Source organism: Pseudomonas putida (assembly GCF_001636055.1).
GTDB lineage: Bacteria > Pseudomonadota > Gammaproteobacteria > Pseudomonadales > Pseudomonadaceae > Aquipseudomonas > Aquipseudomonas machongensis.
In genome coordinates this window covers 1,483,808-1,538,742 of record NZ_CP011789.1, presented here as the reverse complement: position 1 = coordinate 1,538,742, position 54,935 = coordinate 1,483,808, and the positions used below count along the sequence as shown (strand labels likewise).

58 protein-coding genes, 1 tRNA gene and 1 pseudogene (2 of these 60 running past the window's edge) are annotated in these 54,935 nt (G+C 60.1%); 30 read left to right on the top strand and 30 right to left on the bottom strand.

Features of this window, described 5'->3' with window-relative positions; translation table 11 throughout:
• The 4 genes from folM to chrA all read left to right on the top strand — a co-directional run.
• A protein-coding gene (gene folM, locus AB688_RS07040) for a dihydromonapterin reductase (RefSeq protein WP_414154815.1) crosses the window boundary here: on the top strand, positions 1-634 show its 3' portion. The gene continues 59 nt to the left of window position 1, outside the view; the window shows 634 of its 693 coding nt (coding positions 60-693); the start codon falls outside the window, past its left edge; the stop codon is at positions 632-634.
• Positions 635-644: 10 nt separating this feature from the next.
• On the top strand, positions 645-941 hold the full coding sequence (locus AB688_RS07035) for a DUF1244 domain-containing protein (RefSeq protein WP_063543065.1): 297 nt from the start codon (positions 645-647) through the stop codon (positions 939-941).
• Positions 934-1,275: a HopJ type III effector protein gene (locus tag AB688_RS07030; RefSeq protein WP_063543063.1), complete on the top strand. Its 342-nt coding sequence runs from the start codon at positions 934-936 to the stop codon at positions 1,273-1,275. The genes AB688_RS07035 and AB688_RS07030 overlap by 8 nt, the downstream gene beginning before the upstream one ends.
• 182 nt (positions 1,276-1,457) lie before the next feature.
• A complete protein-coding gene (gene chrA / locus AB688_RS07025) occupies positions 1,458-2,774 on the top strand; it encodes a chromate efflux transporter (protein WP_063543061.1) in 1,317 nt (438 codons plus the stop codon).
• A gap of 6 nt (positions 2,775-2,780) precedes the next feature.
• Here the strand turns inward: chrA and AB688_RS07020 are convergent, their stop codons facing one another.
• The 4 genes from AB688_RS07020 to AB688_RS07005 all read right to left on the bottom strand — a co-directional run bounded on the left by AB688_RS07020 (position 2,781) and on the right by AB688_RS07005 (position 6,991).
• Positions 2,781-3,689: an alpha/beta fold hydrolase gene (locus AB688_RS07020; protein ID WP_063543059.1), complete on the bottom strand. Its 909-nt coding sequence runs from the start codon at positions 3,687-3,689 to the stop codon at positions 2,781-2,783.
• A 90-nt stretch (positions 3,690-3,779) separates the two neighbouring features.
• Positions 3,780-4,466: a hypothetical protein gene (locus AB688_RS07015; protein ID WP_063543057.1), complete on the bottom strand. Its 687-nt coding sequence runs from the start codon at positions 4,464-4,466 to the stop codon at positions 3,780-3,782.
• Positions 4,467-4,632: 166 nt separating this feature from the next.
• Positions 4,633-5,844: an enoyl-ACP reductase FabV gene (gene fabV, locus AB688_RS07010; protein WP_063543055.1), complete on the bottom strand. Its 1,212-nt coding sequence runs from the start codon at positions 5,842-5,844 to the stop codon at positions 4,633-4,635.
• Positions 5,845-6,121: 277 nt separating this feature from the next.
• Positions 6,122-6,991: a LysR family transcriptional regulator gene (locus tag AB688_RS07005; protein ID WP_063543053.1), complete on the bottom strand. Its 870-nt coding sequence runs from the start codon at positions 6,989-6,991 to the stop codon at positions 6,122-6,124.
• Positions 6,992-7,126: 135 nt separating this feature from the next.
• Here AB688_RS07005 and AB688_RS07000 point away from each other — a divergent pair, with 135 nt between their 5' ends.
• The 5 genes from AB688_RS07000 (at position 7,127) to AB688_RS06980 (ending at position 12,680) form a co-directional block, all read left to right on the top strand.
• Positions 7,127-8,182, top strand: a complete 1,056-nt coding sequence (locus tag AB688_RS07000; protein WP_063543051.1) for an agmatine deiminase family protein — start codon at positions 7,127-7,129, stop codon at positions 8,180-8,182.
• Positions 8,179-9,075, top strand: coding sequence for an N-carbamoylputrescine amidase (gene aguB / locus AB688_RS06995; RefSeq protein ID WP_063543049.1), 897 nt, complete (start codon positions 8,179-8,181; stop codon positions 9,073-9,075). Before AB688_RS07000 ends, aguB begins: the two co-directional genes overlap by 4 nt.
• A gap of 3 nt (positions 9,076-9,078) precedes the next feature.
• The gene (locus AB688_RS06990; RefSeq protein ID WP_063543047.1) at positions 9,079-10,173 is read left to right on the top strand and encodes an extracellular solute-binding protein; all 1,095 of its coding nucleotides are present in this window, start codon (positions 9,079-9,081) and stop codon (positions 10,171-10,173) included.
• Positions 10,174-10,176: 3 nt separating this feature from the next.
• Positions 10,177-11,295, top strand: coding sequence for an agmatine deiminase family protein (locus AB688_RS06985; RefSeq protein WP_063543045.1), 1,119 nt, complete (start codon positions 10,177-10,179; stop codon positions 11,293-11,295).
• 206 nt (positions 11,296-11,501) lie between these two features.
• Positions 11,502-12,680: an acetyl-CoA C-acetyltransferase gene (locus AB688_RS06980; RefSeq protein WP_063543043.1), complete on the top strand. Its 1,179-nt coding sequence runs from the start codon at positions 11,502-11,504 to the stop codon at positions 12,678-12,680.
• A 51-nt stretch (positions 12,681-12,731) separates the two neighbouring features.
• Here the strand turns inward: AB688_RS06980 and AB688_RS06975 are convergent, their stop codons facing one another.
• Complete coding sequence (locus AB688_RS06975; RefSeq protein WP_063543041.1) at positions 12,732-13,451, bottom strand: SDR family oxidoreductase; 720 nt, start codon at positions 13,449-13,451, stop codon at positions 12,732-12,734.
• A gap of 330 nt (positions 13,452-13,781) precedes the next feature.
• On the opposite strand from AB688_RS06975, the gene AB688_RS06970 reads away from it, so the two are divergent.
• A complete protein-coding gene (locus AB688_RS06970; RefSeq protein WP_063543039.1) occupies positions 13,782-15,275 on the top strand; it encodes a methylenetetrahydrofolate reductase C-terminal domain-containing protein in 1,494 nt (497 codons plus the stop codon).
• Positions 15,276-15,362: 87 nt separating this feature from the next.
• Positions 15,363-16,319 carry an arsenic resistance protein gene (locus AB688_RS06965; protein WP_063543037.1) on the top strand — a complete coding sequence of 319 codons (957 nt, stop codon included), beginning with the start codon at positions 15,363-15,365 and terminating at the stop codon, positions 16,317-16,319.
• A 15-nt stretch (positions 16,320-16,334) separates the two neighbouring features.
• On the opposite strand, the gene AB688_RS06960 is transcribed toward AB688_RS06965, so the two are convergent.
• The 4 genes from AB688_RS06960 to AB688_RS06945 form a co-directional block, all read right to left on the bottom strand.
• Complete coding sequence (locus AB688_RS06960; RefSeq protein WP_063546643.1) at positions 16,335-16,754, bottom strand: organic hydroperoxide resistance protein; 420 nt, start codon at positions 16,752-16,754, stop codon at positions 16,335-16,337.
• A gap of 81 nt (positions 16,755-16,835) precedes the next feature.
• Positions 16,836-17,330, bottom strand: coding sequence for an EF-hand domain-containing protein (locus AB688_RS06955; protein WP_063543035.1), 495 nt, complete (start codon positions 17,328-17,330; stop codon positions 16,836-16,838).
• Between the two features lie 318 nt (positions 17,331-17,648).
• A complete protein-coding gene (locus AB688_RS06950) occupies positions 17,649-18,578 on the bottom strand; it encodes a carbon-nitrogen hydrolase family protein (protein WP_063543033.1) in 930 nt (309 codons plus the stop codon).
• 18 nt (positions 18,579-18,596) lie between these two features.
• The gene (locus AB688_RS06945; protein ID WP_231100300.1) at positions 18,597-19,856 is read right to left on the bottom strand and encodes an MFS transporter; all 1,260 of its coding nucleotides are present in this window, start codon (positions 19,854-19,856) and stop codon (positions 18,597-18,599) included.
• A gap of 137 nt (positions 19,857-19,993) precedes the next feature.
• Here AB688_RS06945 and AB688_RS06940 point away from each other — a divergent pair, with 137 nt between their 5' ends.
• Both AB688_RS06940 and AB688_RS06935 read left to right on the top strand, forming a co-directional pair.
• Positions 19,994-20,920, top strand: coding sequence for a LysR family transcriptional regulator (locus AB688_RS06940; protein ID WP_063543029.1), 927 nt, complete (start codon positions 19,994-19,996; stop codon positions 20,918-20,920).
• A gap of 390 nt (positions 20,921-21,310) precedes the next feature.
• Positions 21,311-22,393 carry a Shedu immune nuclease family protein gene (locus AB688_RS06935; protein ID WP_063543027.1) on the top strand — a complete coding sequence of 361 codons (1,083 nt, stop codon included), beginning with the start codon at positions 21,311-21,313 and terminating at the stop codon, positions 22,391-22,393.
• A gap of 42 nt (positions 22,394-22,435) precedes the next feature.
• Here AB688_RS06935 and AB688_RS06930 read toward each other — a convergent pair whose 3' ends face one another.
• The 6 genes from AB688_RS06930 to AB688_RS06905 form a co-directional block, all read right to left on the bottom strand.
• Entirely contained in the window at positions 22,436-23,209 is a 774-nt protein-coding gene (locus AB688_RS06930) for an amino acid ABC transporter ATP-binding protein (protein WP_063543025.1), read from the bottom strand.
• An 88-nt stretch (positions 23,210-23,297) separates the two neighbouring features.
• Entirely contained in the window at positions 23,298-24,038 is a 741-nt protein-coding gene (locus tag AB688_RS06925) for an amino acid ABC transporter ATP-binding protein (protein ID WP_063543023.1), read from the bottom strand.
• Complete coding sequence (gene argH / locus AB688_RS06920; RefSeq protein WP_063543021.1) at positions 24,035-25,537, bottom strand: argininosuccinate lyase; 1,503 nt, start codon at positions 25,535-25,537, stop codon at positions 24,035-24,037. The genes AB688_RS06925 and argH overlap by 4 nt, the downstream gene beginning before the upstream one ends.
• On the bottom strand, positions 25,507-26,226 hold the full coding sequence (locus AB688_RS06915) for an amino acid ABC transporter permease (RefSeq protein ID WP_063543019.1): 720 nt from the start codon (positions 26,224-26,226) through the stop codon (positions 25,507-25,509). The genes argH and AB688_RS06915 overlap by 31 nt, the downstream gene beginning before the upstream one ends.
• Before the next feature lie 7 nt (positions 26,227-26,233).
• Positions 26,234-26,896 (bottom strand): amino acid ABC transporter permease, encoded by a 663-nt coding sequence (locus AB688_RS06910; protein ID WP_063543017.1) that lies wholly within the window; start codon positions 26,894-26,896, stop codon positions 26,234-26,236.
• A 12-nt stretch (positions 26,897-26,908) separates the two neighbouring features.
• Complete coding sequence (locus tag AB688_RS06905; protein WP_081255202.1) at positions 26,909-27,754, bottom strand: transporter substrate-binding domain-containing protein; 846 nt, start codon at positions 27,752-27,754, stop codon at positions 26,909-26,911.
• 234 nt (positions 27,755-27,988) lie between these two features.
• Between AB688_RS06905 and AB688_RS06900 the strand changes: the two genes are divergently transcribed.
• From AB688_RS06900 to AB688_RS06885, 4 genes are all read left to right on the top strand, one after another.
• Positions 27,989-28,906 carry a LysR substrate-binding domain-containing protein gene (locus AB688_RS06900; protein ID WP_063543015.1) on the top strand — a complete coding sequence of 306 codons (918 nt, stop codon included), beginning with the start codon at positions 27,989-27,991 and terminating at the stop codon, positions 28,904-28,906.
• A gap of 167 nt (positions 28,907-29,073) precedes the next feature.
• Positions 29,074-29,982, top strand: a complete 909-nt coding sequence (locus tag AB688_RS06895) for a hypothetical protein (protein WP_063543013.1) — start codon at positions 29,074-29,076, stop codon at positions 29,980-29,982.
• A complete protein-coding gene (locus AB688_RS06890) occupies positions 29,979-30,821 on the top strand; it encodes a hypothetical protein (protein ID WP_063543011.1) in 843 nt (280 codons plus the stop codon). Before AB688_RS06895 ends, AB688_RS06890 begins: the two co-directional genes overlap by 4 nt.
• Positions 30,822-30,963: 142 nt before the next feature.
• Positions 30,964-31,413, top strand: coding sequence for a hypothetical protein (locus tag AB688_RS06885; RefSeq protein WP_063543009.1), 450 nt, complete (start codon positions 30,964-30,966; stop codon positions 31,411-31,413).
• Positions 31,414-31,503: 90 nt separating this feature from the next.
• On the opposite strand, the gene AB688_RS06880 is transcribed toward AB688_RS06885, so the two are convergent.
• A complete protein-coding gene (locus AB688_RS06880; protein ID WP_063543007.1) occupies positions 31,504-31,725 on the bottom strand; it encodes a hypothetical protein in 222 nt (73 codons plus the stop codon).
• Between the two features lie 573 nt (positions 31,726-32,298).
• Between AB688_RS06880 and AB688_RS06875 the strand changes: the two genes are divergently transcribed.
• On the top strand, positions 32,299-32,556 hold the full coding sequence (locus AB688_RS06875; RefSeq protein WP_063543005.1) for a DUF2790 domain-containing protein: 258 nt from the start codon (positions 32,299-32,301) through the stop codon (positions 32,554-32,556).
• 52 nt (positions 32,557-32,608) lie between these two features.
• Here AB688_RS06875 and AB688_RS06870 read toward each other — a convergent pair whose 3' ends face one another.
• The 3 genes from AB688_RS06870 to AB688_RS06860 all read right to left on the bottom strand — a co-directional run bounded on the left by AB688_RS06870 (position 32,609) and on the right by AB688_RS06860 (position 35,496).
• A complete protein-coding gene (locus AB688_RS06870; protein WP_063543003.1) occupies positions 32,609-33,769 on the bottom strand; it encodes a PAS domain-containing sensor histidine kinase in 1,161 nt (386 codons plus the stop codon).
• Positions 33,762-34,574 carry an alpha/beta fold hydrolase gene (locus tag AB688_RS06865; RefSeq protein WP_063543001.1) on the bottom strand — a complete coding sequence of 271 codons (813 nt, stop codon included), beginning with the start codon at positions 34,572-34,574 and terminating at the stop codon, positions 33,762-33,764. The genes AB688_RS06870 and AB688_RS06865 overlap by 8 nt, the downstream gene beginning before the upstream one ends.
• Before the next feature lie 418 nt (positions 34,575-34,992).
• Positions 34,993-35,496 carry a winged helix-turn-helix transcriptional regulator gene (locus AB688_RS06860; RefSeq protein ID WP_063542999.1) on the bottom strand — a complete coding sequence of 168 codons (504 nt, stop codon included), beginning with the start codon at positions 35,494-35,496 and terminating at the stop codon, positions 34,993-34,995.
• 96 nt (positions 35,497-35,592) lie between these two features.
• On the opposite strand from AB688_RS06860, the gene AB688_RS06855 reads away from it, so the two are divergent.
• On the top strand, positions 35,593-36,534 hold the full coding sequence (locus tag AB688_RS06855) for an aromatic alcohol reductase (protein WP_063542997.1): 942 nt from the start codon (positions 35,593-35,595) through the stop codon (positions 36,532-36,534).
• Between the two features lie 328 nt (positions 36,535-36,862).
• On the opposite strand, the gene AB688_RS06850 is transcribed toward AB688_RS06855, so the two are convergent.
• The 4 genes from AB688_RS06850 to AB688_RS06835 form a co-directional block, all read right to left on the bottom strand.
• Positions 36,863-38,083, bottom strand: a complete 1,221-nt coding sequence (locus AB688_RS06850) for an MFS transporter (protein ID WP_063542995.1) — start codon at positions 38,081-38,083, stop codon at positions 36,863-36,865.
• 123 nt (positions 38,084-38,206) lie between these two features.
• Complete coding sequence (locus AB688_RS06845; RefSeq protein ID WP_063542993.1) at positions 38,207-39,067, bottom strand: N-acyl homoserine lactonase family protein; 861 nt, start codon at positions 39,065-39,067, stop codon at positions 38,207-38,209.
• A 164-nt stretch (positions 39,068-39,231) separates the two neighbouring features.
• Entirely contained in the window at positions 39,232-39,780 is a 549-nt protein-coding gene (locus AB688_RS06840; protein WP_063542991.1) for a TetR/AcrR family transcriptional regulator, read from the bottom strand.
• Positions 39,781-39,846: 66 nt separating this feature from the next.
• Complete coding sequence (locus tag AB688_RS06835) at positions 39,847-40,791, bottom strand: GlxA family transcriptional regulator (protein WP_063542989.1); 945 nt, start codon at positions 40,789-40,791, stop codon at positions 39,847-39,849.
• A gap of 105 nt (positions 40,792-40,896) precedes the next feature.
• Between AB688_RS06835 and AB688_RS06830 the strand changes: the two genes are divergently transcribed.
• The 6 genes and pseudogenes from AB688_RS06830 to AB688_RS06810 all read left to right on the top strand — a co-directional run bounded on the left by AB688_RS06830 (position 40,897) and on the right by AB688_RS06810 (position 45,762).
• Positions 40,897-41,691, top strand: coding sequence for an SDR family NAD(P)-dependent oxidoreductase (locus AB688_RS06830; protein ID WP_063542987.1), 795 nt, complete (start codon positions 40,897-40,899; stop codon positions 41,689-41,691).
• Positions 41,692-41,716: 25 nt separating this feature from the next.
• Positions 41,717-42,481 carry an SDR family oxidoreductase gene (locus AB688_RS06825; RefSeq protein ID WP_063542985.1) on the top strand — a complete coding sequence of 255 codons (765 nt, stop codon included), beginning with the start codon at positions 41,717-41,719 and terminating at the stop codon, positions 42,479-42,481.
• Positions 42,482-42,483: 2 nt separating this feature from the next.
• Positions 42,484-42,594: pseudogene (locus tag AB688_RS27130) on the top strand (carboxymuconolactone decarboxylase family protein); the annotation flags it as partial.
• 180 nt (positions 42,595-42,774) lie between these two features.
• Complete coding sequence (locus tag AB688_RS06820; RefSeq protein WP_063542983.1) at positions 42,775-43,782, top strand: zinc-binding alcohol dehydrogenase family protein; 1,008 nt, start codon at positions 42,775-42,777, stop codon at positions 43,780-43,782.
• Positions 43,783-43,863: 81 nt separating this feature from the next.
• Entirely contained in the window at positions 43,864-44,961 is a 1,098-nt protein-coding gene (locus AB688_RS06815; protein ID WP_226938348.1) for a major royal jelly family protein, read from the top strand.
• Positions 44,962-44,973: 12 nt separating this feature from the next.
• Entirely contained in the window at positions 44,974-45,762 is a 789-nt protein-coding gene (locus AB688_RS06810; protein ID WP_063542979.1) for a glycine betaine ABC transporter substrate-binding protein, read from the top strand.
• Between the two features lie 39 nt (positions 45,763-45,801).
• Here the strand turns inward: AB688_RS06810 and AB688_RS06805 are convergent, their stop codons facing one another.
• Complete coding sequence (locus AB688_RS06805; protein ID WP_063546637.1) at positions 45,802-46,692, bottom strand: LysR family transcriptional regulator; 891 nt, start codon at positions 46,690-46,692, stop codon at positions 45,802-45,804.
• A gap of 51 nt (positions 46,693-46,743) precedes the next feature.
• Between AB688_RS06805 and AB688_RS06800 the strand changes: the two genes are divergently transcribed.
• Positions 46,744-47,874: an L-dopachrome tautomerase-related protein gene (locus AB688_RS06800; RefSeq protein WP_196759879.1), complete on the top strand. Its 1,131-nt coding sequence runs from the start codon at positions 46,744-46,746 to the stop codon at positions 47,872-47,874.
• An 88-nt stretch (positions 47,875-47,962) separates the two neighbouring features.
• On the opposite strand, the gene AB688_RS06795 is transcribed toward AB688_RS06800, so the two are convergent.
• A complete protein-coding gene (locus AB688_RS06795) occupies positions 47,963-48,898 on the bottom strand; it encodes a DMT family transporter (RefSeq protein ID WP_063542977.1) in 936 nt (311 codons plus the stop codon).
• Between the two features lie 138 nt (positions 48,899-49,036).
• On the opposite strand from AB688_RS06795, the gene AB688_RS06790 reads away from it, so the two are divergent.
• Positions 49,037-49,540 (top strand): Lrp/AsnC family transcriptional regulator, encoded by a 504-nt coding sequence (locus AB688_RS06790; protein ID WP_063542975.1) that lies wholly within the window; start codon positions 49,037-49,039, stop codon positions 49,538-49,540.
• Between the two features lie 8 nt (positions 49,541-49,548).
• Here the strand turns inward: AB688_RS06790 and AB688_RS27480 are convergent, their stop codons facing one another.
• Both AB688_RS27480 and AB688_RS26095 read right to left on the bottom strand, forming a co-directional pair.
• Positions 49,549-49,671: a hypothetical protein gene (locus AB688_RS27480; protein ID WP_196759878.1), complete on the bottom strand. Its 123-nt coding sequence runs from the start codon at positions 49,669-49,671 to the stop codon at positions 49,549-49,551.
• Between the two features lie 100 nt (positions 49,672-49,771).
• Positions 49,772-50,122 (bottom strand): putative quinol monooxygenase, encoded by a 351-nt coding sequence (locus AB688_RS26095; RefSeq protein WP_081255201.1) that lies wholly within the window; start codon positions 50,120-50,122, stop codon positions 49,772-49,774.
• Positions 50,123-50,487: 365 nt separating this feature from the next.
• On the opposite strand from AB688_RS26095, the gene AB688_RS06785 reads away from it, so the two are divergent.
• Entirely contained in the window at positions 50,488-50,748 is a 261-nt protein-coding gene (locus tag AB688_RS06785) for a DUF2790 domain-containing protein (RefSeq protein ID WP_193217512.1), read from the top strand.
• A 50-nt stretch (positions 50,749-50,798) separates the two neighbouring features.
• Here AB688_RS06785 and AB688_RS06780 read toward each other — a convergent pair whose 3' ends face one another.
• Positions 50,799-51,746 (bottom strand): AraC family transcriptional regulator, encoded by a 948-nt coding sequence (locus AB688_RS06780; protein WP_063542971.1) that lies wholly within the window; start codon positions 51,744-51,746, stop codon positions 50,799-50,801.
• 172 nt (positions 51,747-51,918) lie between these two features.
• Here AB688_RS06780 and rclC point away from each other — a divergent pair, with 172 nt between their 5' ends.
• The gene (gene rclC, locus AB688_RS06775) at positions 51,919-52,518 is read left to right on the top strand and encodes a reactive chlorine resistance membrane protein RclC (protein ID WP_063542969.1); all 600 of its coding nucleotides are present in this window, start codon (positions 51,919-51,921) and stop codon (positions 52,516-52,518) included.
• 544 nt (positions 52,519-53,062) lie between these two features.
• Here rclC and AB688_RS06770 read toward each other — a convergent pair.
• Positions 53,063-53,138 (bottom strand) — tRNA-Thr (locus AB688_RS06770).
• A 52-nt stretch (positions 53,139-53,190) separates the two neighbouring features.
• A complete protein-coding gene (locus tag AB688_RS06765) occupies positions 53,191-53,631 on the bottom strand; it encodes a pilin (RefSeq protein WP_063542967.1) in 441 nt (146 codons plus the stop codon).
• Between the two features lie 213 nt (positions 53,632-53,844).
• Here AB688_RS06765 and AB688_RS06760 point away from each other — a divergent pair, with 213 nt between their 5' ends.
• Positions 53,845-54,935, top strand: the 5' portion of a protein-coding gene (locus tag AB688_RS06760) for a type II secretion system F family protein (protein ID WP_063542965.1). Its footprint extends 118 nt past the window's final position; the window shows 1,091 of its 1,209 coding nt (coding positions 1-1,091); the start codon lies at positions 53,845-53,847; its stop codon lies off the right edge, out of view.

The following is a 54,935-nucleotide window of genomic DNA, read 5'->3' as shown; positions in this document are numbered from 1 at the left end:
GGCGCTGGCCAAGGCCGGCCATCAGGTGGTCAGCGCCAGCCGTAGCCTTCATGCGCAGGCCGCACACCCGAACATCATCCAGTTCCAGGCCGACCTCACCCGCGAGGCCGACCGCTTGGCGCTGATCGAACACCTGCAGCACAACTATGATGGCCTGCGCGCAATCATCCACAACGCCTCGCTGTGGCTGGACGACGACCTGCAGAGCCTCGACACCATGTTCCGCCTGCACGTCGAGGCGCCCTACCACCTCAACCTGGCGCTGGGCGAACACCTGGCCAAGGTCGAGAAGGCCGACATCATCCACATCTGCGACGAAACCTCCTCGCGCGGCAGCAAGAGCCATATCGGCTATGCCGCAACCAAGGCCGCGCTGCAGAACATGGTGCTGTCGTTCGCCGAAAAGTACGCGCCCAAGGTGCGCGTCAACGGTATCCTGCCGGGCCTGCTGATCCTGAAGGAAGGCGGCGACGAACAGTACCGCCGGCAGACCCTGAAAAAGGCCCTGCTGGAATTCGAGCCGGGTGCGCAGCCGCTGATCGAGGCGGTGATGTTCCTGCTGCAAAGCCAGTACAGCACCGGCAGCCAGGTGGTCATCAACGGTGGCCGCCATCTGAAGAACCGCATGACCTGAGGTAAGCCCCATGACTGAGCAACAACAGCTCGAACTCGAAGCCGCCGCGTTCCGGCGCCTGGTCGATCACCTGCAAAAGCGTACCGACGTGCAGAACATCGACCTGATGAACCTCTCCGGCTTCTGCCGCAACTGCCTGTCCAAGTGGTACAAGGCCGCCGCTGACGAGCGCCAGGTCGAGCTGAGCCTGGACGACGCCCGCGAAGCGGTGTACGGCATGCCCTACGCCGAGTGGAAAGCCCAATACCAGAAAGAAGCCAGCGCCGAGCAGCAAGCGGCGTTCGAACAAGGAAAACCCCGTGACTGACCTGAACACCCTGCGCAACAGCCTCGCCAGCGGCGAACACGTTTTTGCCGACACCCTGGGCTTCATCGCCGCCAACTACAGCTACCAGCCCCAAGCCTTCAACAACGGCGGCGTGGAAAACGCAGCCGGGCAAAACGAAGGTTCGTGCAAGACCCTGGGCCTGGCCCTGCTGGAAGGGCTGAGCGATGAGGAAGCGCTGCTCGCCTTTGGCGAACACTACCGCAGCGTGCTCGCCACCCCCGAGGGCAGCGACCATGGCAACATTCGCGCGCTGATCAAGCACGGCCTGGCTGGCGTGCAGTTCGCAGGGCAGCCGCTGACCCGCAACGCCTGAAGCAAGGCTGCTCGCGAAGCGGCCGCCGGGGTCGGCGAGCGTTCGCTCGACTGGTTTTCGCCCGCTTCACGACGCCAGGGCCGCTCCGGCAGCTAGACGATGCCGGCGCGGCCTTGTACTGCAAAGCAGCGCCCAGCATGATTTCGCCGACCGCCCTTTTGTTGCCCGAAGGACTTGCCCGAATGCCTCCAGCGCCTAGCATCCCCTTCCGTCAGGCCATGCTGTTCTGGCTCAAGCTCGGTTTCGTCGGATTCGGCGGCCCGGCCGGGCAGATCGCCCTGATGCACCGGGAAATCGTCGAACGCCGCCGCTGGCTCAGCGAGTCGCGGTTTCTCCACGCCCTGAACTACTGCATGCTGCTGCCAGGCCCCGAGGCCCAGCAACTGGCCACCTACCTCGGCTGGCTGATGCACCGCACCTGGGGCGGGATCATTGCCGGGACACTGTTCATCCTGCCTTCGCTGTTCATTCTGATCGGCCTGTCCTGGGTCTATATTACCCAGGGGCAGCAACCTCTGGTCGTCGGCCTGTTCTATGGCCTCAAGCCCGCGATCACCGCCATTGTCGTGCAGGCGACCTGGCGCATCGGCTCCCGGGTGCTGCACAACGCGGCATTGTGGGGCATCGCGCTGGCAGCCTTCGTCGCCCTGTTCGGGCTGGGCCTGCCGTTTCCGCTGATCGTGCTGGGCGCGGGGCTGGTCGGCTATCTCGGCGGACGCTGGCGGCCGCAGCTGTTTCAGACCACTCGTGCCAACACTGAAACCCCCAACGACGAAGCCCCACTGGCCCAGCCAGCCCATACCCGCCTGCACTGGCCGCGCCTGTTCGGGCTGCTGGCCTGCGGTGCAGCGCTGTGGTGCCTGCCGATGGCCGCACTGACGCTGCTGTTCGGCTGGCAAGGCAGCTTCACTCAAATGGCATGGTTCTTCACCAAGGCAGCACTGCTCACCTTCGGCGGAGCCTACGCGGTGCTGCCCTACGTGTATCAGGGGGCTGTCGATCATTACGGCTGGCTGACGCCCACACAGATGATCGACGGCCTGGCATTGGGCGAAAGCACACCCGGCCCGCTGATCATGCTGGTGGCGTTCGTCGGCTTCGTCGGCGGCTACGTGCAGGCACAGTTCGGTGCCGACCAGGCATTCCTGGCTGGAGCCCTGGCGGCATGCCTGGTCACCTGGTTCACCTTCCTGCCCTCGTTCCTGTTCATCCTGATCGGCGCCCCCCTGGTGGAGCGCACACGCAGGCAATTGCGCTTCACTGCGCCGCTGACGGCGATCAGCGCCGCCGTGGTGGGGGTGATCCTGAACCTCGCGCTGTTCTTCGCCTATCACGTGTTCTGGCCGCATGGGTTCGCTGCCGGGATCGACGGGCTGGCGCTGGGGATCGCGCTGCTAGCGGCGGTGGGGCTACTGGTGTTGCGCAGGAGTATGCTGGAAGTGCTGATTGCCTGCGCCCTGGCAGGTCTGCTGGCGGTGTTGTACGGGCATGTGATCTGAGCCCGATCAGCTCAGGCGTTGCCCCGGCATCCCCTCCGACAGCACACCATCACGCAACCACTCCAGCGCTATCGGCCACAGGCTCGCCCGAAAGCGATCATGGAAAAACGCAAAATGCCCGACCTCCTGCTCGCCGATATCAACAGGCGATACGCGCAGATGGCGAGGTTGGGCATGGTCCAGATAGCCCAGCAACCGCTCCGTCGCCGCCACGGTGCCGAAGGGATCGTCGCTCAGGCTCACCGCCAGGGCCGCAGCCTGAACCTGGGCGAAGGGCCGCGCCTGCAGCAGCCGTCCACTGGGCCGATGTTCATAGCACGGTGCCGGCGTGCTCCAGTCACGCACCACCCCGGCCGGGGTGTCTTCCATCCAACCCAGGCGCTTGCCGGGGAAATAGCCTAGCAGCCGGGTCAGCAATGGCATCACCACATGCCACTTGCCCACCATCCGCCAGCGCCCTTCGGCCGCATAGTCACGCCAGTAGGCAAACTGTGCCCCGACCATCACCAGCCGCCGCACCTGCCCGGCCGAGGGCGCCAGGCCGGTTGCCCAGCCACCGAAGCTGTGCCCCACCACATTCACCGGCTGCCCGGGGAATTCGCTGGTGGCGCGCTGCAGGATGGCCTCGAAGTCCAGGCAGCCCCAGTCGCTCCACGACGCCTGGAAACCACGCAACGATGCCGGGCGAGACTCGCCGATACCACGGTAGTCGTAGCTCAGCACATCGAAGCCGTGGGCGAACAGGTAGTCGGCAAAGCGGGCGTAGTAGCGGCAGCGCACCGAGGTGGCCGCGTTGATGATCACCAGCGGGCGCTGGGGGTCGGGTTCGGCGTGGCGCCACTGAAAACCGCCGAGGCTGTAGCCGTCGGCGGCTTCATGGCGAAAGGCAGTCGCAGGTTGGGTCAGGCTGCTCATGGTGGGCTCCCTGCGCCATCGCGCCGGGAGGCGGGCGGCGTTTTTTGTCATCCGCCCACGCTAGCAAATTATTCGCTGGCTGTACCGGCCTCAGGTGGTCGGCAACGCCCGCGCCACTCCAGGCTTGCGCAGCACCTCCAGCCGCGAACCTTCATAACGCGTTTCGCGGAACAGCTTCCAGCGCCCGAACAGGCCATACACATGCATCACCCGCCCCTGCTCGTGATAGCCCATGCGCAGGTGCAGCTTCATGGCCGGCACGTTGTGCGTCTCCACCACATCCACCACCTTGCGGCAGCCTTTGGCATGCATGGCGTTCCACAGCTCGACCTGAGCGGTGACCGACAACTCGCTGCCAAAGTAGCGCCGGGTCATCTCGCCGCCGAACTCGAAGAACTCGCCAGGCTTCACCGGGAAGGTGCAGCCGTAATAGTGCTTGTCGTGGTAGTCGACCACGCTCGCCCAGATGAAGGCCACCGCGTCACCGTGCTCGTCCAGGTACATGTGCCCGGTATGGCCATCAGCGGCCAGTTCGCGCATGGTTTCCACGCGATCGCCGAAATAGCGCGCAAAGGCGTCGGCATTGGCGGTGGTGATTTCCACCAGGGTGACCGGCGGATGTTCCTTGAGTTTGTGAGGCGGAACGGGAGTGACCAGGTCGCGTTCCATCCACAGCAATTCCCAGTGGAAGAATACGTAGCGTTCGACCAGGGTCTTGAAAGTACGCCTGAGACCCTTCTGGCGGATCCGTTCTTGTAGTTTTTGCAATGCGCGCATGCTGCCTCCCCGGCCCAGGCGAGATTGCCGGACCAATAGCTGCTGTATAGATCAGGGAGGAAGCGGCCATAGCAAAGGGCCAGCCGAGGATTTGTTGCAGAATGTTAACAAGCCCACGGAGGGAACCGCGCAACCGGGACAAACGGCTGCGCGGTCAAGGGCTTGCTTACAGCTCGACGCAGTCGAACCGTACGTCGGTGGCCACGTCTTCGTCGTAGTTGACGTCAGCGCGCTCGAAACCGAACAGGTTGAGGAACTGCTTCTTGTAACCGGCGTAGTCGGTCAGTTCGAACAGGTTCTCGGTGGTGACCTTGGGCCACATGGCCTTGCAGGCGTCCTGCACGTCGTCGCGCAGTTCCCAGTCATCCAGACGCAGGCGAGCCTTTTCGTCCACTTCGGCCGGAGCACCATCGGCGCGGTACATGCGGTCGCGGAACATGCGGTCCAGCTGGTCCTGGGTGCCTTCGTGAACGCCTTTCTCCTGCATGATCTTGAAGACCATCGACAGGTACAGCGGCATCACCGGAATGGCCGAGCTGGCCTGGGTGACCACCGACTTGAGCACGGCGACGTTGGCGCCGCCCTTCACTTCACCGGCCAGCTTCTTGTCCAGGCGCAGGGCGGTTTCGTCCAGGTCCTGCTTGGCCTGGCCCAGGGCGCCGTGCCAGTAGATCGGCCAGGTGATTTCGGTGCCGATGTAGCTGAAGGCCACGGTGCGCGCGCCTTCGGCGAGCACGTCGGCGCCGGCCAGGGCGTCGATCCACAGCTGCCAGTCCTGGCCACCCATGACGGTGACGGTGTCAGCGATTTCCTGCTCGGTGGCCGGCTCGATGCTGGCCTCGATGATGGTGTCCTTGTTGGTGTCGATGGCGGTCGACTTGTACGGCTGGCCGATCGGCTTGAGCGCCGAGCGGATCAGCTCGCCGGTCTGCGGCAGCTTGCGTACGGGCGAGGCCAGGGAGTAGATGACCAGGTCGACCTTGCCACCCATCTCGTTCTTGATCAGCTCGATCACCTTGGCGCGGGCTTCGTCGGAGAAGGCGTCACCGTTGATCGACTTGCTGTACAGACCCTCGGCCTTGGCGAACTTGTCGAAAGCGGCGGCGTTGTACCAGCCTGCAGTGCCGGCCTTGGTCTCGGTGCCCGGCTTCTCGAAGAACACGCCCAGGGTGTCGGCCTTGAAGCCGAAGGCGGCGGTGATGCGTGCTGCCAGGCCGTAGCCGCTGGAGGCGCCGATCACCAGGACTTTCTTCGGACCATCCTCGCGCACGCCCAGCTTGCGGGTGGCTTCGATCTGGTCACGGACGTTGAGCTCGCAGCCCTTCGGGTGAGTCGTGGTGCAGATGAAACCGCGTACCTTGGGATGAATGATGGCCAATGTCTGTACCTCGTCAGGTTTATGCTGGGGAAACGCCGCAGGGGCGATTCCGATTGATCAGAGGGTGAGACTACCCCCGCAAGTCATCCGACACATATTACGGGGTCAAGGGCCCGAGCAAAACCCGAATCCGAAAGCGACTCGCTCCCTGTAGGATCGACCTTGTGTCGCGATCGGGCGCGAAGCGGCCGTAAACCAGGCGGCCGAGGTATTCCTCACAGATCGCGGAGCCTGGTTTTACGGCCGCTTCGCGCCCGATCGCGGCACAAGGCCGCTCCTACACAGGGACGGGTGGGGCCAGGGGCTCCAAGGCTGCGCGCAACCACGCCAGAAACTGCCGCGCCAGCGGATCGTCCTGGCTATCGCGGTGCACCAGGCAGCTCCACGCCGGGCCGCGCACGCGCTGCGCCGACAACGCTTGCAAGCGCCCTTCGTCGACCAGCCGCTGGGCCAGTAACTGGCTGACCAACGCAATCCCCAGCCCCTCTCCCGCCGCATCCAGCAGCAGCCCCGGATCGGAAAAATTCAGCCCCTTGCCCTGCTGCCCCACCGCTTCGCCGCCCTCCAGTTGCCAGTGGCTCCAGTCCATTTCCCGTTCGCCATGCAAGGTAGTGCGCCCGGTCTCGGGCAAGGCGGGATGACAGGCGGGGTACAGACGGTCCTGATGCAACACGCTGAAGCTGCACTCGGCCTGCGGGCCAAGGTCGTCGCGGATCGCCAGATCGATGGTCTGGCTGCCCATGTCAGGCGCATCGAAACTGGTGAACAGCCACAGGTCTACCTCCGGGCAGCGCGCATGGAAGTCGGCCAGGCGCGGCAACAGCCAGTGCCGGGCGAAGGCCGGAGTGGTGTTGACCACCAGTTGGTTGGGCTTGCGGTACTGGTCCAGCCGGCGGATGCCCACCGCCAGTTGTTGCAGCATGACCTGCGTGGTGCTGAGCAGGTCATGGCCCGCGTCGGTGAGGCTGACACTGCGCCCGGTCCGGTGGAACAGCGGTTGCTCCAGGTAGCTTTCCAGGCTGCGGATCTGCTGGCTGATCGCCGACTGGGTAAGGTTCAGGGCTTCGGCGGCCTTGTGAAAACTGCCCAGGCGGGCAGCGGCTTCAAAGCCTCGCAGCGCATTCAGCGGCGGCCAGTGCTTGAGCATGATCGATAAGCCTTTCTAATCAGAAGTACGCTAAATCTATCGTTAGTCCACGCCGCTTCATAGCCATATCATGGACCCTAACACCCGCGACGGCGGGCTTCGTTGATAAAAATCACTAATACATTGGAGCTAACCATGGACCTGTCCATCGCCAGCGGCTGGCGCATGCCCGCCGAATGGGCCCGCCACGCCGCCACCTGGATGATCTGGCCGCACAACCAAGGCTTGTGGGAGGCCGGTTGGCGCGTGACCCTGGCCGACGTACAGCGTGACTACGCCCGGGTCGCCAGCGCCATCGCCCGTTTCGAACCGGTGAAGATGATCGTCGCGCCGTCCGCCATGGCCAGCGCCCGCGCCCTGTGCGGCGCCGGTATCGAGCTGATCGAACTGGCCGTGGACGACAGCTGGTGCCGCGACAGCGGGCCGACCTTCATCACCCACCCGCAACACGGCCTGGCCGGCCTGAGCTGGCGCTTCAACGCCTGGGGTGGCAAGTCCGAGCACGGCCTGGACCGCAGCCTCGGTCGGCGCATCCTCGACCACCTGGGCCTGGAAGGCTTCTGCACGCCGCTGTGCAACGAAGGCGGCGCCATTCACGTGGACGGCGAAGGCACCCTGATCACCACCGAGTCGGTGCTGCTCAACCCCAACCGCAACCCCGGCCTGAGCAAGGCTGACTTCGAGGAGTGCTTCGCCCGCCTGCTGGGCATCCGCAAGACCATCTGGCTACCCGGCGACCCGCAGTACGTCACCGGTGACATGACCGATGGCCACGTCGACGGCGTCTGCGCTTTCGCCCGGCCCGGCGTGCTGCTGGTCGATGCCACCCACGAACAGGGCTCGGTCTACGCCGACGTCGCCCGGGAAAACCGTCGCGCCCTGGAACTGGCCAGCGATGCCCAAGGGCGGCGCTTCGAGCTGCTCGACCTGTTCGAGGCCAGCGCCGCAGTGGATAAAGACGTCGAAGTGTTCTGCGCCTCCTACACCAACTTCTACCTGGCCAACGGCGCAGTGATCATGCCCGCCTATGGCATCGACGCCGACCAGGCCGCCGCTCGTCAGTTGGCCCAGGCCTTCCCCGACCGCGAGATCGTGCCGGTGCGTATCGACCATATCGCCCACGGCGGCGGTGGCATTCACTGCATCACCCAGCAACAGCCGGTCTGGCCTGTAGCGGAGGACCGTCCATGAGCCTGCTGCGCATCGCCACCACGCAGATGAGCTGCGACTGGAACCTTGCCGCCAACCTCGACCGCGCCGAGCAACTGGTGCGCCAGGCCGCCGCCCAGGGCGCGCAGGTGATCCTGCTGCAGGAGCTGTTCGCCACGCCGTACTTCTGCATCGAGCAGTGCCACAGCCACCAGGCGCTGGCCCAGGACTACCACGACAGTCCACTGCTGCGCCGCTTCTCCGCGCTGGCCAAAGAGCTGGGCGTGGTGCTGCCGCTGAGCTGGTACGAGCGCGCCGGCAACGCCTTCTTCAATTCGTTGACCGTGGCCGACGCCGACGGCCGTCTGCTGGGGCTCTACCGCAAGACCCACATCCCCAACGCCATCGGCTATCAGGAGAAGGAATATTTCAGCCCCGGCGACACCGGTTTCAGGGTCTGGGACACCGCCTTCGGCCGCCTGGGCATCGGCATCTGCTGGGACCAATGGTTCCCGGAAACCGCGCGTTGCCTGGCGCTGCTGGGTGCCGAGGTGCTGTTGTTCCCGACCGCCATCGGCTCGGAGCCGGGCGCCGCCGAACTGGACTCACGCGACCACTGGCAGATGGCGATGCGCGGCCATGCCGCAGCCAACCTGCTGCCGGTGGTGGCCGCCAACCGAATTGGCCAGGAAGTGGCACGCAGTGACGAGCAACTGTCGATGCGCTTCTACGGCTCCTCGTTCATCTGCGACCACAAGGGCGCGATGCTAGCCGAAGCCGATCGCGACAGCAGTGGCGTGTGGCTGCACGACCTGGACCTGGCACGCATGCGCGAAGACCGCCTGAGCTGGGGCATCTACCGCGACCGCCGTCCCGAAATGTACGCACCGTTGATGACCCTCGACGGCCGCACCTCACAACCGACGAGGGCCTGAGCCATGCCACGCCGTCCATCAAAGCTGTTCGCCGCCCTCGCCCTGGCCTGCTGCGCGTCCGTCGCCCAGGCGCAGCAGGAGGCCCTGCGCCTGTACAACTGGGCCGACTATTTTGCCGAGGACACCCTCAAGCGCTTCACCGCCGAAACCGGCATCCCGGTGATCTACGACGTCATGGACAGCAGCGAGGTGCTCGAGGCCAAGCTGATGTCCGGGCGCAGCGGCTACGACCTGGTGTTTCCCGGTGACACCGTGGCCGAGCGACTGATGCGCGCCGGCAGCCTGCAACCGCTCGATCGCCAGCAACTGACCGCGCTGGACGACATCGACCCCGGCCTGCGCGCACTGCACGAACGCTACCCCAAGGCCAGCCAGGCGACGGTGCCCTACACCTGGGGCACCATCGGCCTGACCTTCAACGCGGCGAAGATCCGCGAGCGCATGCCCGACGCCCCGCTGGACAGCCTCGACCTGCTGTTCAAACCAGAGCTGGCGGCCAAGTTCGCCGACTGCGGTATCTCGATGATCGATTCACCCGACGAAGTGCTCGCCGTGGTGCTCCATTACCTGGGCCGAGAGCCGCGCAGTGCCAAGCGCGAAGACCTGGCCGCCGCCAGCGAGCTGCTCAAAGGCATCCGCCCCTACGTGCGCAAGCTGCAGTCGCAGCCGGTGACCGAGCTGGTCAACGAGAACACCTGCCTGTCGCTGGGCTACAGCGGCGACGTGATCCAGGCCCAGCGCACCGCCGAGGCCGCAGGCAAGGCCATCGACTTCCAGTACCGCGTGCCGCGCGAAGGCACCACGGTGTGGATGGACACCATGGCGATCCCCGCCGATGCACGCCATCCGGAGTACGCCTATCGTTTCATCAACTTCGTCATGCGCCCGGAAAACATGGCCGCGATCAGCACCTTCACCGGCTACCCCACGGCCAGCAGCAAGGCCCGCCCGCGGGTGGACGCGCGCATGCGCGACAACCCCAACATCTACCTCGATGCCGCCACCTATGCCCGGCTGATTCCGGGCAAGGATATTCCCCAGGCCGACATGCGTGCGCGCATGCGTGTCTGGACCCGTTTCAAGACTGCCCAGGACTGACCCATGCCGACCCGCCGTACCTTTCTCCAGCACCTGTCGATCGCCGCCGGCCTCGGCGCCGTCGCAAGCATCGGCCTGCCATTGGGCCGCACCCGCGCCAGCGAGGCGGGCCGCTGGTTCATGCCCGACGAGGGCGAGCCGCAGCAGCGCGCCTACCTGGCTTTCGGCGCCCAGGACGCGATCTGGGAAGACTTCACCGAAGACGTGCAGGCTGCGTTGGGCCGCATCGCCCGGGCCATTGCGCTCTACCAGCCGGTGACGGTGTTCTGCCGCGCCAGCGAGCGTGACATTGCCCAAGAGCACTGCGGCAGCCATAACGTCACCTATGTCGAAACCGAACTGGACGACATCTGGATGCGCGACATCGGCGCCAACTTCGTGGTCGACGACGACGGCGAGCTGGGCGCGGTGGACTTCAACTTCAACGGCTGGGGTGGCAAGCAACAGCACCGCTACGACGCGAAGCTGGCCAGGCAGGTGGCCACGCGGGCGAACGCGGCCTACCAGCGCAGCGAGCTGGTTGGCGAAGGCGGTGGTATCGAGGTCGATGGCCATGGCACCGGGATCATGACCGAGAGCAGCTGGATCAACGCCAACCGCAACCCCGGCTGGAACAAGGCCGAGGTCGAGCAGGAACTCAAGGCGCGCCTGGGCCTGCGCAAGATCATCTGGCTGCCGGGCATCAAGGGCAAGGACATCACCGACGCGCATGTGGACTTCTATGCGCGCTTCGTGCGCCCCGGCGTGGTGCTGGCCAACCTCGATACCGACCCCGATTCGTATGACCACGCAGTGACGCTGCGGCATCTGGAGATACTCAAGCAAGCCACCGATGCCGAGGGTCGGGCGTTGCAGGTGCACACCGTGTCGCCGCCGCTGAATCCACGCAAGAACGCGTTCAACAGGGGCAACCCGGATTTCGCGGCGGGGTATATCAATTATTTCGTGATCAACGGCGCGGTCATCGCTCCGCAGTTCGGTGATCGCGAAGCCGATGAAAAGGCCCGGGCGTTGTTGGCCGAGTTGTATCCGGATCGGGACGTGGTGCAGTTGGATATCGATGCCATCGCGGCAGGGGGTGGCGGCATCCATTGTGTGACCAGCCATTGTCCAGCGGTGTGAGTACCGGCCCTATCGCGGGGCAAGCCCGCTCCCACAAGGACGTCGCTGCACCCGAATACATCGGGGGCTTTAGGAGCGGGCTTGCGGGCCGGCACAGACACCCTATTCATTTGCAAACCCGATCAATCACAAAGAAAAACAAACTTCTCAAATGAGCCCCGGGCAGTGATGCTGTCGCGATCCACTTCGCCTTCCGGAGAACAACAATGAACGAAGTCGCCATCGTCGCCGCCACCCGCACTGCCATCGGCAGTTTCCAGGGCTCCCTGGCCAATGTCTCGGCCATCGACCTCGGCGCTGCGGTGATCAAGCGCCTGCTGGAGCAGACTGGCCTCGACCCTGCGCAAGTCGACGAGGTGATTCTGGGCCAGGTGCTGACTGCAGGCGCCGGCCAGAACCCCGCCCGCCAGGCTGCGGTCAAGGCTGGCCTGCCCCACGCGGTGCCGGCGCTGACCCTGAACAAGGTCTGCGGCTCGGGCCTCAAGGCCCTGCATCTGGCGGCCCAGGCAATCCGCTGCGGCGACGCCGAGGTGGTGATCGCCGGCGGCCAGGAGAGCATGAGCCTGGCGCCCTACGTGCTGCCGTCGGCCCGCACCGGCCAGCGCATGGGCCACGGCCAACTGGTCGATACCATGATCACCGACGGCCTCTGGGACGCCTTCAACGACTACCACATGGGTATCACCGCCGAGAACCTGGTGGACAAGTACGCCATCACCCGCGAACAGCAGGACGCCTTTGCCGCCGAGTCCCAGCGCAAGGCGGTGGCCGCTATCGAAGGCGGTCGGTTCAAGGATGAGATCACCCCGATTCACATCCCGCAGAAAAAAGGCGAGGCGCTGGTGTTCGACACCGACGAGCAACCTCGCCCGGGCACCAGCGCCGAATCGCTGGGCAAGCTGCGCGCCGCCTTCAAGAAAGACGGCAGCGTCACCGCTGGCAACGCCTCGAGCCTCAACGACGGCGCCGCTGCCGTGCTGCTGATGAGCGTCGACAAGGCCAAGGCCCTGGGCCTGCCAGTGCTGGCCAAGATCACCGGCTACGCCAGTGCCGGTGTGGACCCGGCGATCATGGGCATCGGCCCGGTCTCGGCGACCCAGCGCTGCCTGCAGAAGGCTGGCTGGCAGTTGGCCGACCTGGACCTGATCGAGGCCAACGAGGCCTTCGCTGCCCAGGCCCTGGCTGTGGGCAAGGAGCTGGCGTGGGATGCGGCGAAGGTCAACGTCAACGGCGGCGCCATCGCCCTTGGCCACCCGATCGGCGCCTCGGGTTGCCGGGTGCTGGTGACCCTGCTGCACGAGATGATCAAGCGCGATGCGAAGAAAGGCCTGGCGACGCTGTGCATCGGTGGCGGCCAAGGTGTCGCGTTGACGATCGAGCGATGAGTCTGTGGTGAGTTCTGCGCAGGCGAGCCCGCGAAGCACTCACCGCTAATTTCAGAATCTGTCATCCAGAATCGCCGGCAAGCTCAGCTCCCTGACAAAGCTGGCCGGCGACAGTGACAGGACCATCCTGACCACCTGCACCACATCGTGCACCGGTATCAGTGCCCCTTCGCCACGCTGCGCAGCGTCTGCAACCGGCACCTCCAGGCCATCCTCTGTATTGAGATAGCCCAGGTTCAGGCAGGTCACCCCAAGACGCCGATAGCGGTAGCCCTCACGCAGAGCGTCGGCGATGCCTTGCAGGGCGAATTTGCTGGCACCGAACGTCACCTCCGGGCGCCCGCTGCGCGGCAGGCCCGAAGTCGAGCCCGTCAGCAGGATGCGTGGGTGCTGGCTTTGCAGCAACAGAGGCAGCAGACGTTTGATCAGCAGGATGGTCGCCGTGATGTTGCAACCGATCATGGTTTCAATCTGAGCGTCCTGGTCGTCGAGAAAATCGTAGGCGGGGTCGAAGGCCAGGGGCTCCCAGATGCCCAGGTTGTAGACCAGCGTGTCGACGCCTTGGTCAGCCACCGCCTCGGTGATGGTGGCGACGGCGGCTGCGGGGTGAGCGAGGTCGGCTTCGATCCAGCGGGTGTCGATACCAGCGACGGCGGGGACATGCGGGGGGATGGCGCGGGCGACGCCGATCAGGGTGTCGCCGGGGTTGCCCAGGCCTTGCATCAAAGCCTTGCCCAGCCCTTTGCTGGCGCCGATTACCAGGGTCTTCATCAATAACTCCATTTATCGAGGTTTGGGGAAAGAGGCCGGGACAGCGGTGACCTTTTCGCAGGCAAGCCCGCTCCCACAGGTACTCCACAGTCTTCAGGGCCGCGGGGCCTGTAGGAGCGGGCTTGCCCGCGAAAAGGTCACCGCCAAAACCAGATTCGCTCCACAGAGCGCAGCATCCAAGTAGCCCACCAGCTCGATGACAAAGCCCGGCTTGTATCCAGATGTAAACCGCGCCGCGTGTCTGTTTCAGATCAATGCCGTACGCTTGCAGACAACCCACTGCGCCCCAATCCAGCCACACTGCCATCCTGCCCGCACCCGGTACCCACCATGAGCCTGCTCAGACAAGCCCTGAACGACCAATCCTTCGTCTGCATCATGGAGTTCGTTCCCAAGCCTTCTGCCCAGCGCTTCGCGGCGCTGGAGAGCATCATGGCGCGTGCGCAGTTGTGTGGTTGGCCACTGGCGGTGTCCATCGCCGACCGGGTCGGCAGTGCGCTCGACATGTCGCCGCTCGACGCCTGCCGCAGCTTCGATACACCGGTCCCGACCCTGCTGCATTTCTCCGGCAAGGACCGCGAGCGCCAGGACCTGCTCGCCCAGTTGCCGCGCATGGACGCCGCTGGCCTGGACCAGCTCCTGTTGCTGACCGGCGACCGCCTGCCCGGCCACATGCCGGGCCAGCGTCCGGTGCGTTACCTCGAATCCGTCGCAGCCCTGCAGATCGTGCGCCAGGCGCGCCCCGACTGGCTACTCGGTGCAGCACTGAACCCGTTCAAATACCGCGAGGAAGAAGGCGGCGCGCAGTACTTCAAGGCCGAAAAGAAGCTCGCCGCCGGCGTCGACTTCTTCATCCTGCAACTGGGCTTCGACTTCCAGAAATACCGCGAGGCCATGCACTGGATGCAGCGCCAGCCCACGCCTCGGCCCCTGCTCGCCTGCATCATGGGGCTGACCGATGGCCGCGCCGGGATGCTCGAGCATGTGGCGGGTGTCACCGTCAGCCCCGCGATGCGTGCGCTGCTCGCCGCCGAGGCAGCGGTGTCCAAGGCCCACGCCCGGCAGCGTGCCACCGAGCGCCTGGCCCTGCAGATCATCGGCCTGCGCCTGCTGGGTTACGCCGGGATCAACCTCTCCGGCGTGCACGAACTCGAACAGTTTCTCGAACTGGAACAAGCCCTGGAAGATTGGCTGCCACGCATCAACAGCCTCGAGCAATGGCGCAGCGCCTGGGATGCTGCCTGGCAGATGCCCGGCGTGGCACCGGTCACTTTCCACCCACCCGCGCATCACTGGCAGCAAGGCCAGCGCCAGGTCCAGGCGTCGTTTACGGAAAAGGCTCGCTACCATTTGCTGTCGGCCATGCACCATCAACTGTTCAGCCGCGAAACGCTGTTGAGCAAGGCATTCGGCTGGAGCGTACGCCGCGCGCTGTGGTCGACACCGGCAGCGGCGCGCGTGCTGCACGGCGTGGAGCGCAGCCTCAAGCGGCCGCTGGTCGGTTGCGACACCTGCGGGCAATGCCGGCTCGAAGACACCTTGTACATCTGCCCGGAAACCTGCCCCAAGGGCCTGGCCAACGGGCCCTGCGGCGGCACGCAACTGAACCGCTGCGAGTTCGGCGACCGCGAATGCATCCACAGCCGCAAATACCGCACGGCAGTGTCGGTCGGGCAGACGCATGTGCTCAGCGACAAGCTGATCCCCTGCGTCGAGGTCGGTGGGCGCCAGCAAAGCTCCTGGCCGCGCTGGTTCGCCGAGCCCACCCCAGTGCAACCCGCAGCGCGCGCCAAGCGCCCACAACCCGAGATCGCGGACCTGTAGGCGCGACCCGGCAAGCCCTGGCACGGAGGGCCCGGCAGCCTCTATCCTGAGCGGCCATCGCCCCACACTCGCCCACAGGACCGCCGCGTGACCCGAGAGCAACTTGAAACCCAGCAGATCGCCCTCTACTTCGCCGCCGTGGTTCTGGCCATCGCCGCAGGCCTGCTCACCCCCGACACCGCCAGCCACCTGCAAGCGCTGGTGACCCCGGCGATTGCCGTGCTGATGTACGCGATGTTCCTGCAGATCCCCTTTCTCGACCTGCGTCAGGGGCTGGGCAACCGCCGCTTCATGGGCGCGCTGTTGCTTGCCAACTTCGTGCTGGCACCGATGCTGGTGTGGGCGGCCACGCGCGGCCTGGTCGAGCATCCGGCGATCCTGATCGGTGCACTGTTGGTGCTGCTCACGCCGTGCATCGACTATGTGGTGGTGTTCACCCACATCGGCAAAGGCGACTCGCGCCTGATCCTCGCCGCCACGCCAGTGCTGTTGCTGGTGCAACTGGCGCTGCTGCCGCTGTACCTGGCCCTGATGCTCGGCACGCACAACCCGGTGGCACTTTCCATCGCGCCGTTCGTGGAAGCCTTCGTGCTGCTGATTGCGCTGCCGATGCTGCTGGCCGTACTCACCAGCGCCGGCGCGCGCCGCTCGCAGGCCATCGCTCGCTGGAACGACGCCTGGGCGTGGATGCCGGTACCGGCCATGGCCCTGGTGCTGATTGCCGTGATCGGCTCGCAGATCGCCGTGGTGCTGGGCGACTTCCAGCGCCTGTTGCCGGTGATTCCGGTGTATGTCGGGTTCGCGCTGCTGGCACCGCTGCTGGGGCTGCTCTCGGCGCGGCTGTTCCGACTGCAGGCGCGCGAAGCACGAGCGGTGACGTTCAGCGCCGCGACCCGCAATTCGCTGGTGGTACTGCCGCTGGCGCTGGCCTTGCCGGAAGACTTGCGGGTGCTGGCGGCAGCGGCGGTGATTACCCAGACACTGGTAGAGCTGGTGAGCGAACTGATCTACGTGCGGATGGTGCCGGCAGTGGTACGCACCTGACGGGCTCCGACCACCTCACACAATCACGAACCCCACCTCGATGTTGCCCCGCGTCGCCTTGGAGTACGGGCAGATCTGGTGCGCCTCGGCCACCATCTTCTGCTTGTCCTCCTGGGCAAGCCCGGGCAAGTGCACCGTCAACTGAGCGGCCAGGGCAAAGCCGCCATCGGCGGTATTGCCCAGCGCCACATCAGCCTCCACCGCCACGCCCTCGGGCAGGCGGATGTCGAACTTCTGCCCCGCACGACGCAATGCGCCGATGAAGCAGGCCGACCAGCCGATGGCAAACAATTGCTCGGGGTTGGTGCCTGGACGTCCGGAGCCGGGCGGGCTCAGCGGCAGGTCCAGCGCACCATCACTGGAGCGACCGCGGCCGTCGCGGCCGCCGCTGGTGTGAGTACGGGCGGTGTAGAGCGTGGTTGTCAGAGGGGTAATCACGGTGCATCTCCTTCTTGCCGATCAGGACGTTGCGCACGGCCCTCCCCGACCAAGGGTGCGGGAAGGGCGCGATGGCCGTTACTGCTTGGCCTGGCTCAGGCGGCTGTACAGGTCGGATGGGAACGGCTTGCCGTTGGCGTCGAACTGATGCTTGCGGAACTGATACGTCTCCGCCTCGGACAGGTAGCCATCGTGGTTGGCATCGATCGCATCGAATTCGGCGTTGGCCTTCGGCGCCACGGCCAGCAGCTCGGCACGCGAAACGCGGCCATCGTGGTCGGTGTCGGTGCGGGCGAAGGAGGCATCGCCGCACTTGCCTTCACCACACTTGCCCTCGGCTCCAGTGACTTTAGCCTGGCCACCGCACTTGCCTTCGGCCTGGGTGGCCTTGCCCTGGGCGCCACACTTGCCTTCCCCGCACTTGCCTTCCGGGGCCTTCTCGTTGGCCGCGAGCTGGTAGCCCTGCGGCAGTGCTTCAACAGCGAAAGCGGAACTGGTGACGTTGATACCGCCTGCCAGGGCGATGGCGAACAGGCCGATGCGAGCCTTGGTGGAAATCGGGGTATGGGACATGGCATTTCTCCGGATGTCAGTGCGGTCGTTCCGCTGGGTTCATTGCCCCTAGGGCGAGAGAGCCGATGAACCGGGCGCCTGGCCCCGTTCGTTCGGGTGGAGCCATTTGAACGTCAGCGTGTATCGGGGGCGTATCCGGAGAGGGAGGGATTTGTATGCAAGTACGCAGGATCAGGGATGAGATACAGGGCGATACAATCGCGGCCAATCGCGGGGCAAGCCCGCTCCCACAGATACGTGCGCTGACACTGGATCAGCGCACGTATCTGTGGGAGCGGGCTTGTCCCGCGATTGGGCCGCAAAGCGGCGCCGGCGATCTCAGCCGTCGAAACTCACCGCCCGCAACGGCGCGGTATTGACCTTCAGCTCGAACACATCCGGCCGCGCATAATGGCCCACCACATCGAAGTCGAGGTTGCCCTGGCTCAACTGGCTCATGTCCAGATCGGCGTACAGTTCGGTCTCGCAATCGAACACCGGCCCCGCCAGCACCTCACCCAGCGGGCTGACGATCATGCTCCCTCCGCGCATCACGTAGTCGTCGTCGGCGAAGTCCAGCCCGAACGCCTCGCGGTGCTGCTGCGGATACTCGCCCAGGCGAATCGCCTGGCAGGCAGAGAGCACGAACACTCGGCCCTCCAGCGCCACATGCACCATGGAACTGGCCCACGACGGTCGATCGTCGGCAGTCGGTGCGCAGTACAGTTGCACCCCTTGTGCATACATGGCCTGGCGTAGCGCCGGCATGTAGTTCTCCCAGCAGATCACGCTGCCGAGCACACCGAAGTCGGTCTGCACCGGCTCAATGGTCGAGCCATCGCCGAAGCCCCAGATCAGGCGCTCCTGCCCGGTCGGCATGAGCTTGCGGTGATAACCGGCAATGCCACGGCCCGGCGCCAGAGTGACAGCGGTGCAATACAGGGTCCGGCCATGACGCTCGATGATGCCGACCACGGCAGTCACGCCGGTCTGCTCGACGCTTTCGGCAAACGCCGCAAGCTCCGGGCCGTCGAGGGCCACCGCACCCTCGACGTAGCGTTGGTACAGCGCGCGCCCGGCAGCACTGCGATTGCCCACCACGCTGCCGAACGCCGCGCCCTTGGGATAACCGCCAATGAACGCCTCGGGGAACACCGCAAGTTGTGCGCCCTGCTCCGCCACCCGCCGCAGGATGCCGGCGGCCTTCTCGACACTGGCCATCGCGTCATAAGGAACGGAAGCGGCCTGGATGATTGCTACACGGGTCATGATGACTCCTGTCTGTGGTTAGAAACGGCTGATGTCGTTGTCACGGGTTTCCGGCAAGGTCTTGCACAGCACCAGCAGGCACAGCAGCGAGACCCCGGCGAGATAGGCAGCGGGCAGGTTGGCGTCGCCGGTCATGCGGATCAGCGCCGCGGCGATGAACGGCCCCGGGCCTGCCAGGATCGCCAGCGCCAGGTTGTGGCCCAGCGCCGCGCCAGTGGAGCGGATCGAGGCCGGGAAGACCTCCACCAGCAGCACCACGTCCATCACCGCAGTGACCGCCACCAGCACACCCAGGATGATCAAGCCGAGCAGGATCGCCGCGCTGTTGCCGCTGTTGATCAACAGGAAAATCGGAAACGCCAGCACCGTCAGCGCAGCCGCGGCGCCCAGCAACAGCTTGCGCCGGCCGATGCGGTCACTGAGCCGACCGATCAGCGGGTTGACGATCACGTACACCACCAGCGCGATGCTGCACAGCCACAGCGCCGTGCTGCGCGGCAGCCCCACGGTGGTGACCAGGTGGTTGTTGGCGTAGGTGACGAAGTAGTACAGCGACACCCCGAACAGTGCCGAAAAGGCAAAGGTAGTGATGAACGCCCGGCGCCGCACCGCCTTGCTCGGGGCCTGCGCCGAATCGCGCTGGCGCACCATCTCTTCGTACACCGGGGTATCGCCCAGCTTGCGGCGGATGAAGATGGCGATACCGGTCATGACGATCGAGGCCACGAATGGCAGGCGCCAGCCCCAGGCCGTCAATTGCGCGTCGCTGAGCGTGGTGGTGATGGTCGCGGCGACGAAGGTGCCGAACAGAAACGCCAGCCCGGCAGTCCCGGTGATCACACTGGCCGCCGTGGCGCGGCGATTCGCCGGCGCGCTCTCGACGATGTAGATGCCTGCGCTCGACCACTCGCCGCCGACCATCATCCCCTGCACGAAGCGCATGGCGATCAACAGCACGGGCGCGGAGATACCGATCGCCTCGTAGGTGGGTAACAACCCGATGATCGTGGTACACACGCCCATGCCGAACACCGTGATGATCAGCACCGCCCGCCGGCCGAAACGGTCACCGATCGGCCCCAGGATCAGCGCCCCGAAAGGCCGCGAGAGAAAGCCCACCGCGAATACCGCCAGCGACGACAGCAGCGACACGCCAGGCGCGCTGGACGGGAAGAACAGCATTCCGATCACCGCCGCGAAATAGCCGTACACGGCGAAGTCGAACCACTCCATGAAGTTGCCGATCCCCACCGCGATGGCGCGCTTGCGGATATCCACCTGCCCACCCCTGGTATGGGTATTGCTTTCACCCACGCTATGCGAAATCGTGCCCACCGGATCCACCTATGTGTTGTTATCTGTTGTGGGCACCAGACTAGAAACACCACCGACCACGGGGCAAACGATTAGGAAATATGAGCCGGATTAACGTACGTAATATTTCTCGGATCGACCTGAACCTGCTGCTGACCTTTCACTGCCTGATGACCGAACGCAGCGCCACCCGCGCCTCGGCCATGCTGCACGTGACCCAGGGCGCGGTGAGCTCAGCCTTGCGCCGCCTGCGCGAGCACTTCGGCGACGAGCTGTTCATCCGCACCGCCTCGGGCATGCAACCCACGCGCAAGGCCATGGAGCTGGCGCCGAAGATCACCGAAGCCCTGACCTCCATATCCGGCCTGTTGGGCACAGAACCCGACTTTTCGCCGCATGATTCCAGCTATGTCTTCAATATCGGCCTGTCTGACGATATCGAGGCCTGCCTGGCGCCGCGCATCGTCAACGCAGCAGCAGCCGAAGGCCTGGGCGTGACCTTCGCCTTCCACCAGAGCAACAGCTCGCTGTGGAAACAGTCGCTGCAAGACCCTGACATGGACCTGGTGATCTGCGCCGAGCCCAAGGACTTCAACACCAGCTATTCCTCACAGGTGCTGTTTTCCTCGTCCTACGCCTGCCTCTACCGCCCACGCAATGGAACGGCAAACGAACCCATCGCTCTGGAAGACTATTTCGCCGCCAATCACGTGCGGATTTCCTACGATGGCCGCCGCGGCTTCATCGACGACATGTTCGAGGCGGCAGGCTATGCGCGGCATGTCACCGCCTCGTTCACGCACTTCAGCGGCGCACTGAGCACCTTGATGAACAGCGAAGTGATAGCCACGATCCCAAGCTTCGCCGCCGAGAGCTATGCCGCCATGACCGACCTGACCGTGAGCCCGGTGCCCTTCCCGGTGCCGTCGTTCCGCTGCTTCATGGTCTGGGACATTGCCCGGCACAACAAACCGCATCATGAATGGTTGCGGCAGTTCATCGGCAACCTGGCCCAGGTGGTGAGGTAGCCTCCGGACCGACGGCTTTCGCCAAGACCGTCGGCAAGCAATCCTGCTGATCAGGCGCGACCGGGGCCAGTTTCAGAAGGCGTATGACGAGATCGCTGAAGTGAGTGACGGTAGGCTGACGCGATCTCTGTGAGAGCGAGCTCGCCAGAGAACACCGGCAAAGCCGGGGCCAGCCTCCTCCGACAACCATCTCGGACTAGTCCGACGTACTCCCCGATGCCGGAAGACGCCGTGAGTCGCAATATGGGAGCGGTCCGATATACGTCTAAAGGGGAGTTTCTAGAATTCACGGGGGACGCACTGCTACCCACCGTCCGCACGCGTATTGCCAGTCGCCTGCGTATGGAAGTGCCAAGCAAATTCCATGGATCACCTGTACAAGGACGCATCATGAAAATTATCGACATCGTGCATGACTACGCCCAAGGAAGCTCCAGGCTTCGCAGAGGCCTATGCCGGGTAAGAATCTTCAGGACAGCAACCGACACCACCGTGTTGCTGACCGACCTGGACGAAAAAAATGATGGTATGTCCGTCACCAATGCCGTCGAGCACATCATCAAATCGCTCCACGAACTGGGGATCGTCCTGCCACCTGCAACCTACATCGAACACTACGAACGGGAAGACCCTGCTCGGGACAGCTTCGATATCGTCACAGTAGGCTCTCGCCAAGGCGTTCAGTGGCAGAGCATCCCCCGGACCGAAGTTCTGTCCATGATCGACGGTAGCTCAGACGAGTTGGATAACAGAAGCGCTTCGAACAGCCGAGTCATTTGCCGAGCAGACCAACTGCGCTTTCGACGCGACCCTTTCGTGGATTCCCCCTGGCAACCCCACCCCGCCACGATCAAACGCCGGCTTGAAATCGAAGACGGCATGCTTTCGAAAGCAGATATCGAAGCACTCATCGTCGAAGGCGCTGGCGAGCGAGACATCCAGCGCTTGCTCAAACGAGACTTGTCCGTCTTCGGTGAAGCCTACGCAAAGCCTGATAACGAATATCTCTGTTTCTCCGAATTTCCACTGGATAATGGGCAAGTCGATTTTGTCGTTTTCACAGGCAGGTCGCGTATGGATGTCATTCTGATCGAGGTCAAAGGCGCTGATTTCAACCTTCTGAACGCCGATCACTACAAGGCCTTCAATCACAAGATCAATCAAGCCGCTGATCAGATACGCGATCGACTCGGGAAGCTTTATCGAGACCCGGAACCGTTCAGGCAGCACGTGCATGCGATCAGACAGCGTGTCGAGCGAGGTGAACATGTTCACAACGCCTTCCTGGGGCCTTGCCACAAGCTTGAAGTAGATCCGGAAAAAGACATCAATATCCGGACGATTCTGATCGGCGGCAGGACGGTAGATGACCGCGCAGAGAGCACGAAAAGGCATGACTTCGAAAGGACCTTCAACCCACCCATCCGGGTGGAGTCATGGGATACCTGGTTACGCAGACTTCAGCGGGGCTGACCAGCAGCCCCTGTGCAGGCCTCTTCCGTCAACAACCCTGGATCAATGCAGCACCTGGCTCAAGAACAATCGGCTCCGCTCATTCTGCGGGCTTTCGAAGAACGCCTGCGGCGTAGCCTGCTCGACGATCTCGCCCTGGTCCATGAACACCACCCGGTGCGCCACGGTACGAGCGAAGCCCATTTCATGCGTCACGCAGAGCATGGTCATGCCGTCTTGCGCAAGGCTGACCATGGTGTCGAGCACTTCCTTGACCATTTCCGGATCCAGCGCCGAGGTCGGTTCGTCGAACAGCATGATCTTGGGCTTCATGCACAGCGCCCGCGCGATCGCGACGCGTTGTTGCTGTCCACCGGACAGCTGGCCGGGGAATTTGTGGGCCTGCTCCGGAATGCGCACCCTTTCCAGGTAATGCATCGCCACTTCCTCGGCGCGTCGACGAGACATCTTGCGCGCCCAGATCGGTGCGAGCGTGCAGTTCTGCAGGATGGTCAGGTGCGGGAAAAGATTGAAGTGCTGGAACACCATGCCGACTTCACGGCGGATGGTTTCGATCTGCCGGAGGTCACGGGTCAGCTCAGTGCCTTGGACCATGATCCGGCCTTCCTGGTGATCCTCAAGGCGGTTCAGGCAACGAATGGTGGTCGATTTTCCCGAGCCCGAGGGGCCGCACAGCACAATGCGTTCACCCTGATGCACGGTGAGGTTGATGTTCTTGAGGACCTGGAAACTGCCGTACCACTTGTTGACGCCTTCCATCTGGATCATGGTCTGTGGACCTGGTGAATCCAGGGGGTTGCGGATCGCTTCACTCATTTGAAACTCCTTGCCGGAGCTCGGGCGCGCCTTCCTGAGGGCAGGCGCACATCCGTTGTGGGAAAAGGGTGTGAAGATGCAGTATGGATCAGTGCAGGACGCTTTCCAGGAACTGCCGGGTGCGCGGCTCCTTCGGTGCGCTGAACACCTCCGATGGCGGGCCCATCTCGATGATCTTGCCGCCGTCGAAGAACACCACCCGGTCGGCCACTTCGCGGGCAAAGCCCATTTCGTGGGTCACGACAATCATGGTCATGCCTTCGGCGGCCAAGCCCTTCATCACATTCAGCACATCGCCGACGGTTTCCGGGTCCAGCGCAGAGGTGGGCTCGTCGAACAGCATCAACTTGGGCCTCATGGCCAACGCCCGAACGATCGCTACTCGCTGTTGCTGGCCGCCTGACAGCTGCGCCGGATAATGCTCGGCCTTGTGCCGCAGGCCGACCCGATCGAGCAACGCCAGCGCGTGAGTCTGTGCTTGCTGCCTGGTCGAGCGTTTGAGCTTCACCGGCGCAAGCATCATGTTCGCTAGCACCGTCATGTGCGGAAACAGTGTGTAATCCTGGAACACCATGCCCACCTCTTCACGCAACTTGGCCAGGGCCTTGCGGTCACCGGCGTTGGCCGAGTCGCCACTGCCGATAACCACCGTCCCCAAGGACGGCTCCTCCAGGCTGTTGAGGCAGCGAATGAAGGTGGACTTGCCCGAGCCGCTAGGGCCGATGATGACCACCACTTCGCCTTGGCGAACCTCCATGTCCACGCCCTTGACCACCTGGTGCTGGCCAAAGCTTTTGTGCAGGTCGCGCACCGTCAGGATCGTGCTCATAAGCCCGCCTGTGCCCGTGTCAGGGCTTGCAGATTGAGGTGAGCCGCGCTCAGTCGCTCGCGGCGCTGCTGGTTGGCGGCGCGCTCTGTGGTCAACCGCTCGCTGGCGCGCGCCAGGCTCGGCCTCAGCGAAGCCAGCGAGGGGCCGCCGGCGGAGGTACGCCCTTGCACGTTGCTGACCGGGTCCAGACAGTCGCGCACTTTCTGCTCGGGCAGGTTCAGTGCATGGCCCAGTTGCTCGATGGCGCAGGCATCGACCATCTGCGTGGTGATCTGGTTCGCCAGCAGGCCCTGATCCATGGCCATGCGCACCACACCGCCGACCACGTGGTGAGCTTCGCGAAACGACAGGTCGACTTCACGGACCATCAGGTCGGCCAGGCCCGTGGCCGTGGAGAAATCTTCACCGGCACGGCGCACCGCCAGGTCGATATTCGGCGTCGCGGTACGCAACACCAGGTCCAGCAGTTTCAGGCAGCGCAGGCTTTCCTCGGCAGCTTCCCAGAAGCCACGCGTGCCTTCGCGGTTGGCATCGCCAGTGTGCGAGAAGTTGGTGCCTTTGATCGTAACGCTGGCCCCCATCATCAAGCCGACGATGTGTCCACTTCGGCCCTTGAGGTATTCCAGCACGGTCGGGTTTTTCTTTTGCGGCATGATGCTGGACGTGGCGGCGACACTGTCGGGGAAGTCGATGAGGTTGAACTCATTGGTGCTCCAGACGAAGTAGTCCTGCGCGACGCGGCTCCAGAACACCGCCAGGTTGCTCAGGTGCGACAGGCTTTCGAACAGGAAGTCCCGCGAGCCGATGGCATCCAGCGCGTTGTCCAGGTAACCGTCGAAGCCGAGCAACTCGGCGGTACGCGAGCGGTCGATGTCGAACGGCGTACCGGCGAAAGCGGCCGCGCCGAGTGGGCACTGGTTCATGGATTCCAGGGTCTGGACCAGGCGCTTGCTGTCTCGCTCCAGTGCCTGCTCCACCGCGCTCAAGTAATAACCGTAGGTGATCGGCTGCGCCGGTTGCAGGTGGGTGTAGCCGGGCATCACCACTTCGGCGTACATCTCGGCGCAGCGAATGGCCGTTGCACGCACAGTCATCAATTCGTCGATCAGGTCCATCAGCAGGTCGCGGCACCGCAGACGATCCAGCGTAGCGAGGATGTCGTTACGGCTGCGGCCGGTGTGCAGGCGGCCGCCGATGTCGGCACCGATCTGCTCGATCAGGTGCGCTTCGTAGTTGAAATAGGCGTCTTCGCGGGATGGGTCCAGCTCGACCGCATCCGGCCCTGCCTGCTCCATGTCCAGCACACCCTTGGCCAGCACACTGGCGTGTTCACCGCGAATCAGGCCCTGTTCGGCAAGCATCAGGATGTGCGCCTTGTTGACGTTGCCAAGGTTCGCAAAACCACTGGCGAAGCCTTCAAGGCGCGGGCGATAGATGTACTCGTTGACTTCCGGTGCGGTGCTTTCCTTCAGGCGCCGACTGACTTTGGATTCTTGCATTTTGAAACCTCTCCAATAGAAGTACGTACCGCCGGGCGGCCCAGACGACGTTCGAGATAGCGGCTAAGCCAGGTGAGAGCCGAACAGATGACGAAGTACACGAGCAGCACAACGCCGTAGACGGTGAATGCCGGGCTGACACCGGTCATGACGGTTTCGCGCTCGATGATGATCTGGCCGACCTTGAGGAATTCGCCTACCCCTACCAGTGCGCCCAGCGACGTGGCTTGTACCAAGATGGTCAGCAGCCCGGTGTAGGCCGGCAGAATGGCTTTCATCGACTGCGGCACGATCACGTGCAGGTAGATCTGCCACGGGCGCAGGCCCAAGGCCCAAGCGCTTTTCCACTGATGTCGGGACACCGATTCCAGCCCGCCGCGCACGATCTCGATGCCGTTGGCGCTGCCCCATAAGGTCAAGCCCACGGTGACCGCAGCGAACGGGCTCAGGTCCAGGCCAAGCATCGGCGCACCGAAGAAGATGAAGAACACGTTGACGATCAATGGAATGGAGCGAAACAGCTCCACATAGGCATGGATGGTCCACCACAGCACGCGGTTCCTGACCGTGGCCAGCACGCCTAGCACGGCCGAGATCAGCGTGGTGAACAACAGCACCACCAGCGCCAGGCGCAGGGTCATCAACAACCCTTTGGAAACAAAGCCCCAGTTTTCGAGAATGAAGTTCATGGTCGCCTCACTGCCTGAAAGGTCGCTGCAGGTGGGCAGACAAGCGCCCCGTCAACAGCGCCAGCACACCCACCAGCACCAGGTACATGACGCAAATGGCCGTGAACATCTCGATGGCGCGAAAATCCGTGGCGATTCGGTCCACCGCAACGAAGGTCAACTCCGCCAAGCCGATGGCCTGCAAGTACGAGGAGTTCTTCAGCAGCGAGATCGCGGTATTGAGCATCGCGGGCAGGCTGGTGCGAAAAGCGATCGGCAGGGCCACCAGCGCGAAGTACTGCACCGGCGTGAGGCTCAGGGCCAGGCTCGCCTCACGCATGCCGCGCTCCACGGTAGCCAGGCCACCGCGGATATTTTCGATCTGGTAAGCCCCTGCCCAGATCGACAGGCACAGCACCCCCGACCAGAACAATGACAACCCCAGGCCTACGGCGGGTAAGCCGTAGAAGATGAAGAACAGCTGCACCAGGATCGGCGTATTGCGGATCAGTTCTACATACAACACCACGGCCTGCGACAGCACCGGCACCTTCATGACCCGCACCGCGCCGCCCAGCACACCGATCAACAGCGAGAAGAGGATGGCCAACGCCGTGATCTTCAGTGTCATCAACACACCGTCAAGCAACGCGGGCCACTGCGCCATCAAGTAATGGATGTCGAAACTCATGATGGCGGCCGGTCAGAGCGTTTCGGCAGGTTTGGCCTGCTCGAAGACACTGATGTAATAGCTTTGGATATTCTGCGGCACGAACTGCTCGACCCAGCCGCGGAACAGGTGCTCTTCGCGCATACGCAGTACCGCAGCGTTCAGATAGTCGCGCCACTGCTCGTCGTTCTTGCGCACCCCGATGGCGGCATCGGAGATCTGGAACGGTTCGCCGATTCGGCGGGCATCCTTGTCATTGTCGGCAACCACCACCAGAGTGGCGGCGTCGTGGGTGTAGGCATCGGCCCGGCCCTGACGGAAGGCCTGCAAGGCATCGGCGGCGCTGTTCATGCGCAGGGTCTTCACATCAGGCATGTGGTCTTCGAACCACTTGGCCTGCACCGAGCCTTTGAGGGTGGCTAGCGTCTTGCCCTTGAGATCGGAAATTTTCTGCACCGGGCTGTCTTTCTTGACAACCACATCACTCGCGCCCCAGCGGTAGGGCGTGGTGAAGTCGATCACGCGTTGACGCTCGGGGGTGACGCCGAGGGTTGCGATCAGGAAGTCCACCTTGCGGCCCAGCAGTTGCGGCACGCGGTTTTCCGCGGTGACGCAGGTAAAGCTAACCTTGTCCTTGGCGCCCAGGGCCCACAACGACACTTGTTTTGCCATTTCCACCTCGACGCCAGCGAAGTCGCCCTTTTCGTCTTGGTAGCCATAGGGCGGCTGGTCGCAGCGCACGCCAACACGCAGGTGGCCCGCCTCTTTGATAGCTGCAGGCACGGCGGGCATATCGACGGCTTGAGCAGCGGACACCGCCACCAACGACATGCACGACACTGCCAGTGCAGCGCTTAGTTTCTTATACGAGAACGACATGATGCCTCCTGATTACCTGGCTGCATCGCCGCACAAGCGTGCGGCGAAACGATGAGTACAAGGGCAGAACTGAAAAGTGGCTGGAGCACCGGCTTTGTTGTGTTTTTGCCGTTATGTGCTCGACGTGCATCGCGCTGCGTCGGGGCAGACGTCGATGTGGTTCTAGTTATAAAATTTCCGAACCATGCAATCAAATGACAATACGTCAACCCATCATGCAGAAATGATATGGCCATGAACTTCAAGCAGATCGAGACTTTTCGGGCAGTGATGCTCAGCGGCTCAATGACGGCCGCTGCACAGGCGTTGCATACCTCGCAGCCGAACGTCAGCCGCCTGATCGCGCAACTCGAACGGACCAATGGCTTCAAATTGTTCGAGAGGGTGGGTGGCCGATTGGTGCCTACCGACGAAGGTGCACAGTTCTTCGCCGACGTGGAGCGTGCCTTCATCGGGCTGCAAAGCCTGGAAACCTCCGCGCAGAACCTCAAGCGTGGCGGCACTGGCCGGTTGCGCATCGGTGCAGTGCCCTCCCTGACTCACGGCCTGCTACCGGCCATCATCCAGCGCTTTCGCCAGCAGAACCCGCACGTCCACATTTCCATCCACACCAATGACTCTCCGAACGTGGCCCACTGGGCAGCCACGCGTTTCTGCGATGTGTGCCTGGTGTCCTACGTGGCCGAAGACATGGCCGGGGTGCATTCCGAAATCATCTGCGACGTGCCCGGCGTGTGCATCTTCCCCAGGGGGCATCGCCTCAGCGCCTTGGACGTGGTGACCTCGGCGGACCTCAAGGGCGAGGAGTTCATCTCGCTTTCCCACACGGACGGCTCTCGCACGCGGCTCGACCGCCTCTTTGCCGAAGAAGACCCACGCGTGCTGAATCTGGACGCCACGCACGCCGCCACGGTGTGCTCGCTGGTAGGCCGGGGCCTAGGGATCAGCGTGGTCAGCCCGCTGGTGGCGACCGAGTACTTGCATACCGGTATCGACATTCGACCGTTTACACCGGAATTACGTTTTTATACCTACTTGCTGCTGTCATCCGACCGTCCTGAAAATCTGCTGACCCAGAGGTTCCGGGTGTTGGCGGGGGAAATGCTGAAGGAGGCGGCGCAGGTGAGTTTCGAGGGTAAGCGTTCGGGCTAGGCCCTGTCTCTGCGAATACCGAGAAACCGATACAAGCCACCTCCGACAGCTGTTTCGGACCAGTCCGACATACCCACCAATGCCGCATTCTTATGCTCGCGAGTCCCTCACTCGCGGGCTAGCGGCTGACCCAACGGTCTCTCCTGACGCCCCGCTCAGGACCCGTCATGCCTCGCCCGCCCATCACGGAATTAGGTGGCAACCCGTTCAAGCCTTTCGCCCGAGAGCGGATCGAAAGTGCGATCGATCTTCAGAAGCTGTATGCCGCAATCGACCGCGATCCCGCCATCGTTGGGGCGGGGGTGGTTTATGTCGATACTCATTACAACGCGATTACCTTGCGGGCGTTTCAGCCTGTTTGTAGCGTGCTGCCGAAGAGGGTGGTGCTGCAGGAGCTGCCTAGGTCCGTTACGGCTGAGCAGTATCTTGAGCAACAGGTGAAGGATCCGCGGCAGGCTCGGTTGATTTCGGATGTTTGGAATACTGGGTTGGCGTGTACGGGGGCGATCATTGGGGTGGTACTGATGGTGTCAGGCGGCGCGGTGAGTGTTTTCACTGGCGGCGCAGGCATTGTGATCAGCGTGACTAACGCTGCTGCAGTAGTCGCATCGGCAGGCCAATGTTTCGCTGGCCTCCGACGGATTGGTCTGGAGCCGGAGCAGCCCGGAGAAAATGAATCAAATGAACCCCAAACCTGGTTCCAGATTATCTCCCCATTGCTAGACGTAATATCCCTGTTAGGAATCGCCAGCGCCTCTCTCAGTACCATCAAGTACCTTCAGATACACAAACGCGCAACCGGCCGGGGATGGTTCGCATCCAGCAGTGGCCTGAGTCGCCAGCAAAGACGCAAACTGATGACTGAGATTCTCTCAATCAAGCATCCATCTCTCACTCAAAAGCAACTGAAACTCAGGCGGCGACTCGGCCTGCTTCCTAAACGCTTTACACCAGCCCAACTCCGTAAAATGACCACTGCGCTCATTGGTGAGTCCCTCAATATCGGCATAGGCGTTGTTGGCAACGGAATTATTCAAAACCTCGCAATAACATTGTTTGAGGAGGTCAGCGAATGATGTTTTTCAGCCTCTCCTGGAGCAAATTTTACAAACGCTTCGTTCCCATAAAAATTCTTGGGATGCTGTTTACACTAATGGCCATTTCGATGTTCGGCGTAGTGGTTATCAAAACCTACTTCCCCACACATCCCAACCGACTCGAATATGCCGATTCCATAATGATGTTGTGCGCTGTAGTGCTGGTAGGCGCTCAATACGCGGTAATTCGCGGTAGACGAGGAGCCACAGAGTGGATAATGGCAATACTAATTATTACTCTGTTAGCTTGCGCAAGAGGATATTTCCAACCTGGAGTGAAGTGGGCCTCGCTGCTGGGAATGCTCTCTGCCGCAGCGGCCCTCGCCTGCTACAACAGCCGCCGCTATCGACAAATGTGCAAAAGACTTCAAGTAATCCGGCGAATGCGCGAGAGATGGATCGCGGATGGAAAATTCACGTCGATAGTTAAAACCCAATCAGTGTGGGGGCGGCCTCGTGTCGCGAAAGGGCCGCACAGCGGTCCCGGCAACTCCGAAGCAGATAAAAAGACCATCGATCCGCCTTCGGAGGTAATCACGATACAGGCCAGTGACATCCGGAATTGGCAGCGCCACGTTCGCAGAAGCAATGTCCGTACACTCCTATTTGTGGCAGTCCTGGTGGTAGCACAAATTTGGACCGGCCACCAACGCGCCCTCGAACGGGCCGAATCACAGGCCCGCGCAGCGGCCAAAGCCAAAGCGGCACAGGCGACACCGGTAGCACCAGTGCGAAGTCCACCGAGAATCGAAGTCACCGCACCCCAGGGCATCAGACCCGAAACGATCAAAGCCATAGAGCAGGCGATCCGTCGCTGATCGTGAGAGATAGACAATTCTTCAACCCAGCCACGTAGTGCGACTCAGCAATGCTTGGTGAGTCCATCAACAGCGGAGTCGGCATCATAGGAAACGGCATGATCGAAAATCTTGCAGTAACGTTGATCGAGGACGTCGGTGAATGATGTTCCTTACCTTTTGTTTGGGGACTTTCCTCAAACGATTTTTCCCAATCCTTGCGCTGGCAATGTTGCTGGCAATTATTGCCATCTCTACGGGAGCAGGCGCCATAGCAGATGTCTACTTTCGCAAGCATCCAAACTACCTTGAGTACTCCTTTACGCTGCTGATGTTGGGCACGACGGCGCTGGGGTGCGCTCAGTACTCGGTAATCCGTGGCAGAGGAAAATTCACATGGTGGATTGTAGGGGTATTGATGATATGCCTTGCAGCCAACTGCATAAGCTACTTCAAGCCTGGATTAGAGTTGTTTTCGTTGGTGGGCATGCTCTCGGCCGCCTCGGCCCTCGCCTGCTACAACAGCCGTCGCTATCGCCAAATGTGCAAAAGGCTTCAAGTAATACGGCGAATGCGCGAGGAATGGATCGCCTATGAAAAGCTCCGTCGGTAGCTCAAACCCAATCCGTGTGGGAGCGGCCTCGTGCCGCGAAAGGGCCGCAAAGCGGCCCCTGCTGTCGAGGGCCAACAACACATCCAACAGCTACCCCGCCTCCCCCGCCAAATCAATCAACCTCCCACACTCCTCCGCCGTCATCCGGCCGATGATGCGGATGGCCTGATGAATCCCCGCCGCACCTCGACCGCTCAACTGCGGGTTGTGCTCACACTCAAGCAGTTCATCGTATTGAGCCAGTGCCTCGCCCAGGAGTTCTAGGGTCCAGGCATAGGATTGGATTGTGGAAAGGCGCTCGTGATCAGTCATGGGACACCTGTCTCAGGTCGCGGGTGGACTGACTGTGGATAGGAAAAATGCGATGAGGTCGAGATACCGGAGTCGGCGACAAGCGGCGGAGAGCGGATGCGAGGATCCTGTAAGGGATAGCGATAAGCATGCATGAGATCCTTTTCAGTTGAAGCACCACGTCAATCGTCGCCAAACGATTGGGTGGCAGCTGTACGCAGGTTGGCGAACCGAGGAAAAGGAACCCGGCAGACCCGAAGGTCTCCCACGCACAGCCGCCATTGCACGAAACTGCGGACACAAAAAAAGCGCCTGCAATCGTGATCGGGGCGCCGATGCGCCTTTTCGTACGGGTCGCCAAACCCGGTCGCGGAGGTTGCCGCGACTGGGGGAATTTATGCCTAACGGGGCATCAGTGCAAGGCGCGGCGAAGCCAGAAGAAGTCGTGAGCCGCATTTTGGGAACAGTCCGACATACGCGTTGAGACGTCGCCCCTGGTCTGTTAACCCTCAACTAATCCGCCTGCAGAACACTGGGTGCAACTCGGCGCTCGCGGCGCCGCAAGCCCCCTCACGACAGACAGGTAACTTGAAAATGAAAGCGTTAGTGGCATTGGTGTTTGGCGGCCTTTGCAGCACGGCAATGGCCAATGAAGTGGCGCAGGATTTCAAGCAGCCGCCGGTTGAGCGGTACAACTACTCGCAGCACCTGGACATTGCCCGAGTGATCTCCGTGAGCGAAGTGCCCGACGTGCGCGAATTGGTACCCGCGCGCATGATCTACGAAGACTCCAAAGGCCAGCGGCATACGCTTGAATACACCGCGATGGGGAAAGGTTTGACTGACGACTGAGGCTTTGGGGTGATGCTGAATCCATGAAGGAATGTGCAGCAGTGCTACCAGATCAATAGGGCAAGTGGATGATGAAAGTGGTGCCATAGATTGGGTTGGACGTCACGGTGACCCGGCCACCATGGGCTTCGGCGATCTGCTTGACGATGAACAAACCAAGCCCGAGCGAACGCAGCGCATCTTGCCGGTCGCTACCACGCGTCATCGGCTCGAATAACTTCGGCACCAGTTCCTCGGCGATGGCAGGGCCGTGGTTGTGAACGCCCAAAACCACACCGTTGCCGCAGAACTCAGTAGTGAGCGTGATGGGATAGCGAAGGTCCCCATATGCCGCACTGTTGGCGACCAGGTTACCGATCATCTGCTGCAACCTGTCCTGGTCCACCTCGAATGTCCCTTGCCCGCGAGATAGATGACGAATGCTTGCATCGCCAAAAACAATCCTGAGCTCACTCACGGATTGGTCCATGGCCTTCAGAAGATCAACTTGTTGGCGACGGATGCCGATGCCCTGCCCGAGTTTGATCGACGCGAAATCCAGAAGATCGACGATCATGCGCTGCGCTCTTTCGGCAGAAGTGCCAATGCTGCCCAGCAGGCGACGCCCCCGGTCGGATTGGACATCGCGTGCAAGCAAATCTGTAGCCATCTTGATGGCCGTCATCGGATTCTTCAGGTCATGGCTAGCCACAGCGACCATTCGTTCAGCCAGCAGTGCCCGATGTTGCACATCCTCATAGGCTGCGGCCAACTCGACTTGGGCACGCTGCAAAGCCGATTCGGCAGCGGCCTTCTGCGCCAGCAGTTCCTCGGCGCGCTGCATTGCCAAGAATATCCCCCGCTCATTGCGGTCTCGCTGGCTAATGCCGAACAACGCCAACTGGTAGACGACACCGTCTTCACTTGCCTGCCGTACACCATTCAGCAACATGGCAACAGCTGTTCCATTGCGGTGTTGCAGGTCGACCTTAACCTCCGCAACAGAGCCCTGCATGTCCATCAATGGCTTCCAGTGTGTGCTTTGGAACACACGCCCAGCCACCGTCAGCAACTGGTCGAAACTGCACGCGTGCATCAGCGTCGAGTCGTATCCCAGCCAATCGCAGAACGTCTGGTTGGCGCGGATGATGGCGCCATCCACGGCCATGACAACCAGTCCGCACGGGGCATTCTCGAAATACGATGCTGTGAACAACTGCACGGCGTCATCCATCACTGAACCCACGTTCTACGAAGAAAACATCCATTGCAGCCGTGCATGCACTGGGTGCGCTCAACTGCGGGTAATGGCCGATGTTGTTGATGATGCTCAACTGACTGTTGGGCAGCACGCGATGCAGATAATCGCCAACCCCCATTGGCACGACCACGTCGCCGGGACATTGCAGGATCAACGTGGGTGTCGACAGCCCGCAAATGTCCTGCCGGTGATCGGACAGGAAAATCACACGGGCAAAATGCCTGGCGATAAAGGCGTTGGTGCGGGCAAAGTTTTCCAGCAGCTCTTCGTGAAGCCCCGGCTGCCCCGGTGCCCCCATCAAGACAGGCGCCATGGTCCCGGCCCAGCCGAGATAATTGTCGTCGATGGTGGCCAGCATTTGCAGCACTTCATCCGGCGAGAATCCGCCGGTGTAGTCACCCTTGTCGACGTAGCAAGGCGACCCGCCGATCATCACCAGCGCAGCAATCCGCTCTGGCGACTGCACAGTGGCCAAGGCACAGATCATCGCGCTGACCGAGTGCCCGACCAGGATCACGGGGCCTTTCGCAAATTCGTTGATGATCTCGTTAAGATCCGCTGCGTGCCCCCACAGCGACGCGTGCCTGCCATGATCGTAAGCCCCCAGGTCAGACTGCCCGGCGCCGGTCAGATCGTAGGTGACAACGCGAAAGCTCTTGGCGAAATGTGGCACCAGCAACCGCCACATGCTCTGGTCACAGCCAAACCCATGCGCCAGGATCAAGGTTGCCCCTCCGTCCCCAGCAATATGCACATTGTTACGCTTCTGCAGGGTCATAAAAATCCTGGGGTAGTTGGCTATTAGCAGCGACTGACCGCCCAATCTTCCGAAAGATTAGGTGAGTCATGGGACAAGCGGGGTGCGACTGTGGTTTGCGCAGCGGTTGAACGTGACTGTTGTGCCAGCACAGGCACACGTGGGCCACCATACGCGATACGCCTGGACATAGCCCGCGGATTATTGAACGAGGCGCTGTTCGAGCAGATTTCGAGACGGGCGGGTTCCGATGAAGACCAAATTCAGGTGCTCGATCTGCTTGTTGATCGAGCACAGGTCCGATCTACAGGTTACAGCGCTAAGCGCCGCCATGTGGACAGGAGGTGGCTGTGGGCGATGTAAGCGGAAGCGTTAGCCGCCATGAGGGTATCGCGGACCAGACACTTTCGAGGTGAACTCTCGATGTGTTCCGCAACAATCATTTGTCTCTCTTCGCTGTTATAGCCTGCTCTATCAGCGGGCTGTCATAGCCAGTAACCGAACTTGCAGGCATCGGAACGGGCTCTTGCCAGAACGGTGTCTTTCCGTCCTGACTGTCGAACCTGTGGCGGGCCTCGCGGATCTGCTCCACGTTTTCAACCACCCACGTCCAAATAGGCGACATGCGGACAAGCAGCTGCATCCCCAGCGCAGTCAGGTCATATTCAACACGGGGCGGAATCTCTTGGAACTCGTGTCGGCTGACCAAGCCATCCCGCTCAAGTGATCGCAGTGTCTTGGTCAGCATGCGCTGTGTAATGCCACGCAACTGCCGTTTGATATCGGCGTGGCGCATCGTGCCGTAGACACCTAGCGCATGCAGAATGCCCAGAGACCAGCGACTGCCCGCATGTGCAAGTACCTCACGCCTGACCCCATCGTCATCCTCTCTGAGCGTCTGGCAGATGGCTTGAGCCTGCCTCAAAGCTTCATGATCGGCCATGCTTCCCCCTGGTATCACGCGTGTGCCTTCTTACGAGCGCTGCATAGTCGTGCAAGCATTTGTCCATCTTACAGGCAACTTCAACCAGGACAAATCATGACCCATACCACCCAGCCAACCCCTCAATCGATCCTCGTATTAGGCGCAGGAGAGCTTGGGCTGCCCGTGCTTCGCAACCTTGCTCGGGTTGCAGAACGAGCCCCAGGCTCAACGGTCAGCGTGCTACTGCGCGAATCCACCATCAACACCCAAGTCCCGGCAAAAAAGGCCGAAATCGATGAGCTTCGTAGCCTCGGCATTCAGATGGTCGCTGCCGATCTGGTGAGCGACTCCATCGACCAGCTTGCGGCGGTATTCGCTCAATTCGATACCGTCATTGGCTGCGCGGGGATGGTTGCAGGCCGAGAAACTCCGATGAAGCTTGCCACTGCGGCTCTGAAATCCGGCGTCAAGCGCTATTTTCCGTGGCAGTTCGGCGTGGATTTTGAGGTGATTGGACGCGGAAGCCCGCAGGACCTTTTCGATGCCCAGCTTGACGTCCGCGAGTTGCTGAGGGCTCAAGACAAGACTGAGTGGGTCATCATCTCGACGGGGATGTTCACCAGCTTCATGTTTGAGCCCATTTTCGAAGTGGTGGACTTCGAGAATGACACGGTGAACGCGCTGGGCGGGCTGGATAACAGCGTCACCCTCACCACACCCGATGACATCGGAGCGCTGACAGCAGAAATCGTTTTCTTCGAGCCCCGCTTGCGCAACGAAATCGTATACCTCTCGGGCGACACGGTTACTTACGATGAAGTTGCTGGGCTGCTCGAACGTGTCCTTGGACGACCTTTCAAACGTAACGAATGGACGGTTCCGTATCTGATGGACGAACTGGAAAAAGACCCGACTCATCACATCAAGAAGTACCGGGCCGTGTTTGCCCAGGGCCGAGGCGTGGCCTGGCCGAAAGCGGGCACCTTTAATGAACAGCAGGCGATTCACGTCACGACCGCCGAGCAGTGGGCTCGCGCCAACCTTCAAGGAAGCTAAGCGCTAACAGAAGGTGAGGAAGTTCGGAGATGCGCCTGGGAGGGTGAAAGGGTGGGCCTGGTGCGGGAGCCAGGAGTCGTACCAACACGAAAGGGACTGAATTCGTCCGCAGGTGCCAACTGCCTGGGCCGCAGAGCAACTCGGCGACGCTCCGGAGAACCCGGTATTTCCCGTAGAACTCAGCTTGCCGAATGCCGGGCACGGCCCCCACATGCAATACCCCATCGCCACTGCCAGGCACATCGGGGCATTCGTCGCGGAGTCGCTAACCAGAAGCTGCACATAGAAAAGGCCACTTAATGTGGCCTTTTCTAATTTTCTACTAGCGTCATACCTTACCGCCACCATTCATCATCCTGTAAACCGCTACGAATGAAAGACTCATTACCAGAATGGCGAAGACTATTGCGGTATCGAAGACGCCGTATCCGCTAGCTACCGCGTACCCAGCGATCATCGCCGGAACACCCATACCGAGGTAGCAACAGAGGAAGACGACGGACAATACACCCGCGACCTCCTCGGCACGTGACTTGGATAAAACCAGTCTGATGCCACCCTGAAAACCAGCACCAAAGCCAGCTCCGGAAATCACAACGCCAAAGATAAAGGGTGTGAGCGAACCGGTGATCAATGAGGCCAAGACCATAGCCATACCGGTCAGCAGCCCCAGTGCACCAATCCAGGAGAGGGTATGCATTGACCGATTAACGAATGTCCCGATAGCAGCGACCCCACTTCCAGCGAAAGCCGCCAACACCAATCCTCCTGCCCATGACGCGGGTAGCGCAAAGAGCTGCTCAATTAGCCGTGGCCCCATCGAAGCAAAAAAACCGGCGACAGCCCAGCCAGCAACGAACAGCGACGATGCAATGATCATTGGTCCGCGCACATGCACGGGTATGCTGAATTGAGGCATCAGTGACCGGGCGGCCCCAGGTATTCTTGCGCGGACATCCCTCATGATGAGTAGACCAACGCCCTGAATGGCCAAAATAAAAGCTAGCGCCGCGAACACGGTATGAGTGGGGTACGGTAATGCCTGTGCGAATACGCTACCCATCAGAGCGCCAACAGCGCTGCCGATGGCAGGAGTGAGGGCATTCACGACCGCGCCGCGCTTGTGGTTGAGGTCAATCAAGGCTGCGCCTACCGCTGGAACAGCAGCTCCTGTCGACACGCCTTGAATCAGCCTGCCAAGCACTAGATCCGTGAAGCCATCAGCGACACCCAGCATGTACATGGCCACCAATTGCAAAACAGTCGTCCACAACAGTACTGATCGACGACCGACATAGTCGGACAGCCGTCCAAACACTAGCAGTCCGGCGAGTACTGATATGGCATAAATACTGAAGATAAAGCTGATGCCCATCGCAGTGAAATGCCACTGGTCCTGATAGATCGGATACAACGGCGTAGGTACGCTGGATCCAGCCAGGAAAGTCACTGTGATGGAAGCAAGCAGCCCAAAACGAGTCCGCGGGCCAAGACGCTGCTTGTCGTCATTGGCAATGCTTATTCCAGGGGTTATCAGAATCTGGTCCATGACTTGTGCTCACAGTAAGCGGTTGATCAACAGGCATACGCCCATCGCAAATACCAGTGTTCCCGTCCCGAAGCGCACGGCTCGCCAAGGGCGAGCGCGTGCAAAGGTGATGAAAGCCATGCGTCACACTGAAGCCAAAAGCGAATAGTTGATCGCTTTTGTAGCGTCAGCTTGTGGATTAGAAATCGCATCGAGCATACGCCCTACGACTTTTCCGCCCTTGATCAAGGCAGGGGCGTCGTGACTTGGAAGCAGGAATTTGCTGTCTGCAAGCGCCCTCTTGAGAGCTCTCTTTTCATCCAGTGTGGACATGGCACGATTCGCTGTAATCGTCGGCTCATGGGACGCTTGATCGAGAATGGGCTCAATCAATTGGTCGTGGATGTCATAGGCGATGTCGCCGCAGATATTCGCCATTCCTTCGTCAGTTTCGACCAGGACCGATATCGAGCCTGGCGTGTGTCCCCCTGACAGTCGAACTGCTACGCCAGGGATAACCTCTTCTTCGAACGTGCCGTCGACATCGAACAGGCGAATTGCGCCTCGAGTGTGGAGACGATCAATCAAATGCTTGGTATCAGCCGCGGTGTACATGAGCGGTCCCATGATGCCGGATGCAGCGAACTCCAGCTCACGACGGGAGATGCCGACAGTAGTCGCCATCGGGAAGAGATCAGTCATGCCGACATGATCGATATGAGCATGCGTGTGGACGATGTGCCGGATGTCTTTCATCCGCAACCCATGCTGGGCCAGATGGTATTCAAGCGTCATTTGCGGCGTCACTTCGTACGTCAGTCCATATTCTTCATACTGCTGGGCATTGCGTGACCCCGTATCGACCAGGATCGGTTCCTCCCCTCCAGTAATAAGAAAACCCAGAACCGGGATGGTGACGTGCTCGCCGGGGTTCCGGAACATGACCAGACCGCTCGAATCCATCTGCATGTTTCCGAGGTTAATAGGATGGATCTTCAGTGCCATGGTGATTCTCCTTGCAGGCGACGCTTGGGTTAAGACAGACCGTCAGGACGGGTAAGTACCGTCTTGCACTGCCCCATTAAGAACCGATCGGTTCAATATAGGGCGACCCAAACTCAGGCGCAAGAGAAAAAAACCATTCGGTTCAAAAAGGTGATAGGTGTTGCTCAGAGAGCCCGCAACGCTTCCATGAAGTGGCTGACCCGATCGCCAGTCCCATCAGCAGGCAAGCAGCTTTCAACGCACACCCCAGAGAAAAACACCATGATGATGTCCGCAACAATCTCTGGAGCCAGTCGGGTCTTCTCAGCCCTTACGTTGTCAGCGATTTGCGGGAGCAGGCGACGATGACAATCCACGAGCAGTTGACGGACCTGATCGGAAAGCACGGGAAACTCACGTAGCGCATTGACCGAAAAGCAGCCCATACACCCGTTATCTTGAGGGTCGCCAAGCCGAAGAAAACGCTCGATATTTGCCCATCCTTGCGGCTGAGCAGTCAGGATTTCTGGTGCTCCGCGGTTTGCGTAGTAATACGCCAAAGCGCTCAGAAACAGATCATCCTTATCCTTGAATTCTGAATACAGGCCTGACTTATTCACGCCCGTAGCCTGCTCAAGATGATGAAGAGAGGTGCCGGAGTAGCCGTACTGCCAGAACACGGGCAGTGCCTTCTCCAGAACCGTCTCACGATTGAATTTTCGAGGGCGTCCCATTTTCGGTACCTAAACGGTCGACATGATCCCAGTATCGAACCGTTCGGTTGGATAGAAAAGCGATTTCTATCCGACTCGCCTAGCATCGCGGCGAACTGCTTGCGGGGGAACCCCAAAACCTCGGATGAAGACCTCGAGCATGTGTCGACGATCCCTGAACCCGGTTTCCCTTGCTACCGTGTCCAGGCTATGGCGACTCTGCTCGATCATTAGCCGAGCTGCCTCTAGTCGTAGACTCTCCACCGCTTTCGCAGGTGATTGACCGGTTTCGGCAGTGAAGACGCGCGTGAATTGCCTTGGGCTCAGATGAACAACTTCCGCGAGCTCTTCAACACTCAGTGCCCTGTTCAAATGCTTACGTGCATAATCCAAAGCGCTCTGAATGCGATCAGACTTGGGCGCCAGAGCAAGCAATTCAGAGTGCTGAGACTGCCCTCCTGATCGGCGTTGGTGCATCACGAGCTTATGGGCCACCGATTTCGCAAGCTCCGTTCCCAAATCCTTCTCCACCATCCCCAATGCCATGTCGAGGCCCGCGGTCATTCCTGCAGAGGTCCAAACAGGGCCGTCCACAATGAAGATTCGATCCTCTTCCACCTCAATGCTCGGGTGCATGCTTTGAAGAGTCTTGGCATATGCCCAATGAGTAGTCGCACGTCGGTTATCGAGGACACCCGCTTGAGCTAAGACGAACGCTCCTGTGCAGATGCCCGCGATGCGCCTAGAGCTCTGGGCAAATCCCTGCACGCTGGACAGAACCTCTGCAGCGGGAGGCGTAAGCGGAGTGAGTGTCCCTGTGATCATCCAGCTATCTGCAAGCCCTGGATCATCCAAAGCCAGCGTATCGATGTGCATACCCAAGGATGATCGAATGGTCCCTCCTGACACCGAGTAGTTCTGAATCCGGTACACAGGCTCGCCCGCGACCATGTTCGCGAATTCAAAAACCGCCTGGGTGGCCAGAGACATCACCTGAAATCCATCCGTGACCAAGTAGCCGATTCGATGCATAACCGTGCTCCGATTGCGACGTCCTAAAACATGACCATATGCGTCGTTTAAGACAAATCTATTTTTTTGCATCATGGCTCCACACCCAAACAACGGAGCTGGACCATGACTCAGGAATACAAAGGCACCGCCCTGATCACAGGCGCATCCACCGGCATCGGCGCAATTTTCGCAGACCGCCTGGCTCAACGTGGTTATGACCTGATTCTGGTCGCCCGCAATCGTGATCGCCTGAACGCTCTTGCGAGCCGCATCACCAACGAGACTCAGCAGAGCGTTGAAGTCTTCCCCGCAGACCTGGCCAACGCAGCGGACCTGGCGCGAGTGGAACGCAAATTGCGCGAAGACGCCAGCATCAATCTGTTGGTTAACAACGCAGGCATCGGTACTCACACCCGTTTGCTGGACAGCGATGTGGAGCGAATGGCCGAGATGATTAGCCTCAACGTCACGGCACTCACTCGACTGACCTACGCCGCAGTTCCGGGCTTCATCGCTCGCCAACAGGGCGCAATCATCAATATCTCATCAATCGTCAGCCTGGCACCGGAAATTCTGAATGGCGTGTATGGCGCAAGCAAAGCCTACGTCACGGCCTTCACTCAGTCGCTGCACAAGGAGCTGACAGAACAGGGCATCAAGATTCAGGCGGTACTGCCAGGAGCTACGGCTACCGATTTCTGGGAAATCGGGGGACTGCCCGTCGAGAACCTTGATCCCAACATCGTGATGTCAGCAACCGATCTGGTGGATGGCGCCCTTCAAGACTTCGACAACGGTGTCCTGATCTCCATCCCCTCCATGCAGGACATACAGCATTTCGAGCTGTACGAAAGCAGCCGCAAGGCGCTGTTCGGACATCTCTCCAGCAACAAACTCGCTCCGCGTTACGGCGTTTAATCAATCAATTGAAAGGATACAAATCATGAAAACTAGCGCGAACACCATCTTCATTACTGGCGGCACCTCGGGCATCGGCCGCGCTCTGGCCGAAGCGTTCCACCAGCGTGGAAACAAAGTCATCATCGCGGGCCGACGCCAATCGCTGCTGGATGAAATCGCCAGCTCCAATCCCGGCATCGACACCGTTCAGCTTGATATCAATGATCCCCAGCAGATCAAGGATGTCGCACAAGAGGTTATCCGTCGCCATCCCTCGCTGAACGTCATCATCAACAATGCCGGCATCATGCCTTTCGACAACCCAGGCTCTGGCGATTATGACGATGAGCAGGCGGTAGGGCTGCTGCAAACCAACCTGCTGGGCCCGGTGCGTGTTAGCGCAGCGTTTGTAGAACATCTCAAGCGCCAACCCGATGCCTACATCATCAACAACAGCTCGGTACTGGCCTATCTGCCACTGGCCGCGACAGCCCTCTATTCAGCGACCAAAGCGGCGATTCACTCCTACTCACTATCGCAACGTTTTGCCCTGCGCGATACCAGCGTCAAGGTTCTGGAAATCGCACCGCCATGGGTCGACACCGATCTGATTCACAAAAGTGGTGATGAACGCGCCATGCCGCTGGACGAATTCATTCAAGAGACCCTGGAAAAACTGGAGACAGCGACAACCGAAGTCCTGGTTGACCGCGTCGTACCAATACGAGCCAACCAAGGGCCAAACGAGCATGAACTGATCAACCAGTTCAACGAGGCACTGGCCGCAAACCCTATCCCTGTCGCCTGAACAGCGATGCAAAAATCGTCGATGTCATCGCGCAGGTCTCGCTGCTGACATTGACGAGCTACCTGAACAACGTGGCGAAAACAGATATCGATTTCCCACCGAAAGCGATCTGATCGGACGCCTAACTTAAGCGACGTGTGCGCGCCTCCTAAAACGATCAGCCATTCCGTGAATGGCTGATCGCCTCAACCTTCAGCGAAACGGCGAAAGTCTTCCTCGGGTTAGCTAGTTTTTGAGGCTTACGAAGGGAGTTAGCCTGACATCACTCTCTGACCTGTAAAGGACAACCTCATATGAAAGCCGTAGTTTTCCAAGAAGCTGGTTTGCCGATCCAAAACGCTCGTTCCCTGTTCGAAACGGACCTGCCGAAGCCCACCCCAGGTGCTCGAGATCTGCTTGTCGAAGTGAAGGCGATTGCGGTGAACCCGGTAGATACGAAGGTGCGAGCCCGCAGTACCAGCCAAGAGGTCCAAGTGCTGGGTTGGGATACCGTTGGTGTCGTCCGTGAAGTAGGCAGCGACGTTTCACTGTTCAAAGTTGGCGACGAAGTTTTTTACGCCGGCGCGATCGATCGTCCAGGTAGCTACAGCGAATTTCACTTGGTGGATGAGCGCATCGTCGGCCAAAAACCACGTAGCCTGGACAATGCCAGTACCGCAGCCTTGCCGCTGACCTCCATTACTGCCTGGGAGCTGTTGTTCGATCGACTGGGCGTTCAGGAGAACGGTGGTAAAGGACAAAGCCTGCTGGTCATCGGCGCCGGTGGCGGGGTTGGCTCGATCCTGGTCCAGCTGGCACGCAAACTTACCCAACTCACCGTCATCGGTACAGCGTCGCGGCCAGAGACCCAGTCTTGGGTACAAGAACTGGGCGCCCACCATGTGATTGATCACTCCGCCTCGATCCCGCTGCAGCTTGAAAACCTGAAACTCAACCCGGTCGACTACGTTATCAGCCTGACCCACACCGAAACCTACCTGCACCAGATCGTTGAGGTGCTTCGCCCGCAAGGCAAACTGGCGCTGATTGATGACCCAGCACAACTGGACGTCATGCCACTCAAGCGCAAATCGCTTTCGCTGCATTGGGAACTCATGTTTACGCGCTCTCTGTATCAAACCGCAGACATGATCAAACAGCATGAGTTGCTGAACAGAATTTCCGAGCTGGTCGATAACGGCGTCATCCAGACCACCATTGGGGAACACTTCGGCAAAATCGGCTCAGATAACCTGAAGCGCGCCCATGCTCTGATCGAGAGCGGTAAAGCCAAAGGCAAGATCGTTCTCGAAGGCTTCTAACCCGCTGATACGCTCAAGGACAAGCATATGAAAGCTTTCTTCCAAGCCACTGGCCTGGCTGTCGCGGTCTCGCTCAGTGCAATGGCCATGGCCGATACCGCCTCGGGCACAGGCACCAACCCCGAACGTGTTTTCGCTTTCAATGGCGCCATGCCTACAGGCGTGACCGTCACCGAAACGGGTCGGATCTTCATCAACTTCCCTCGTTGGGGAGATGAAGTACCCTACACCGTGGCGGAGATTAAACAGGGCCATCTGGTTCCTTACCCGGACCTGAAAACGAATGTGGAAAACGCCAAGGATCCGGCCGCCGGGTTCATCAGCGTGCAGAGCGTCGTAGCTGACGGTCAAGGGCGTGTCTGGGTATTGGATACAGCCGCTCCCGCCTTCTCCGAACCCAAGGCAGGTGGAGCCAAGCTGATCGCAATCGACTTGAACACCAACAAGATCGTGAAAACAGTTGTGTTCCCGCGTGAAGTGATTCTGCCAACTACCTATGTGAATGACGTACGTTTTGATTTTCGCGTAGGTAAGGAAGGTACCGCTTACGTCACCGATTCGTCGGTAAAAGGGCCAGGTGGAATCATCGTGCTGGACCTGGCCAGCGGTACGGCAACCCGCCGCCTCAGCGGGGCCAAATCGACTTCCGTAGACCCTGAGTTCCGACCTGTCATCGAAGGGAAGCCAGCACTCATCACACGCGACGCGCAGGGTAAATCAGGATTGCTGACCGTAGCCTCGGACGGCATCGCCCTGTCGAGCGATGGTAAGACACTGTATTTCTGTCCGCTTTCGAGTCGACACCTGTATTCGGTTCCAACGGCTTTGTTGCGAGACCCCAATGTAAGCGAAGCCGAACTTGAACAAGCAGTTGTTGACCTTGGTGAAAAAGGCGCCTCCGACGGTCTTGAGGCTGATGCTAACGGAGCAGTCTATGCGGGGGATTATGAGCACAACTCCATCCGCAAACGCCTTGCCGATGGCACTTGGCAAACCGTGGTTGAGGATTCGCGAGTCCTTTGGCCGGATACCTTGTCGATCGGCCCAGACGGATATCTGTACTTCACTGCCAACCAGCTGCACCGCTCGCCTGGCTTCAACGATGGCCAAGACAAACGGGTGAAACCTTACAGCCTGATGCGCGTCAAGATCGACGCCAAGCCTGCGCAAACGCATTGATAAGGAAATGACATGCAAAAGCACATTCGCTTGGGCTACATCGACCTCAGCTTCCATGCCGCTAGCGCAGCGCTTGTGCAGCGCACGCTAGAGCGACATGGTTATCTGGTGGACGTCAGCACAGCGCCTCATGAGGAAATGTTCCGGTTGTACAGCGAAGGACAGGTAGAGATGCTCGTATCAGCCTGGCTGCCAGCCAGCCACGGTGCCTACCTGGCAGCTTGCAAGAAACCGAGCACTTCCCTTGGAGTTCTATACAACCCATTCTGCATTTGGGGTGTGCCTGATTATGTACCGGAGGATCAGGTCGCTACGATTGCAGATCTGCTGAGGCCGGATGTTGCCCAGCGGATGAGCCGCCGCATCCAAGGCATAAACCCTGGTGCCGGTATCAGTCGCTTTTCCAAAGCCATGGTGACGCAATACGCGTTGGATGCTGAAGGCTACTTTTTTGCGCAAGGCACCGAGGCTGATTGCTTCAATCGTTATGAGCAATCCTATGCCGAGCGGGAATGGTTTGTCGTGCCGCTGTGGCATCCTCAATATTTGCACCATGCCTATCAAATCCGAGCCCTAGATGAACCGCTCGGGCTGTTGGGTGGTGAAGATCAAGCAACGCTCATTGCCGCCAGTGACGTTGTGCAAGAGATGCCGAAAGAACTGATTGAGGACCTAATCTCGCTACAACCTGGCAATGCCGCGGTCAGTGAGCTTGATTTTCTTATCCGTCACAAAAAGCTTTCAGCCTTGGAAGCTGCAGACATCTGGCTCGCACGTCAGTCGGCACCGGCGGGAGCTTGAATCAGTAGCAGGGCCCCGTGCCCCGCCACTGAGCCCCGGCTAGCTTTCGAAACGTTTTGCTAGAAAGGCTCTAAGCGATTGGATGGCCGGCGTGAGCGATGTGCGATGGGCACATACCAGCTGAAGCGGCGCCGGCTGCCCATAGCTTTCCGGGAATAGCTCAACCAGGCGGCCGCTACGAAGATCCTCAGCAACATCGAGCCTGGACTTGTAAACGATCCCCAATCCGGCGACAGCCCAGCGTCGAACAATGTCGGCATCATCGCTGATTCGATCCCCCGTCACCTGAACCGTCCGCACTCCCTGTGGAAAATTGAAGCTCCAACGCTCGTAAGTTTGCTCGCCCATTACATATCTCAGGCAATTATGCTCACTCAACGCCTCAGGAGATTCCGGCATACCATGACGCGCGAGATACGCCGGCGAGGCGCAGACTGTTCTGCGGTTCATCGGTGCGAGCGCTAAGGACACCAGGCCCGAGTCACTCAACTGTCCATACCTGATACTAGCGTCCAGATGTTCCCCCACCAGATCAGCCACCTGATCACTAACCCGCAATTGCAGACGTACCATGGGGTGCGTTTGCTGAAACTCATCTAGCCATGGGAGCAACACGTTCCTGCCGATATCAGATGGCATCGACAAACGAATAGTGCCAGCGATCTCGTCACGGCCCTGGGTCAACGCTACCTCACCATTATCAAGTGCTTCCAAGGCTTGCCGCGCGTGCGGCAAGTAGCGTTCGCCATCATCGGATAATCTCAACCGACGCGTCGAGCGAACAAACAATCTCGCGCCCAAGTTGCTTTCCAGACGCTGAATGGCACCGCTCGCCAAGGCGGGCGAGATGTCAAGCAACCGCGCCGCGGCGGAGAAACTACCCGCAGCAGCCGTCGATACGAAGACCTGCAGATCATCGATTCGTATGATTTTCTTCACTTTGACGAAATTCTTTACGTGATGGCGAGGTTTTTCAGCGTAATGGGAAAAATGATCATTGCCCAGCCCTTCAAACAGGAACTTGCAATGACCTTCTCTAAACGATTTGTACTAACAGCTGTGATGGCAGGCTTGATCGGTGTAGCCCACGCCGAAGTGCCGCCAACCCTTCACGTGGTAGCCCAATCGGCAAATGCCGTATGGAATGCGGTGGCTGTGGACAGCGCCGGAAGCCTATACGTATCGGGCCCAAAATGGACTGGCTCAGCGGGGCCATCCGTATCGAAGCTAGACCCAGCAGGCCAGCCCCATCCCTTTCCAAATGAGCGCTGGAATAGCAATGACGCAACCATTCCGGCCGAACAGCGCTTCGTCAATGTCAATGCAATGCGTGTTGATGACAATAGCCGGCTGTGGATTGTCGATGCAGGCGTAACTGACTTCGGCGGTAAAGTCATTCCAGGTGGTGCAAAGGTCGTGGTCGTTGACCTAAAAAGCGGCGAAGTGATCAAGGTCATCCCATTCGACAGCAGCATCGCTCAAGAACATAGCTACATCGACGATATCCGCCTCAATGGCAAGCATGCCTACCTGACGGACGCTGGCGTTCCTGGCATCGTTGTCTTGGACTTCGAAACCAACAAAGCCCGGCGCGTCTTAACGACCAGTCCTGCTGTACGCGCACCCACGAACCGCGACATTATCCTGAGCGGCAAAGTAGTCAGAGCGCCAGATGGGACAGCATTGAGGGTGCACTCCGATCCCCTTGAAGTATCCCCGGACGGGAAATGGCTCTACTTTGCACCGTTGGAAGGCCCTTGGCACAAGATTGAAACGCGCTGGCTGGATGACGCCAACCTGCCTGAAGCTGAGCTCATCAAAAATGTCGAGTTCTGGCGAGACCTGCCGCCGGTCGGTGGAACAGTCATGGACAGCAAGGGCAATTTCTACTTCAGTGGCCTGGCTGAAGATAGCGTCAAGCGAATCGCCACTGACGGCACCATTCAAACCATTGCACAGGACAGTCGCCTGCACTGGGTCGATGCACCGGCGTTCGACAACCAGGGCAGATTGTACTTGCCGGCAGCACAAGTTGATCGAGTAGGCTTGTTCAACAATGGCGCATCGAAGGTCGAGCGACCACTGAGCGTCTATCGTATAGACCCTAAGTAACCTCACTGCACCCGTTTCAGAGCTGATGCCTTGTGCATTGCGAGCTCTGAAACGGGTTTATCGAAAAGCCTCCGCCAACCTTTATGGTTTAGGTCCGGCGGGAGCGCGAAGCTAATGCAGAAACCACGACCCCCAAAACCACCAGGCCGAGCCCGGCAAGGAACATGGTGGAAACGGTCGCACCGAAAGCCAAGCAAGAGAACACTGTTCCAATGAGGGGTACCCCAAGGGTGAAATTTGACATGCCAAACGTCGAAATTCGCCGTCCGTACTCCGCAGAGATCACAAAGCACGCCGATGTCGCAATCGGACCAATGAAAAACAATTCCTCAGCCAGTTTCCTATCCAAGACAAGGGATGTCGGTGGGCCTTCGCTGACATATGCTGCAATCGCCAACGGTATGGTAGCCAAGAGCATCTGCCACGGGGCAAGCGCCAGAGGCGGGGTCACCCACCGATGACGTTTCACGTGAAGGATGACAATTGCCCAACTGACCGCTGCAAGAAGCAGGAATATTGCCCCCAACACTGTTTCCCGGTTTGTCCATTCGAGCTCTCCTGGGGAGCACACAGCCGCGATCCCTGACATCCCTATGACAAGCCCTGCAATCTGCAACCGAGAGGGCATTTCACGGAACATGACCCAGGCGACAACCACACACCACAGTGGCGTTGTGTATGCCAAGAGCACAGCGCGGCTAGTATCGACATGAACCATCGCCACCATACCCAGACCTGTGAAAGCCATCATCTGCAACAAACCCACGCTTGCGATGATTGGCATATCCCCTCTAACGGGAAGCTTGAGCTGTCCTCTCGCGACCAGATAAGCAACAAGACAAACCGCGGCACTGGCGAAACGAATGGTAGCCAGCCAGAGCGGAGGTACGTCATGCAATGCAAGCTTAGTAACCGGCCAGCTACTTCCCCACAGAAGCACCATGACACCAAGCCAAACGTAAGTTGAAGATATCCCGAAATTCTTGGAGCGAGTCTTAAACACTTGCTGAGTTGAAGCGCGCATGGTGCCACCTCGTTGCAATCTAGTTACGTAGCACCATGATATTTTTGAGCACGCGAAAAAACGTACCTATCTCTTCCTCAGAAGTAGAAATACCGGTACATTTCATTGGAAAGCTCTCATGCAGAGGAAAAATTTACCATGAGCCGCTCAAAGCTCGATGACGCTAGCCTGCGTATCCTTGATGCACTCCAAGAAAACGCGGAGTTAAGCAATGCCGAACTCGCTGAAATGGTAGGGCTTTCAACTTCACCGTGCTGGCGACGTGTCTCAGAGATGAAGGAAAGTGGGGTCTTGCGAGGCGCCGTTACGCTAGTTGATCCTGCAGCGCTCGGCCTTGCAATAAATGTATTCGTACACGTGTCGCTCAAACTCCAGGACAAGCAGTCTCTAGAAGTATTTACGAACGCGATCAGGGAGCGCCCAGAGGTGATGGAGTGCTATTTGATGAGCGGCGAGGCGGACTTTATGCTGAGGGTGGTAAGCGAAGACCTGACAAAGTATCAGACGCTACTGCTTGACTGTTTGACGACCATACCCGTTGTGGCAAGCATCAAATCGAGTTTCGCACTTAGCCAAGTTAAATATACGACTGCACTGCCCACGAATCACTTGAGAGGGCGCACTTCAGCGAGCAATAACTAACGTTCGTTCTATCTTTCGCTCCTCAACCGAGGAGTGAACTCTTCCTCCATTTCCTTGATCCATCGACTCAGCGTTGGGACGGCAATATTTAGGGAAAATGTGGCGCTAGTAAAATGACTGGCTTCAGCCACCGCCAAGAACACTTAAAAGTTCTGGCCTCCACTAACTTATGTCTCACCTGAGAACCTGAAAAGTCCGAAACCAAACTGAGACGCTACGTTAGCTTAGAGCTCATGGCAAACCGTTTCCAAGCCAGAAGTTTGGGTTTACAACAGTCTCCACCTGTACAGCAGAAGCAGCTGGAGCCAAGCGAAAAACCTGGACACTCGCTTTGCCGTCGATAGCCGCGCTTAAATTTTTATACGCCTCACCGAGTGTATGTTGAGTCAGCGCATCATCATTTTGCCAAAGCTCAAGCATGGTCCAGTGGCCTTGAGTGTCCATGTTTTCAAAAAGACGATAATGAAGACACCCATGCTCTGACTGCGTCGCTTCGACAGCTATCAGCAGAGCGCTGTGAACCTCGGCTACTGATGATGGATCTGCGGTGATATGCGCTACAACGGTAATCGTACTAGTCATGGCGAGCACCCAGTTTGTTGATACCTTAGCTTGATCACATCCACTAGCACGTGAAACCCAAAGGGTAGCGAAACAGTTTCAACAAATTGACGAAAGTCCCTTTGTTGCTCCTGGATGTAGCCCGCGCTTTCAAGGGTAGGAGCAGCCTTACTCCTAACGTCTGCCCTGGCAAGCATCGCACTCCGGAAGGTCGGATTTATCGGCAAAACGGTGCGCTGAGCTACCTGAGATGATTGGACAAGAACCTGAGCCGAAAGCGAAAGAGCTCGTGCAGCTTCGCCAATAGCATGGTCATCAAGGGAGTCGAATAGATCCCGCCAACAAACGAGCGACACGCCGCTCATGCAAACAAATTGGAGATGATCATGAAAAAATTCATTGTTGCCCTCGCCTTAATGACCCCGGCCGCTTTCGCGGTAGCACAAGGCAACAATCCGGACACAGACGCTCACCAGTACCGCTACGGTGACGTGATTGACGTGGATAAAGTAGTCTCGCAAGACGTTGTGGTTCAGTCCGAAACTTCACAGGCGCTGGAAACGGTGAAGCTGGTGTACCGTGATCACGCGGGGGTAGAGCACGACCTTTACTACAAACGCGTCGCTGAAACTCACCAAGACAGCTGATATACGATTTGGTGATTGGCCCGTCGCTATGCGCCGGGCCCACCGCGAATTCACACCGCATCCTTAGCGAGCCTAGCCTCCAATTCACCCAGCTTTCGCTCTCGCCGATATTGTCTAGGGGTCTGCCCCAGCACATCCTTGAAGACTTTGCTGAATGACGCCTGCGTTTGGTAACCCACCTCCAAAGCGATATCACTCAAACCAGAGTCCGTCTTTGCCAACAGCAAGCATGCGATTTCCATCCTGATTCGAACCAGCAAGGTTCCCGGCGGACAACCTGCTATGCGCGTAAAGGCCCTCATAAAGCTGGCGCGCGACATGTTGGCCATTTCTGCCATGCGCTCAACGGTCCAGGCGTCTGAGGGATCCTCTAACAACGCATGCCATACCTTGGAAAGACGACGGTCAGCCAGAAGACCGATGCTACTTTCAACAGGTGGGCTGGTATCCAGCCATGACCGCAGAACCATTGTGAACAGCGCGGTAGTCAGGGCATCGACTATGGATCGAGCACCGTGATGGTTGGCTTCGGCTTCGCTACGAATCAGCCCAGTCATTGCAGAGAGCGCAGAAGCGGACTGTGTCGAACTCAAGCTGACATGGATGTACTCAGGCAGCGCCTCGAAAAGTGATGAGCCTGGCTGGTAAATAAACCTCCCACATAGCAGATCCAAGGGCTCACCTTCGCCTTTTAACCGATGCAAAGGTAAAAGCCCCTCGCGAACGACCACCGGACTATTTGGCTGATCAACATCCGAATCACTTTGAAGCAAGTGGCCGGTGCCGTGTGGGAGCAACAGGATGTCGCCCGCGTTGAGTTCTATAAGGCTGTGGTCAGGCAAGCGTAATTGGCAGCGGCCTGAGAGGACGATGTGGTAACGCGCAGTACCGAGCTCATCCGGCTGATGGTCAATCGACCAACGCCCCGCAAAATGGCAACGCAGATCCATGCTGCCGCGCACATCAGCAAGCGTGATGAGTTTGTCTAACGTCGTCATGGTCATCTCTTCAGAAGGCTATCCGGGCGCAATTTAAACCAACCCAGGGGAAAGCGCAGTCGCCAAAGGCGATGATTGAGACGATTGGCAAAAAGGCGGAGCGCATCCGGCAAAAGCGCGAAGCGGAATCTTCTTAGGATGGACTCATCTTGAAACCACAAGGAATCACACCATGAGTCCCTTTCAACTGCTGGTCATTGCAAGCCGCCTGGATAAGCTTGGAATTCATCTCGTTCGCTTTGGCGTGGCCATTGTTTTCCTGTGGATTGGTGCGTTGAAATTCGTGCCCTACGAGGCTGACAGCATCACTCCATTTGTGGCAAACAGCCCATTCTTCTCGTTCCTCTATGCACACCCAGAGGCCTATCGGGAGCACTTCACGCATGAAGGCCAGCTCGACCTAGCGCAGCGTGCTTGGCAAGTTGCCAACCATACCTATGCCTTCTCAAATGGACTGGGCGTGGTCGAGATGAGCATAGGGTTTTTGGTATTGGCTTACCTTGTCTCACCGAAGCTGGGGCTCGCGGGAGCTGTGCTCGCTTTCCTCACACCCATCGTGACGCTGTCGTTCCTGATCACAACGCCTGAAGCGTGGGTAGCGAATCTAGGAGATGCTCAATTCGGCTTCCCGTACCTTTCTGGAGCTGGACGCTTGGTCTTGAAGGATGTGTTGATGCTGGCAGGTAGTGTGTTGATGATTGCTGACTCTGCTAAGCAGCTAATTAATGGCACCAGCCTGATCAATCTGGATAAGAAGAGAGTGAGTGGTTAGGTAGCCCTCCCGCCGCGAGCCAGCGCTACGCGCGGTCGAGAAAAAGGGTATCCATGTCGTTTCGATACCTTACGACGTCGAAGTCAACAGGGGTGCCTGACACGAGTAGCTCGGTAGCCACGCGCTGAAAGCTAACGTCGCCCCTGTGGAGCGCAGCCATCACAGTCCAAACCACGTTCATCCCTTTTCGTACTTGGCGCTTCCAGGTGTTGAAGCCCAGCACAGCAAAAATGACTAGCGCTAGAGAGGTGATGGCTTGTGCCGCGATGGACCAGGGTGCCCACCAGCCGCAATTATGTCCTTCATCTCGGCAGCGCTAATCGCGGCTGACGCCAATTGCTGCAGTGAGCAGAAAAAGCGTAGCGGCTAGGCACCAAAAGCCAAAGGCATAAGGATTTCTCATCCCGGATTCACTTTGATGTCGTTGAATCTAATAATGAAAAAAGCCCCACCAGGAAAAACTGCGCGGGGCTTTTTTGCTGTCGGGCTGGTATGACGGTCAGTTAGATCACTGAAAAAAGGACTTCGTAGGGCCCGAACTTACTGGTGCCGGAGACAGGAATCGAACCTGCGACCTTCGCGTTACGAGTGCGCTGCTCTACCGACTGAGCTACACCGGCGTGTCCGCAAAGCTACCACCGCCGCCATCCATACGCAAACCCCTGTTTCCCTTCACTTATTACCCTGCGCCCCACCCTGCCCCGCCGAACCTGCACAGCCACTGGGCGCAAGATCCTCTTCGATGTCGGTACTGCACGCCCACCCGGTAGCCGCGCGGGTCAGTGTCAGGCGCTTGCCCACCACGTTCGCAGGCGCATCCGCGAGGGTGCAGACGATGCTGCCGGTGCCTGCAGCCGCATTGCCGCTGGCGACGATGGCGCAGTGGTTGGTCGTGGGTTGTCCGCCTAGTGCGGCAACGTCGGCGACGTCCTTGCCTTCGTTCAGGCGCAGGTCCATCGGGGTCTTGAGCGCGGAGATTTCCAGCAGGCCGGCCGCTGCTTTGGTGCGGGCCTGGTGGTTGGTGTACATGGGGATCGCGATGGTCGCGAGGATGCCGATGATCGCGACGACGATCATCAGTTCGATGAGGGTGATACCGCGTTGCCCTTTCATAACAGGTTCCTTGTCGATTCGGTCAGGCCTCGAGCCGCTTGGCGGGCCGGGGTCGGCTGGGGCGCAGTAGAGCCCAATGGACACCTTTTGTCACCCCTGCGTGGCTGGACGTCGTGTCCGCTCAACTACTCTAGTGAGCGTCTGGAATTTCTGCCCTGGGATGGGCGCGGCAAGCTGTTACGGGGCTTGTCGGGTGTGGCAAGGAGCTGGCGAATGAAGGATTCGACTCGGTTGTATGCGTGGCGAGGCGTGGATGCGCGGGGGGCGCGGGTCAGTGGGCAGATGCAGGGGCGCAGCCCGGCATTCGTGCAGGCGGGGCTGTTGCGCCAGGGGATCAAGGGCGCGCGGGTGTGGCCGGCGGGTGGGCGGGGTTGGAAGCTGCCGGTGCGGCGGGAGAAGGTGGATGCGCCGGGGTTTTCGCGTCAGTTGGCGACGCTGTTGAAAGCGGGGGTGCCGCTGTTGCAGGCGTTCGAGGTGATGGGGCGCAGTGGTGCAGACGCTGGGATGGTGCGGTTGCTGGGGCGCTTGCAGCAGGATGTTTCTGCAGGGTTGGGGCTGGCGGATGCGCTGCAGCGGCACCCGCGTTGGTTCGATGCGTTGTACTGCAACCTGGTGCGGGTCGGGGAGCAGTCGGGGACGCTGGATCGGCAACTGGAGCAGTTGGCAGACCTGCTGGAACGGCGTCAGGCGCTGCGGCGCAGGGTGCGCAAGGCGATGCTGTATCCGCTGATTCTGCTGCTGACAGGGCTTGGGGTGTCGGCGTTGCTGTTGCTGGAGGTGGTGCCACGCTTCGAGGGGATGTTTGCGGGGGTGGGCAAGGAGTTGCCGGTCTTTACGCGGTGGGTTATCGAATTGTCTGACGCGCTGGGGCGGCATCTGCTCGGTGTGCTGGGGATATTCGGTGTGGCGGGGCTGGCGGTGCGCAAGTTGTATCGGGATCACTTGCCGGGGCGGTTGTGGATGATTCGCCAGGCGCTGCGGGTGCCGGTGTTCGGGCGTTTGTTGAGCCATGCGGCGTTGGCGCGCTTCGCACGCAGCCTTGGGACGGCCTATGGTTCGGGGGTGGTGTTGCTCGATGCGCTGGAAACCGTGGCGGCGGCGAGCGGCGATGCCTTGCACGAGCGGGCGATCCGCCAGTTGCGTCAGGGCATGGCCAATGGCTTGGGGCTGCATCAGGCGATGGCGCTGGAGCCGTTGTTCGCGCCACTGCTGGTGCAGTTGACGGCGATCGGTGAGTCGAGCGGCACGCTGGAAGCGATGCTGAACAAGGCGGCCTGTCATTACGAGGAACAGGTCGGGCAGGC

Bases quoted from the DNA above. Each gene is read 5' to 3' on its own strand.
- chrA (WP_063543061.1), top strand. From the start codon at position 1,458: ATGCCTCCAGCGCCTAGCATCCCCTTCCGTCAGGCCATGCTGTTCTGG.
- AB688_RS06890 (WP_063543011.1), top strand. From the start codon at position 29,979: ATGATGTTTTTCAGCCTCTCCTGGAGCAAATTTTACAAACGCTTCGTT.
- AB688_RS06885 (WP_063543009.1), top strand. From the start codon at position 30,964: ATGATGTTCCTTACCTTTTGTTTGGGGACTTTCCTCAAACGATTTTTC.
- AB688_RS06935 (WP_063543027.1), top strand. From the start codon at position 21,311: ATGAAAATTATCGACATCGTGCATGACTACGCCCAAGGAAGCTCCAGG.
- rclC (WP_063542969.1), top strand. From the start codon at position 51,919: ATGAGTCCCTTTCAACTGCTGGTCATTGCAAGCCGCCTGGATAAGCTT.
- AB688_RS06865 (WP_063543001.1), bottom strand. From the start codon at position 34,574: ATGACCCTGCAGAAGCGTAACAATGTGCATATTGCTGGGGACGGAGGG.
- AB688_RS06780 (WP_063542971.1), bottom strand. From the start codon at position 51,746: ATGACGACGTTAGACAAACTCATCACGCTTGCTGATGTGCGCGGCAGC.
- AB688_RS06800 (WP_196759879.1), top strand. From the start codon at position 46,744: ATGGGAAAAATGATCATTGCCCAGCCCTTCAAACAGGAACTTGCAATG.
- AB688_RS06875 (WP_063543005.1), top strand. From the start codon at position 32,299: ATGAAAGCGTTAGTGGCATTGGTGTTTGGCGGCCTTTGCAGCACGGCA.
- AB688_RS06930 (WP_063543025.1), bottom strand. From the start codon at position 23,209: ATGAGTGAAGCGATCCGCAACCCCCTGGATTCACCAGGTCCACAGACC.
- AB688_RS06795 (WP_063542977.1), bottom strand. From the start codon at position 48,898: ATGCGCGCTTCAACTCAGCAAGTGTTTAAGACTCGCTCCAAGAATTTC.
- AB688_RS26095 (WP_081255201.1), bottom strand. From the start codon at position 50,122: ATGACTAGTACGATTACCGTTGTAGCGCATATCACCGCAGATCCATCA.
- AB688_RS06970 (WP_063543039.1), top strand. From the start codon at position 13,782: ATGAGCCTGCTCAGACAAGCCCTGAACGACCAATCCTTCGTCTGCATC.
- AB688_RS06860 (WP_063542999.1), bottom strand. From the start codon at position 35,496: ATGGCCGATCATGAAGCTTTGAGGCAGGCTCAAGCCATCTGCCAGACG.
- AB688_RS06855 (WP_063542997.1), top strand. From the start codon at position 35,593: ATGACCCATACCACCCAGCCAACCCCTCAATCGATCCTCGTATTAGGC.
- AB688_RS06895 (WP_063543013.1), top strand. From the start codon at position 29,074: ATGCCTCGCCCGCCCATCACGGAATTAGGTGGCAACCCGTTCAAGCCT.
- AB688_RS06830 (WP_063542987.1), top strand. From the start codon at position 40,897: ATGACTCAGGAATACAAAGGCACCGCCCTGATCACAGGCGCATCCACC.
- AB688_RS06835 (WP_063542989.1), bottom strand. From the start codon at position 40,791: ATGCATCGAATCGGCTACTTGGTCACGGATGGATTTCAGGTGATGTCT.
- AB688_RS06880 (WP_063543007.1), bottom strand. From the start codon at position 31,725: ATGACTGATCACGAGCGCCTTTCCACAATCCAATCCTATGCCTGGACC.
- AB688_RS06955 (WP_063543035.1), bottom strand. From the start codon at position 17,330: ATGTCCCATACCCCGATTTCCACCAAGGCTCGCATCGGCCTGTTCGCC.
- AB688_RS06980 (WP_063543043.1), top strand. From the start codon at position 11,502: ATGAACGAAGTCGCCATCGTCGCCGCCACCCGCACTGCCATCGGCAGT.
- AB688_RS06810 (WP_063542979.1), top strand. From the start codon at position 44,974: ATGCAAAAGCACATTCGCTTGGGCTACATCGACCTCAGCTTCCATGCC.
- AB688_RS07020 (WP_063543059.1), bottom strand. From the start codon at position 3,689: ATGAGCAGCCTGACCCAACCTGCGACTGCCTTTCGCCATGAAGCCGCC.
- argH (WP_063543021.1), bottom strand. From the start codon at position 25,537: ATGCAAGAATCCAAAGTCAGTCGGCGCCTGAAGGAAAGCACCGCACCG.
- AB688_RS07015 (WP_063543057.1), bottom strand. From the start codon at position 4,466: ATGCGCGCATTGCAAAAACTACAAGAACGGATCCGCCAGAAGGGTCTC.
- AB688_RS06790 (WP_063542975.1), top strand. From the start codon at position 49,037: ATGAGCCGCTCAAAGCTCGATGACGCTAGCCTGCGTATCCTTGATGCA.
- AB688_RS06900 (WP_063543015.1), top strand. From the start codon at position 27,989: ATGAACTTCAAGCAGATCGAGACTTTTCGGGCAGTGATGCTCAGCGGC.
- AB688_RS06985 (WP_063543045.1), top strand. From the start codon at position 10,177: ATGCCGACCCGCCGTACCTTTCTCCAGCACCTGTCGATCGCCGCCGGC.
- AB688_RS06950 (WP_063543033.1), bottom strand. From the start codon at position 18,578: ATGACCCGTGTAGCAATCATCCAGGCCGCTTCCGTTCCTTATGACGCG.
- AB688_RS06915 (WP_063543019.1), bottom strand. From the start codon at position 26,226: ATGAACTTCATTCTCGAAAACTGGGGCTTTGTTTCCAAAGGGTTGTTG.
- AB688_RS06910 (WP_063543017.1), bottom strand. From the start codon at position 26,896: ATGAGTTTCGACATCCATTACTTGATGGCGCAGTGGCCCGCGTTGCTT.
- AB688_RS06940 (WP_063543029.1), top strand. From the start codon at position 19,994: ATGAGCCGGATTAACGTACGTAATATTTCTCGGATCGACCTGAACCTG.
- AB688_RS06785 (WP_193217512.1), top strand. From the start codon at position 50,488: ATGAAAAAATTCATTGTTGCCCTCGCCTTAATGACCCCGGCCGCTTTC.
- AB688_RS06845 (WP_063542993.1), bottom strand. From the start codon at position 39,067: ATGGCACTGAAGATCCATCCTATTAACCTCGGAAACATGCAGATGGAT.
- AB688_RS06825 (WP_063542985.1), top strand. From the start codon at position 41,717: ATGAAAACTAGCGCGAACACCATCTTCATTACTGGCGGCACCTCGGGC.
- AB688_RS06765 (WP_063542967.1), bottom strand. From the start codon at position 53,631: ATGAAAGGGCAACGCGGTATCACCCTCATCGAACTGATGATCGTCGTC.
- AB688_RS07005 (WP_063543053.1), bottom strand. From the start codon at position 6,991: ATGCTCAAGCACTGGCCGCCGCTGAATGCGCTGCGAGGCTTTGAAGCC.
- AB688_RS06975 (WP_063543041.1), bottom strand. From the start codon at position 13,451: ATGAAGACCCTGGTAATCGGCGCCAGCAAAGGGCTGGGCAAGGCTTTG.
- AB688_RS06870 (WP_063543003.1), bottom strand. From the start codon at position 33,769: ATGGATGACGCCGTGCAGTTGTTCACAGCATCGTATTTCGAGAATGCC.
- AB688_RS06990 (WP_063543047.1), top strand. From the start codon at position 9,079: ATGCCACGCCGTCCATCAAAGCTGTTCGCCGCCCTCGCCCTGGCCTGC.
- AB688_RS06840 (WP_063542991.1), bottom strand. From the start codon at position 39,780: ATGGGACGCCCTCGAAAATTCAATCGTGAGACGGTTCTGGAGAAGGCA.
- AB688_RS06815 (WP_226938348.1), top strand. From the start codon at position 43,864: ATGGCCATGGCCGATACCGCCTCGGGCACAGGCACCAACCCCGAACGT.
- AB688_RS06905 (WP_081255202.1), bottom strand. From the start codon at position 27,754: ATGTCGTTCTCGTATAAGAAACTAAGCGCTGCACTGGCAGTGTCGTGC.
- AB688_RS06925 (WP_063543023.1), bottom strand. From the start codon at position 24,038: ATGAGCACGATCCTGACGGTGCGCGACCTGCACAAAAGCTTTGGCCAG.
- AB688_RS06850 (WP_063542995.1), bottom strand. From the start codon at position 38,083: ATGGACCAGATTCTGATAACCCCTGGAATAAGCATTGCCAATGACGAC.
- AB688_RS07035 (WP_063543065.1), top strand. From the start codon at position 645: ATGACTGAGCAACAACAGCTCGAACTCGAAGCCGCCGCGTTCCGGCGC.
- AB688_RS06820 (WP_063542983.1), top strand. From the start codon at position 42,775: ATGAAAGCCGTAGTTTTCCAAGAAGCTGGTTTGCCGATCCAAAACGCT.
- AB688_RS07000 (WP_063543051.1), top strand. From the start codon at position 7,127: ATGGACCTGTCCATCGCCAGCGGCTGGCGCATGCCCGCCGAATGGGCC.
- aguB (WP_063543049.1), top strand. From the start codon at position 8,179: ATGAGCCTGCTGCGCATCGCCACCACGCAGATGAGCTGCGACTGGAAC.